Consider the following 57671-nt stretch of genomic DNA (forward strand, 5'->3'; position numbering starts at 1 on the left):
CAGGCTGAAGCCTTGGGCATGACTGATTTGAATGGTGGCGCGCTCTTCAACGCTGAGTTCGGTATAAGACATAGGGGCAGCACCGTACCGGAAAGGTCAGGTGTTGCACTCAGTTTTTGCCGCCGCCGCTGATAAACATCAGCGAGTTATATAAGCGGTGCGGACGAAGTGACGGCTTACGGCACGGTTATTGAGTGCAGTGGCGGTTGGCCGGGTCCGTGATGTCATGTTGTCAACGAGGTACTCCGGCCATCCCGCGTCCTGCGTGGGATGAGCAAAAATAATTCGAAAAAACCGTGGAGCGGCCATGCAACAGAACAGATCGCAAGTCATCGAACGCGACGGCCTGTACGAACTCGACGCCGGCGACGACGTCCTCGACAGCCCCCGTTACAACCACGACATGGCACCTACCAAGGTGCACGAACGCACCTGGAACAAATGGCACATCACCGCGCTGTGGATCGGTATGTCGATCTGCGTGCCGACCTACACCCTGGGCGGTGTGCTCACCGCCTACTTTGGGTTGTCGGTGGGCGAGGCGTTGATGGCGATCCTGCTGGCCAACGTCGTGGTGCTCATTCCCCTGACGCTAAACGCCTTTCCCGGCACCAAGTACGGCATTCCATTTCCGGTGTTGCTGCGCTCCTCCTTCGGGGTGATCGGCTCCAACGTGCCGTGCCTGATTCGCGCCCTGGTGGCGTGCGGCTGGTTCGGTATCCAAACGATGTTTGGCGGGCTGGCGATTCACCTGTTCCTGGGTTCGATTTTCGAGGGTTGGAAGTCGTTGGGCGGCACCGGTGAAGTGATCGGTTTCATGATCTTCTGGGGGCTGAACCTGTGGGTCGTGCTGCGGGGCGCCGAGTCGATCAAATGGCTGGAAACCCTGTCTGCGCCGCTGTTGGTGCTGGTGGGTATAGGCCTGCTGGTGTGGGCGTTGCCCAACGTGTCGCTGACCGAGTTGATGGCAATCGCGCCCAAGCGCCCCGAAGGCGCCAGCCTCACCGGCTACTTCATGGCGGGCCTGACGGCGATGGTCGGTTTCTGGGCCACCTTGTCGCTGAATATTCCCGACTTCAGCCGCTACGCCAAAAGCCAGAAGGACCAGATACTCGGGCAGATTTTTGGCCTGCCGCTGACCATGTTCCTGTTCGCTGCCCTCGGCGTGATCATGACCGCCGCCTCGGTGAAACTGGTGGGTGTCAGCGTCTCCGATCCGGTGACCTTGATCGGCCATATCCAGAGCCCGGTGTGGGTGGCCGTGGCCATGCTGCTGATCATCGTTGCCACCTTGTCCACCAACACCGCGGCGAACATCGTATCCCCCACCAATGACTTCCAGAACATCGCGCCCAAGTTGATCAGCCGCACCACGGCGGTGGTGCTTACCGGCCTGGTGGGGCTGGCGCTGATGGGCCATGAGCTGCTGAAAAAGCTTGGCCTGCTGGTCTCCGACGTCAGCCTGGAAACGGTCTATTCCAATTGGTTGCTGGGCTACTCAAGCCTGTTGGGGCCGATTGCCGGGATCATGGTGGTGGACTACTTCATCATCAAGAAACAGCAATTGGACCTGGCTGGTTTGTACCGCGATGACGTGTATCCGGCGTGGAATTGGTATGGCTTTATCGCCTTTGGCGTGCCGGTGGTGTTGACGTTGCTGTCGTTGGGCAGTGATGCATTCAGTTGGTTCTACAGCTATGGCTGGTTCACCGGCTCAGCGCTGGGCGGGTTGTTGTATTACGGCTTGTGCATGAAGCGCGGGGCCAGTCCGGTGGCGGTCAAAGCCCCTTAATAAACCATAAGAAATAGCCTGAGGAGATCACCATGAACGCTGCCCTTGACGTTCTGCAATCCACCCATCAGCACATCAATCGCGACCGTTTGTGGCTGTCCCTGATGGAACTGGCCAAGCTCGGTGCCACGCCCAAGGGCGGCGTCTGCCGCCTGGCTCTGACCGACCTCGATCGCCAGGCTCGCGACCTGTTTGTGAAGTGGTGCGAGGAAGCCGGCTGTACCGTGACCATCGATGGCGTCGGCAACATCTTCGCCCGCCGCCCTGGGCGCAATCCCACGTTGCCACCGGTGATGACCGGCAGCCATATCGACACCCAGCCCACCGGCGGCAAGTTCGACGGTTGCTTTGGCGTGCTGGCCGGGGTGGAAGTGTTGCGCACGCTCAACGACCTCAAGGTGGAAACTGAAGCGCCACTGGAAGTCGTTGTGTGGACCAACGAAGAAGGCTCGCGCTTTGCGCCGTGCATGATGGGTTCCGGGGTGTTTGCCGAGAAGTTCACTCTCGAAGATACCCTGGCCAAAACCGACGCTGACGGTGTGACGGTGGGTGATGCGCTGAACGCCATTGGCTATGCCGGATCGCGGCCAGTCAGCGGGCATAAGGTGGGCGCCTATTTCGAGGCGCATATCGAACAAGGCCCGATTCTCGAAGATGAACGCAAAACCATCGGCGTGGTGCTCGGCGCCCTCGGCCAGAAATGGTTCGATCTGAAGCTGCACGGCGTCGAAGCCCACGCCGGCCCGACGCCGATGCATTTGCGTAAAGATGCCTTGGTGGGCGCCGCCGCCGTGGTCGCCGCGGTCAATGCTGCCGCTCTTGGCCATCAACCCCATGCCTGTGGCACCGTCGGATGCCTGCAAGCCTATCCCGGCTCACGCAATGTCATCCCCGGTGAAGTGCGCATGACGTTGGACTTGCGCCACCTGGAGCCAGCACGGCTTGATTCAATGATTGCCCAGGTACGCAAGGTGATCGACGACACCTGCGAGAAACACGGCCTGACGTTTGAGATGACACCCACCGCCGACTTCCCGCCGCTGTACTTCGACAAAGGCTGCGTCGATGCCGTGCGTGATGCCGCTAATGGTTTGGGCCTGTCGAACATGGACATCGTCAGCGGGGCAGGGCACGACGCGATCTTCGTCGCCGAACTCGGCCCGGCCGGGATGATCTTCGTGCCGTGCGAAGGCGGCATCAGCCACAACGAAATCGAAAATGCCGCGCCGGATGATCTGGCGGCGGGGTGTGCGGTGTTGTTGCGGGCGATGGTGGCGGCGTCACAGGCAATTGCCAGCGGAAAACTGGCTGCCTGACTCCCAGATGATCGTTCCCACGCGGGGTGAACGGGAACGATCAGCCTTCTGATGGCCGAACGGGTGGACGCAAAGGGCATTGATGACGGACGGTCACGGTCAGGAAGTGGTGCAGACCCATGACTTCAACTGCATGCCGGGGCGATCCCCTAGGCATGGTGCGCGGTGGGTTTGCGCGACTTGCTGGTTGCTGCGGGCCTGGTTTGCGGATGATGGTGGCGGCGGGTAATGCGCAATACGCCCCACAGCATGGCGCCGGCGACGGCCAGCCAGCCACAGACCAAGAAAAAAATCGTTGTTGTCAGGCTCATAAGTGCCTCCTTTCGCCCTGTGCAGGGCACGTACTGTCTTCTCATGGACAGTCTAGCTGTCGGGTGGTTGCACGCTATTGACCAATGGTCGAAGCGTGCAACTTGTTTGCTCTATCCCCGGCCATTTACTGCGGCTCAAGGCTATACCCAGGTTCCAGAGCGCCCTATGATCGAGGCCCACGCCTGCAGATGATCAAGAGAGTGAAGAAGTTGCGCTTACGGCCGAACGTTAAAACCTCCTTGCTGGTGGCAGCCTGTGTCCTTGGACTTGCAGCCTGTGCCGGGCAACCCTCGAAAATCCGAGGCTTGCCTGAGCGTGTTGAACTCAACGGCGTGCCGGTGTTTCGCAGTGAGGCCTATCAGAGCGGTCCCGCTGCCTTGGCCAGCATGCTGTCGCAACAAGGTATTGTGATTACACCGGGTTTGCTGGATAAGCCGCTGCACCTTCCAGGCGCGGAAGCTGACCTTGAGCACAATATGCAGGTGCTGGCGCGCGAATACGGGATGCTGGTGTATCCGCTGGATGCCAAGCTGCCGGCACTGTTGGCACAAGTGGCCGCCGGGTATCCGGTGATGGTGCGGATCACCGAGGGATCGACCTTCTGGGCTGGGCCACGCTACGCCGTGCTGGTCGGCTACAACCAGCAGAAGAGTACGGTGTTGTTGCGGGTGGGAATGAACCGGCGACAGCTGATGGGCTTCAGTGCCTTTGAGTCCGCCTGGAAAAGCGCCGGCCACTGGGCGATCCTGATCCAGCGGCCAAGTCAGCTGCCGGCGAACGTGGATGCCGGACGCTGGCAGAAAGCAGCCAACGAACTTGCCCAGGCCGGGCAGGAGCAGGCTGCAGCCCAGGCACTGAAGGTGCTGGCCGGCAAACCGGTGAAATAGTAAAAACCATCTTGTGCAGGAGCGAGGGGGGCGCCTAGTTCCTGCTCGCGAAGAACCCGAGAACACCGCGCTGAGCAAGCCTGCTCCTACAGGGGGCCTGCTTTGATTAGCGGTGCGCCTCGGAAACCTGGGCTGTCCCGCTTTGGCGATTTTTGAGATTCTTGTCGGCCTTGTATTGCAGAGCTACGTCCGGCACTGAGCCGCTTTTGCCGGTCTCTACCCATTTGCGAATGCGGCTGGCATCGGCAAAGTGGGTGAGTTTGCCAAAGGCATCGAGGATCACCAGCGACACCGGACGGTTACCCATGCTGGTGACCAGCACCAGGCAGTGACCGGCCTGATTGGTAAAGCCGGTCTTGGTCAGCTTGATGTCCCAGTTGGCGCGGTTGACGAGGTGGTCGGTGTTGGAGAAACCCAGGGTGTAGCTGGGTTTGCGGAAAGACACGGTTTTTTCCTTGGTGGTGCTCAGTTGCGTGAGCATCGGGTATTTATGCGCAGCCTGTACCAGCTTGCTCAAGTCCCTGGCGGTCGAGACGTTATGAATCGACAAGCCGGTGGGCTCGACATAATGGGTGCTAGTCATGCCCAGGGCCTTGGCCTTGGCGTTCATCGCTGCGATAAAGGCTGAGTAGCCGCCCGGATAATGATGGGCAAGGCTGGCGGCGGCGCGGTTTTCCGAAGACATCAGGGTGATCAGCAGCATCTCTTTACGAGGCATTTCGCTGTTGATCTTGACCCGCGAGAACACACCTTTCATTTCCGGGGTGTCAGTGATGTTGATGGAGATGTACTCATCCATGTTCTGCTTGGCATCCAGCACGACCATCCCGGTCATCAATTTAGTGACGGAGGCGATGGGCACGACAACATCGGGGTTACTGGCGTAGATGACTTTGTTGGTCTGCAGGTCCACCAGCATGGCACTGCCGGAGGCAAGGTGCAGTTGCGAGGTATCGCGTGGGGCGAGGGTGGTTTCGCTGGCGCTGGCGAAGGTGCCTGTAAATGCAAAAAATAGGCTGATGATAGAAATACGAATTTTCACGCGGATGAACTCGCTAAAAGTAGGGATATACCGTTCTGCAACGGGCTTTCTGAAAAATGACGTTACATTTTAGAAGTATGGATCAGAAACTGTCGAATGTTCTTCCAGAGCCAGACGAAAGCCCTTAAAAACAAAGAAAAAAGCGGTTATTTTCGGGGCAATAAAAAGCCCCGCCATAAGGCAGGGCTTTTTCAGAGCGGCTGGTTATTAGTCGTGCAGGGTTTCTGCAGCATACAGCGTGTTTTCCAGCAGGCAGGCACGGGTCATTGGACCGACGCCGCCCGGAACCGGGGTGATCCAGCCGGCACGGGGCAGGGCGGTTTCGTACACCACATCGCCCACCAGCTTGCCGTCTTCCTGACGGTTGATGCCGACGTCGATGACGATGGCGCCTTCCTTGATCCATTCACCTTTTACCAGACCCGGTTTGCCGGCGGCGACCACCACCAGGTCCGCCCGGCCGACGTGACCGGCCAGGTCCTTGGTAAAACGGTGAGTGACGGTCACGGTGCAACCGGCCAGCAGCAATTCCATTGCCATCGGGCGACCGACAATGTTGGAAGCGCCGACTACGACCGCATCCAGACCATAGAGGTCGACGCCGGTGCTTTCCAGCAGGGTCATGATGCCCTTCGGGGTGCAGGGCCGCAGAAGCGGAATGCGTTGGGCCAGGCGGCCGACGTTATAAGGATGGAAGCCGTCGACGTCTTTATCCGGGCGAATACATTCCAGCAGTTTGGACGCATCCAGATGCTTGGGTAACGGCAGTTGAAGCAGGATGCCGTCGATCTTCGGGTCACCGTTGAGGCTCTCGATCAGGTCGGTGAGTGCCTGCTGGGTGGTATCGGAAGGCAAGTCATAGGCCTTGGAAATAAAGCCGACCTCTTCACAGTCTTTACGCTTGTGCGAGACATAAACCTGAGAGGCGGGATCACTGCCGACCAGAATCACCGCGAGGCCAGGCGTGCGCAGGCCCTGCTGGCGACGCTCAGCGACACGTTTGGCGATCTGCTGGCGCAGGCTGGCGGCGATCGTTTTGCCGTCGATAAGTTGTGCAGTCATTACGCGTGATTAACCATCGAGAAGGGGAAGAAAAGTGCACGCATTCTCGCACGCCAGGACGTGAGGGCAAAGGCGCTTGGTCTGTAAATTCCCCTAACCCCTTAAATAAAATGAGTTTTTTTTAAAAAGGATTTGACGAGTTCCGGGGGCGTCTATACTATTCGTCGCACTTGTCGGGCACAGCCTAGCACTGGTTAAGAAGGTCGAGCAGAATGTTTGTTCTGTAAGGCTGGAAGCACTTAGTTTGTAATCCTCAAAGAGTACAGATTAATAAAGCGCCCGTAGCTCAGCTGGATAGAGCATCCGCCTTCTAAGCGGATGGTCGCAGGTTCGAGTCCTGCCGGGTGCGCCATTAGGCAGCTTTGGCACAAGTAGCGCTATATGGTGGGCGTAGCTCAGTTGGTAGAGCACGGGATTGTGACTCCCGTTGTCGAGGGTTCGATCCCCTTCGTCCACCCCATATTTAAAAGGCGCCAGATTAACAGTCTGGCGCCTTTGCTTTAAGAGCTTCAAGCGCGGATGTGGTGGAATTGGTAGACACACTGGATTTAGGTTCCAGCGCCGCAAGGTGTAAGAGTTCGAGTCTCTTCATCCGCACCAAATCAAGCTTCACTTGGGTCTAGTGCCTTTAGTGAAGCTCAACAAAAAATCCGTTTTAGTCGGATTTTTTGGTCACGCTACAATGGTGGGCGTAGCTCAGTTGGTAGAGCACGGGATTGTGACTCCCGTTGTCGAGGGTTCGATCCCCTTCGTCCACCCCATATTTAGAAAGCGCCAGATTAATAGTCTGGCGCTTTTTTTTATGCTGTTTTTTCTGCCTTTGTTGTTGCGCATTCTCGAAGTCAAGAAAAAAACAAGCATTCTCAATGCCTTGGCGTTAGAATCGCTGCCGGTTTTGAACGCATGGATCTGATCCGGTTACATCGGGGTCAGTGCAGCTATTTAATAGCAGATAACGGCGCAGCACCTGAAAAAGGGCTGTGCCGTTTTTGTTTAAGTGGCTTGAGTTTCAGCGTGGCCGCAGGTATTGGGCTGCAGGGATAGGGTGTTTCGTCGTATTTATGTTTCTCGATGATGCCGCTGTGTCCGCCGGTCCCGTTTGTGGGTCGGCTGTCAGGGAGCTGATCGACAATCGCTTCTATATATAGAAGTGTTGGCGCAGAGCCTTGGCGTGAAGGGATGTATTGCTAGCGGGGCGAGGTGCATTCCTGCATTCGCTCCTATAAATGGCCTGCTGTTTTTTTACCCGTTTTCAGTAGGGTGACTTCTTGAGTTTGACCCACTAGAATGCATGCCCTTGGTGCGACACGCGTGGCGTGTCTCCTAAACTTCGAGGTGTAGAGTCATCTTGAAGGGTTTTCGAAAGAGAGCCGAGAGCTTGGGTGCCCAATCCCAAGAAACAAAACCCTCCCAGAAGTCCAATGCCTTCAAGGACTTGCCGCAGCGGCGGTGGCAAACTCAAGGTCGATTAGCGCTCGGTGGCTCGACCGCAGTACTGGATTTCCGGTATTGGAGTGCCTACTACACATCAGCCCTATTCAGGGCTAAACCCATGCGGGAGAGAATCCCCGCTGGGGTTCCCTCCTGCTTTTGAAACAGGAGGTAACAATTCTTTGAGCATGCTGCCTCGGCAGTCCCTGTTCACATCAAACCGGAGACATGAGCGAAAGCTCTGTCTGTCATTGTCCAACCATTGCCTGTTTGGAGTGGCAGCGGACTCGTTGTGCGACCAACGATAGCCTAGGAAGACATGCGTCACTGGTAACGGTGGGGTGTGAAGCTCTTCCAACAATGTAGCCCCCGTATGGGTGCGTCTTCGCCGTGAGGCGGAGCGCAGATGCTCGGAGCAGTACCGGGTTGAGGCGCTAGGCTGGCTGGTATGGGTAACACAAGTGAACTGCTAATAAACGTCGTCAGCATTACGGTGCCTAATCTGCTGATAGGCATTAACCAAAAAGGTGATGCGACCGGTTGTTCTGGTCAAGGGTCGGAACACGTCGTCACATAAGGTCGCCGGCGAATAGGCAGACTCTAACCCAGTCGTGTGACAGGCAGGGAACGTGGTAAGCCCGTATGGCTGCCTTCGGGCAGGTGAACCGCAAGGTGATCCGTTGGCTGTGCGGGTATGGGATCGCAGAGAAAGCGAAAGCCGGGCTGTAATGGCCCGGATAGGGGCTGGAACATCGCTCCACGGGAAACCGGGCAGACTTCTGCGTGGTCTTTCGTCGCATGAACTCTGAGTGAACCTGTCTCAATAAACCTAGAGATCCAGCTGTAACGGATCTTCTATTAATCCAACCCTGGCGGGAGCGTCCATTCCCGTCAGGGGATGTGTGCGTCTTTCGCTTGGGGCAACTTGAGAGGAAGGCAGCATGTTAGAACATAGCCAATTGGCCGTGTCTGCGCCTTCCGGCGCTCCGCAACAATGGCATGACATCGATTGGTGGCGTGTTCAGCGGAATGTCCGGGCGATGCAGATACGGATTGCGAAGGCTTGTCGGGAAGGCAACTGGCGCAGGGTGAAAGCCTTGCAGCGGATGCTGACCCGCTCACGCTCGGCCAGATACTTGGCCGTACGGCGAGTCACTGAAAACCAGGGTAAGCGCACGGCGGGAGTCGACCGCGTGCTCTGGGATACACCCGATGCCAAATGGAAGGCGGCAAATGGGTTGAAGCGCCACGGTTATAAACCACGGCCTTTACGGCGTGTGTTTATTCCGAAGTCAAATGGAAAGGAGCGCCCTCTGGGCATTCCGACCATGACGGACAGGGCAATGCAGGCGTTGTATTTGCTTGCTCTGGCACCCATTGCAGAAACCACCGGCGATCCAAACAGCTACGGCTTTAGGATCGAGCGATCTACGGCGGATGCAATGGGGCAGTTGTTCGTATGCCTATCCAAGAAGGTTTCGGCCCAATGGGTTTTGGAGGCGGACATCAAAGGCTGCTTTGACCATATCAATCATGACTGGCTTATCACCAGCGTCCCAACGGATAAGGTGGTTCTCCGAAAATGGTTGAAAGCTGGCGTGATTCATAAAGGCCAGCTACAGGCAACGGATGCCGGTACGCCACAGGGCGGGATTGTCTCGCCCAGCTTGGCGAATCTGGTGCTGGATGGGCTGGAGTCACAACTTAAGCAACATCTGGGTGTGACCAAGGCCAAGAAGCTGAAAATCAATGTGGTGCGTTATGCGGATGACTTTGTGATAACCGGAACCTCGCGAGAGGTGCTGGAAACTGAAGTCAGACCTTGGGTAGAGCAGTTCCTAGCAGTGCGGGGGCTGCAGTTGTCACTCGAGAAGACGCGTGTCGTCCATATAAAGGAAGGCTTTGACTTTCTAGGTTGGAATTTCCGCAAGTACGATGGGAAGCTTCTGATCAAGCCAAGCAAGAAAAACGTGAAAGCGTTCTATAGCAAGGTAAGGGAGATCATCAGTACCAGCAAAACGGTAAGGCAGGAGGATCTGATCCGACAGCTGAATCCGATACTGCGTGGCTGGGCGTTCTATCACCAGCCTGTGGTAGCCAAGAAAGCGTATAGCCGCATGGATTACATGATCTTTCTGGCTCTATGGCGTTGGGCAAAACGGCGACACCCTAAGAAAACACTCCAGTGGATCGGAGCGAAATACTTTAAACCCATGAAGGGGCGCAAAGGGGTGTTTGCTACCGCGACGATGAATGACAAGGGAGAGATGCGAACGATCGAGTTGTACTCGCTAGCGAGCACTCCGATCGAACGACACAAGAAGGTGAGTGGGGAGTACAACCCCTTCGATCCTTCTATGGAGGAAATGGGTGAGAAAAGGCGTATGGAACAGATGCTCAAAAGGCTGGCGTACCGTAAGCAAATCTTGAGCCTTTTCCAGAGTCAGAAAGGATTGTGTCCAATATGTAAGTTACCGATTACGAAGGAGACGGGGTGGCATGATCACCACATTCTGTACCGCACAAAAGGCGGTGGAGACTCCCTAAATAACCGGGTACTATTGCACCCCCTTTGTCACCAGCGGCTACACGCTCGCGGATTGACAGTGAACAAACCGGCTCCCCTTACCGGGGGTTTTGATTAGGCCCGAGCCGTATGCGGGGAAACTCGCACGTACGGTTCTTAGGGGGAGGTGGGCCAGTAATGGCCCATCTCTACCCGACATTCTGGGGTCGGAAACGGCCGGCTAACGTCTGTGCAACGAGGAATATCCATGCAAGTTTCTGTTGAAAATACTTCTGCTCTTGAGCGCCGCATGAGCATCACCGTGCCGGCTGAACGCATCGAGACTCAGGTCAACAAGCGTCTGCAGCAGACTGCCCAAAAGGCCAAGATCGCTGGTTTCCGTCCAGGCAAAGTGCCGATGAGCGAAATCAAGCGCCGCTTTGGTGCTGATGCGCGCCAGGAAGCTGTAGGCGATGTAATCCAGTCCTCCTTTTACGAAGCGGTCGTCGAGCAAAAGTTGAACCCGGCTGGCGCGCCTTCCATCGAGCCTAAATCGCTGGAAGCGGGCAAGGATCTGGAATACGTTGCAGTTTTCGAAGTGTTCCCTGAGTTCACTGTTGCCGGTTTCGAATCCATCGCCATCGAGCGCCTCAGCGCTGAAGTGGCTGATTCGGATCTGGACAACATGCTGGAAATCCTGCGCAAGCAGAACACTCGCTTTGAAGTGGCCGATCGCGCCGCTCAGAACGAAGACCAGTTGAACATCGATTTCGTTGGCAAGGTTGACGGTGAAGTATTCGCTGGCGGCTCCGCCAAGGGTACTCAGCTGGTGCTGGGTTCCAACCGCATGATCCCTGGTTTCGAAGATGGTCTGGTTGGCGCTAAAGCCGGCGAAGAGCGTGTTCTGAACCTGACTTTCCCGGCTGACTATCAGAACCTCGACTTGGCTGGTAAAGCCGCCGAGTTCACCGTGACGGTCAACACCGTTTCCGAGCCTAAGCTGCCAGAACTGAACGAAGAGTTCTTCAATCAGTTCGGTATCAAGGAAACCGGTATCGAAGGCTTCCGCACTGAAGTTCGCAAGAACATGGAGCGTGAACTGCGTCAGGCTATCAAGTCCAAGGTCAAGAACCAGGTCATGGACGGTCTGCTGGCCGCCAACCCGATCGAAGTGCCTAAGGCTCTGCTGTCCAACGAAGTCGATCGTCTGCGCGTGCAGGCTGTTCAGCAGTTCGGTGGCAACATCAAGCCTGATCAACTGCCGGCCGAGCTGTTCGAAGAGCAAGCCAAGCGCCGTGTTGTGCTGGGCCTGGTTGTGGCTGAAGTGGTCAAGCAGTTCGACCTCAAGCCTGACGAAACCCGCGTTCGTGAGCTGATCCAGGAAATGGCCTCGGCTTACCAGGAACCTGAGCAGGTTGTGTCCTGGTACTACAAGAACGACCAGCAGCTGAACGAAGTGCGTTCGGTTGTGCTGGAAGAACAAGTTGTGGATACTGTTCTGCAGAAGGCTAGCGTGACCGATAAATCGGTCTCTTACGAAGAAGCAGTCAAGCCGGCGGAAGCAGCACAAGCCGACTGATTGTCCGACACGTTTGAAAATACACACATAAGCCAGCCTCGCGCTGGCTTATGTGTATTCAAGACATGACTATTTGGGAGTGACTGCAGGACATGTCCCGCAATTCTTATTATCAGCAGAGTTCTGACATCCAGGCCGCAGGCGGCCTGGTCCCGATGGTTATCGAGCAGTCCGCCCGTGGCGAACGCGCCTATGACATCTACTCGCGCCTCCTCAAGGAACGAGTGATCTTCCTGATTGGCCCGGTAGAAGACTACATGGCCAACCTGGTCGCGGCGCAACTGCTGTTCCTTGAAGCGGAAAATCCGGACAAGGACATCCATCTTTACATTAACTCGCCAGGTGGTTCGGTCACTGCGGGGATGTCGATCTATGACACCATGCAGTTCATCAAGCCTGACGTCTCCACTACCTGCATCGGCCAAGCCTGCAGCATGGGTGCTTTCCTGCTCGCCGGCGGCGCAGCGGGCAAGCGTTTCTGCCTGCCGAACTCGCGGATGATGATTCACCAGCCACTGGGTGGTTTCCAGGGGCAAGCGACCGATATCCTCATTCATGCCGAGGAAATCAAGAATATTCGTCTGCGCCTCAATACGTTGTTGGCCCATCACACAGGTCAAAGCCTCGAAACCATTGAGCGCGACACCGAACGTGATAACTTCATGAGTGCCGAGCGCGCAGCCGAATACGGGCTGATCGACTCGGTCATGCAGAAGCGTCACATGCCTGCCTAAGCAGCCCAAATGTAGGTGGTTGGTTTAACTGACCACCTGCGGACTTGAAAAAGCCCGCAATAGCCTTCATCTTGTGTTGCAAGCCTATCGGATTTGGATCGATCGAATGACTGACACCCGCAACGGCGAGGACAACGGCAAATTGCTCTATTGCTCCTTCTGTGGCAAAAGCCAGCATGAAGTGCGCAAATTGATTGCCGGCCCCTCGGTCTTTATCTGCGACGAATGCGTCGACCTGTGCAATGACATCATCCGTGAGGAGGTGCAGGAAGCCCAGGCCGAAAGCAGCGCGCATAAATTGCCTTCGCCTAAAGAAATCAGCGGCATCCTTGATCAGTATGTGATTGGTCAAGAGCGTGCAAAAAAGGTTTTGGCCGTAGCGGTGTACAACCACTACAAGCGGCTGAACCAGCGTGACAAAAAGAATGACGATGTCGAGCTCGGCAAAAGCAACATCTTGCTGATTGGTCCTACAGGTTCGGGTAAAACCCTGCTTGCAGAAACCTTGGCTCGCCTGCTGAACGTACCCTTCACCATTGCCGATGCAACCACCCTCACCGAGGCTGGTTACGTAGGTGAGGATGTCGAGAACATTATTCAGAAGCTGCTGCAGAAATGCGATTACGACGTGGAAAAAGCCCAGATGGGCATTGTCTACATCGATGAAATCGACAAGATTTCGCGCAAATCCGACAACCCGTCGATTACCCGGGACGTTTCCGGTGAAGGCGTGCAGCAAGCACTGTTGAAACTGATTGAAGGCACGGTTGCTTCCGTTCCGCCACAAGGCGGCCGCAAGCATCCCCAGCAGGAATTCCTTCAGGTTGACACGCGCAATATCCTGTTCATCTGCGGCGGTGCGTTCTCCGGTCTGGAAAAGGTTATTCAAAGCCGTTCCACCCGTGGTGGCATTGGCTTCGGTGCAGAAGTGCGCAGTAAGGAAGAGGGCAAGAAAGTTGGTGAGTCCCTGCGTGAAGTCGAGCCTGACGATCTGGTCAAGTTCGGTCTGATCCCGGAATTCGTCGGTCGCCTGCCTGTCCTGGCGACCCTGGACGAGCTTGATGAGGCTGCATTGATGCAGATCCTCACCGAGCCGAAAAACGCCCTGACCAAGCAGTACGCCAAGCTGTTCGAGATGGAAGGCGTGGACCTTGAGTTCCGTGCTGACGCGCTCAAATCGGTGGCCAAGCGGGCACTGGAGCGCAAGACAGGCGCTCGTGGTTTGCGTTCGATCCTCGAAGGTGTGTTGCTCGACACGATGTACGAAATCCCCTCGCAGTCCGAGGTGAGTAAAGTCGTGATTGACGAAAGCGTTATAGAAGGCAAGTCCAAGCCACTGTATATCTATGAAAACAGTGAGCCGGCTGCAAAGGCTGCACCTGACGCGTAAGTGTCGTCCTGCTGCAATAGAACCAGCTGTACAAAATAAGGGGGCCTTTGGGCCCCTTTGTTTTTACTGCGTTTAACTGCTGCCATTGAGCTTGTTTTTTTTGCAGGCAGCCCCCATCTTGGTTTCAGGCTACTTCCATCTGTTTACGGCCCCTTGGGCCGCCGTAGAGGCGAAATCATGAAGACAACCATCGAATTGCCTCTCCTGCCATTGCGTGATGTCGTTGTGTATCCGCACATGGTTATCCCGCTGTTCGTGGGGCGCGAGAAGTCGATCGAAGCCCTCGAGGCCGCGATGACGGGCGACAAGCAGATTCTGCTGCTGGCCCAGAGAAATCCTGCCGACGACGATCCGGGCGAAGAGGCCTTGTATCGCGTCGGTACCATTGCCACTGTTCTGCAACTGCTCAAGCTGCCTGACGGCACCGTCAAGGTGCTGGTCGAAGGTGAGCAGCGTGGTGCGGTCGAGCGCTTCATGGAGGTGGACGGCCATCTGCGCGCTGAAGTGGCGCTGATCGATGAAGTCGATGCACCCGAGCGCGAATCCGAAGTGTTCGTTCGCAGCTTGCTTTCCCAATTTGAACAATACGTACAGCTGGGCAAGAAAGTTCCGGCTGAAGTCCTGTCTTCCCTCAACAGTATTGATGAGCCAAGCCGCCTGGTGGACACCATGGCCGCGCACATGGCGCTGAAGATCGACCAGAAGCAGGACATCCTCGAAATTATCGATTTGTCTGCCAGGGTCGAGCATGTCCTGGCATTGCTGGATGCCGAAATCGACCTGTTGCAGGTTGAAAAGCGCATCCGTGGTCGGGTCAAGAAGCAAATGGAGCGCAGCCAGCGCGAGTACTACCTGAATGAGCAGATGAAGGCCATTCAGAAAGAGCTGGGTGACGGCGAAGAAGGCCACAACGAAATCGAAGAGCTGAAAAAGCGCATCGATGCTGCTGGCCTACCGAAAGATGCCTTGACCAAGGCGACCGCCGAGCTGAACAAGCTCAAGCAGATGTCGCCGATGTCCGCTGAAGCCACCGTGGTACGTTCCTACATCGACTGGCTGGTCCAGGTGCCGTGGAAGGCCCAGACCAAAGTGCGTCTGGACTTGACTCGCGCCGAAGATATTCTCGACGCCGATCACTATGGCCTGGAAGAGGTCAAGGAACGCATCCTCGAATACCTCGCCGTGCAGAAGCGTGTGAAGAAAATTCGCGGGCCGGTGTTGTGTCTGGTCGGTCCTCCTGGTGTGGGTAAAACCTCCCTGGCTGAGTCCATTGCCCACGCAACAAACCGTAAATTTGTACGCATGGCCCTCGGCGGCGTGCGCGATGAAGCGGAAATTCGTGGTCATCGCCGTACTTACATCGGTTCGATGCCAGGAAGATTGATTCAAAAAATGACAAAAGTGGGTGTGCGCAACCCGCTGTTTCTGCTCGATGAAATCGACAAAATGGGCAGCGACATGCGTGGCGACCCGGCATCTGCCTTGCTGGAAGTGCTCGACCCTGAGCAGAACCACAATTTCAACGACCATTACCTGGAAGTCGACTATGACCTCTCCGATGTGATGTTCCTGTGCACCTCCAACTCCATGAATATCCCGCCAGCTTTGCTGGACCGGATGGAGGTGATTCGTCTGCCGGGCTACACCGAAGACGAGAAGATCAACATTGCCGTCAAATACCTTTCGCCCAAGCAGATTTCAGCCAACGGCTTGAAAAAAGGCGAGATCGAATTTGATGCTGAGGCAATCCGCGACATCATTCGCTACTACACCCGCGAGGCCGGTGTGCGGGGTCTTGAGCGTCAATTGGCGAAGATCTGTCGCAAGACGGTCAAGGAACATTCCCTGGAAAAACGCTTCTCGGTGAAGGTCACGGCTGAGTTGCTGGAACATTTCCTGGGTGTGCGTAAATTCCGTTATGGCCTGGCTGAGCAGCAGGATCAGATCGGCCAGGTTACGGGCCTTGCGTGGACTCAGGTGGGTGGCGAGTTGCTGACCATCGAGGCCGCTGTGGTACCGGGCAAGGGGCAATTGATCAAGACCGGTTCCCTTGGCGATGTGATGGTCGAGTCCATCACCGCTGCACTGACCGTTGTGCGCAGTCGTGCCAAGAGCCTGGGCATCCCCCTGGACTTCCATGAGAAGCGCGACACTCACATCCACATGCCGGAAGGGGCAACCCCCAAAGACGGCCCTAGCGCAGGCGTAGGCATGTGCACGGCCCTTGTTTCGGCATTGACCGGCATTCCAGTGCGCGCCGACGTGGCCATGACCGGGGAAATTACCCTTCGTGGCCAGGTGCTAGCCATTGGTGGCCTCAAGGAGAAATTGCTGGCTGCGCACCGTGGCGGGATCAAGACAGTGATTATTCCGGAAGAGAATGTTCGCGACTTGAAGGAAATTCCTGACAATATCAAGCAGGATCTTCAGATTAAACCGGTTAAATGGATTGACGAGGTCCTGCAAATTGCGCTGCAATACGCGCCGGAGCCCTTACCGGATGTGGCTCCGGAGATAGTTGCAAAGGACGAAAAGCGCGAAACTGACTCTAAGGAAAGAATTAGCACGCATTAATACGTTTAAGCTTGGGGGCTTCCTTGACAGCTTTTTAGAGCCCTTGTTATAAAGCGGCTCTTAAGTGTCTGTAGGCCATTCAGCACTGGTTTTTGCTTTCACCAAAAAACTTAGAATCATACTCAATAGATATAAGGGGACTTAGAGTGAACAAGTCGGAACTGATTGATGCTATCGCCGCATCTGCTGATATCCCGAAAGCCGCTGCTGGCCGGGCGCTGGACGCAGTAATCGAATCCGTCACTGGCGCTCTCAAGGCCGGCGACTCTGTGGTACTGGTTGGTTTCGGTACTTTCTCTGTGACCGATCGTCCAGCTCGCACTGGCCGTAACCCACAGACTGGCGAAGCCCTGAAAATCGCGGCAGCCAAAAAACCAGGTTTCAAAGCCGGTAAAGCTCTGAAAGAAGCCGTTAACTAAGCTTCGCTCAAGCTTTTGCCTATCCGGGTCACACGCAAGTCTGACCTGGCAGCGGAGCGGCACCAGACCCAGCTTATGTTGAGTCGCCACGCCGGGGGTGTGGGTTCTAACCCCCGACCGCTCCGCCAGTTACGAGAAGGCGCATCCTCGGATGCGCCTTTCTTCTATCCGGACTCTACCCACGCTCCACGGTTGCCTAATTTTGAAGTTCAACCGTTTCTGGGGGACGCATGCTGCAAAATATCAGGGACAATTCACAAGGCTGGATTGCCAAGACCATTATCGGGATCATCGTTGTATTGATGGCTTTCACCGGTATCGAGGCCATTTTTCAGGCCACGACCAACAGCCAGGATGCGGCCAAGGTCAATGGTGAAGAAATCAGTCAAAACGAGCTGAGCCAGGCCGTCGACACGCAACGTCGGCAGCTGATGCAACAGTTGGGCAAGGACTTTGACGCGTCCTTGCTGGATGAAAAAATGCTGCGCGACACCGCGCTCAAAGGCCTGATCGATCGCAAGCTGCTGCTGCAAGGCGCGGCTGACTCGAAATTCGCTTTCTCGGAAGCTGCGCTGGATCAAGTAATCCTGCAGACGCCGGAATTCCAGGTCGATGGCAAGTTCAACGCTGAGCGTTTCGACCAGGTGATCCGTCAGCTGGGCTACAGCCGTATGCAATTTCGTCAGATGCTGACCCAGGAAATGCTTATCGGCCAAGTGCGTGCAGGTATTGCCGGCAGCGGTTTTGTAACCGATGCGCAGGTTTTGGCATTTGCTCGTCTGGAAAAACAGACCCGCGATTTCGCCACTGTAAGCGTCAAGGCCAACCCGGCGGCGGTGAAACTCACCGATGACGAGGTCAAGGCTTACTACGACCAGCACGCCAAAGAGTTCATGACACCGGATCAGGTGGTCATCGATTACCTGGAGTTGAAGAAGTCTTCCTTCTTTGACCAAGTCACCGTCAAGGACGATGAGCTGCAGGCGCAGTATCAGAAAGAAACCGCCAACCTCGCTGAACAGCGTCGCGCCGCGCATATTCTGATTGAAGTCAACGACAAGGTGAACGAGGCGCAAGCCCAGGCCAAGATCGAAGAAGTGCAGGCTCGCCTGGCCAAGGGCGAAAGCTTTGAAGCCCTGGCCAAGGAGTTTTCGCAGGACCCTGGTTCGGCCAGCAATGGCGGTGACTTGGGTTACGCAGGCCCGGGTGTCTACGATCCAGACTTCGAAACAGCCCTGTATGCCTTGAACAAGGATCAGGTTTCGGAGCCGGTACGTACCACCTTCGGCTGGCACTTGATCAAGCTGTTGGGTGTCGAAGCACCGCAAGTGCCATCGTTTGCCAGCCTGAAAAACAAGCTGACCCACGAAATCAAGACCCAGCAGGTTGAGCAGCGTTTCGTCGAAGCGACCAAGCAATTGGAAGACGCCGCGTTTGAGGCCTCCGATCTGGCTCAGCCGGCTTCGGACCTGAAACTGACCGTGCACACCTCAGCGCCATTTGGCCGCGAAGGTGGCGAAGGTGTTGCAGCAAACCGCGCAGTGGTAACCGCTGCTTTCAGCCCGGAAGTATTGGATGAAGGTGCCAACAGCACTGCCATCGAACTGGACCCGGAAACCATCGTGGTGCTGCGTGCCAAAGAGCATCGCAAGCCAGAACAGTTGCCGCTGGAAAGCGTTGCCACTGCCATCCGTGCACAGTTGACCAAGGAGCGCGCAAGCGCTGCGGCGAAGACTCATGCCGATGAGCTGATTGCCAGCCTGCGCGATGGCAAGTTGCCGCTGAATCAAGCGGTCGATGGTCAGGCATGGAAATTTACCGAAGCGGCCACCCGTGGCCAGGAAGGGATCGACCCAGCCGTGCTGCAGGCCTTGTTCCGCATGGCCAAGCCAGTCGCCAAGGACAAGCCGACGTTCAGCGACGTGACGCTGTCTGACGGTAGCTTGGTGATTGTGCGTCTCAACGCCGTCAACGAGGCAGTTGCCCCGACGGACGAAGAGAAGGCGCAATATCGCCGCTTCCTCGCGTCCCGTGTTGGCCAGCAGGACTTCGCTGCCTATCGCAAGCAGTTGGAAGCCCAGGCTGACATCAAGAAGTTCTGATGTCGTTATCAGCCTGAATAAAAAGACCCCGGCCTGAAGAGGCCGGGGTCTTTTTTTATGGACCGTCAGTCGTTTCCATTCAGACGCTTGCCCGAGAACTTGAGCTTGCCCCAGGTCAGCCCAATCACCGCTGCCAGGGACGAAGCTGTCAGCACGCTCAGCTTGGCAGCCGACAGTAGCGTCGGATCAGAGAAGGCCAGCGAGGATATGAAAATGGACATGGTAAAACCAATTCCTGCCAGCAGGCCAACCAGGCCGACACCGTTCCAGGTCACGCCCTCAGGCAGTTTGCAGAGGTTCAGTTTAACCAGCACCACGCTCGCCAGTATTACCCCCAGCGGCTTGCCGAGTACCAGAGCCAGGATGATGCCCATGAACACACCGTGGGGTAGCGGATCGTCCAGGTTGAACCCTTGCAGACTCACTCCAGCGTTGGCCAGGGCGAATAGCGGCATGACCCCGAAGGCTACCCATGGGTGTAAACCCGCCTGAATGCGCTGCACCGGCGGTAACATCTCGCGCTGAGCCTGTCTCAACTGCCTCAACGGTTTGGCGACCTGATGCGCACCTTCAGCTGATTGCGAAAGTCGGTCAATCAGTTCATTAAACGTGCGCCCGATGGTGTCCAGAGGCCGTTCCGATGTAGGTCTGGAGCTGACGGGGGTGATCAGGCCAAGCATGACGCCCGCGAGCGTCGGGTGCACACCGGTCTTGAGCAGGCCAAACCAGACAATTGCTCCCGGCAGAACGTACACAATGGCCTTGCCTATGCCCATCTGCTGAAAAATCAGCACCAGCGCCAACCCGCAGGCCGCGATCACCAACCCCATGTAGTCCAGGCTGGCGGTGTAGAAGATGGCAATGATCAAGATAGCGACGATGTCATCAATGATTGCCAAGGCCAGCAACAGGATGCGCACGCCACCGGGAATTGACTTGCCCAACAGCGCGAGCACACCCACTGCGAACGCGATATCAGTGGCGGTGGGCACGGCCCAACCGCTGGCGGCCTCGGTACCGTGATTGAGCAGGGTATAAATGATCGCCGGCATCAGCACTCCACCCAGTGCAGCGCCTAACGGTAGGGTGGCCAGTTTCAGGTTGGCGAGTGCGCCGTCCTTTATTTCCTGGCGAATCTCGGCACCCACCACCAGGAAGAAGATGGTCATCAGCCCGTCGTTCACCAGGAAGTGCAATGAGCGTGAGACCGTGAAGTCCCCCAACCCAATAGTGAGTGGGGTATTCCAGAAATGTTCGTAGGAATCGGCGGCAGGGCTATTGGCCCAGATCAGCGCCACAATCGCTGCCAGCAGCAGCACGATACCGCTGACCGCTTCGATGCGTGAAAACCGCTCCAGCACAGACAGGGCGCCCTCAGTCAAAACCTGTGGGCGGGGAATAGCAGGGTGTTTATCAGGCACGACAAGTCTCCATTGGCGGCCCGACCAATGCTCATCCTTTAACCTACCCTGTGCTGTATGCAGCAGCGCACCCAGTGCGATCATAAGAGTTAACCGACACTGAGTCACGTTGCTGGTTAAACATCTGTTAAATGAAGCGTCGCCGTCAGGGCCATCAAGTCGCCATGCCTCGGCGAAGTTGCGGGTGTTTATCGACCCTATGGGCGAGCGCCTTTTTCCTGCAGACACCGACCCGTAAGACTGTGACGTTTTACCGACAGGAATCCGCGCGCCAACGCCACGATCTGTTGCACAATACCGCCCTGACTGTTTTCCTCAGGATTTTCAATGTCGACATCATTTCACTTGCGTGCCCTCAGCGTGGCGCTGGTGCTGGCGGGCGCCGCGGGCTGCTCGTCGCCCAAGACCGCTATTTATGAACATGAGAATTTCGACGACTCCGGTACGTTTTCACGTGATTATCCGGTCAGTGATGTCGCGGCTTGCGAAGCGGCCAGGCGTGCCTTGCTAAGCCAGGGCTATATCATCACCAGCAGCGATCCGAAGCTGGTGGTCGGTAACAAGAGTTTCCAGCAGACCGGCGAAACCCACCTGCAGATTAGTTTCAACGTGGTGTGCGCCGACGATGGCAGTGCGAATCATCACTCGACGATGTTTGCCAACGCCCTGCAGGATCGCTATGCACTGAAGAAGGTCAATAACTCCGCAAGCCTGGGTGTGGGTGTGTTGGGATCGGTGTCGATGCCGATTGGCTCCACCGATGACTCGATGGTCAAGGTGGCCAGTGAGACAGTGTCTGCGCCCAAGTTTTATGACCGTTATTTCGCGCTGGTGGATATTTTTCTGCCACAGGAAGTGAAAAAGGCCGCGCATATTCCTGAAAAACCCAAGGCCGAGCTGGGCGTGCCGGAGCCCAAGGCGGCACCGGCTGAGCCGGCCCCGGCGGCTGATAAGCCCCAGGTGCCCGCGCCCCTGGCTCCGGTAACGTCGCCCGCCCCTGCGGCAGAGCCCGAGGCATCGCAACCGTTGGCCCCGCCACCGGAAGCCGCGCCGATTGCACCAGAGCAAGCCCCTGAGCCAGCGGCACCGGTTGAAACTGCGCCAACGTTGCCTGCGCCGACAGAGTCCATTGAGCCCCTACCGACACCTGCACAGTAGTCTGAGCTAGACCGCTACGGGATTCGATTTGTCGACATCAATCCCGTAGCGGCTTATGGCCTCGCTGCCGCGGCTGCGACTGATCAGACCGTCGTCGGCCAAGGCCTTCAGCGCGGCCAGCGCGATGAAATGCCGACTCTCCTTGAAGAACTCCCGTAAAGCTTCCCGCGTATCGGATTGATCGAACCCTTTGGCGCCCAGGGGCGAACGTGCGGATCTGGTAGGCGAAGATTTTCATGTGGTCGGTGGCGACCATCACCGCAGACTGCTAAATCGCCAGAACGCGGCTACGTTTAATATTCAGGTGCAGGAACGTCATGGCCCGTACATTTTTTCGTCATGACGGCACCTTAGGCTGGTTGTGCAGGTCATTAAGCAACCACCGCGTTGAACTCAACAAGGAGCTGACAATGGACGATTACCAGGAAGAATTGCTGGAGTACCAGGCCTTTGAACTGGACCCGTTGGACCCGACCGATGACGCCACAGAGCTGTAACCGGACGTCAGGCTGAATGCCGCTGACTGCGGCGAAATTCCCCTGGGGTCTGGCTGTTCCAACGCTTGAACGCCCGTTGAAAGGCTTCGGCTGAGGCAAAACCGAGCAAGTAGGCGATTTCGCCGAACGCCAGTTCCGTATCGCGAATATAGGTCATGGCCAGGTCGCGGCGGGTATCGTTGAGAATCGCCCGAAACTGCGTGCCTTCTTCGGCCAGTTTGCGGCGCAAGGTCCAGGTTGGCAGCTTCAAGCGTGCCGCCACTTCTTCCAGGTTGGGTTCCCGACCGCCATTGAGCATCGGCCCGAGTAAACGGGTGATGCGCTCGCGCAGGCTGCGGGTGCGGGTCAACTGCTCCAATTCCCTTTCACACAGCTGCAACAGCGTTTGCCAGGTACTGGGGCAATGCGCGGGGTTGCGCAGTGCCAGGGTGTGTTGGCTCAGGCGCAGTTGATTGGCCTCGGCACCAAACTGAATCGGACAGTCTCCCAGCACGCTGTAGCGCGGACTGTAGTCGGGCGCCGCGAATTCGATCTCGATACGTTCGGCCCGCACCGGTTCTGCGCTCAGGCTCGACAGCTGATGCAGCCAGCCGGCGATGATCGAGTCCACCACAAAGCGGTTGTAGGCGTTGTAGGGGCTGATGGAGTAGAAACGCAACCACGCGCCCTGGGTGTCTTCATGAAAGCTGGACTGGCCACGGTAATTGGTGCCATACAACGCTTCGAAGCGGGTCAGCGTGCGGGCGGCCTCGCGTACGGTGGGCGCCTGGGCGGCGGTGACACCGGCCAACCCTGCCTGGCTCAAGCGACTGAGCTGGCCCATGCGCAAACCCAGGCTCGGATCGCCGGTCAACTGAATGGCCGCGTGGCCCAGGCGCATGTAGCGGGGGATCGACAAGCGAGCACCGGCCTCGCCAAGGCGTGCCGGGTCCAGGCCGTATTGCAGCAGCAGTGGTTGCGGGTCCAGGCCATGGCTGAGGATGGCGTCGGCCAGTGTGTGGACAAAGCCCACCGATAAATCCCCGAGGCGCATTGGCGCAGGCTTCATGATTTACAGCCAGACGTTCAGCATGCGCGCACCACGCGCGTTGCTGTCGGCGAACACTTCGCCATTGCGGGTGAGAAAGCTCTGCCCGGCACTGCTCTGGTCCCAGAACTGCCCGCGCAGGAAAACACTCATGCCGGCCGTGGCTTGGCTGATGGGTTGTTGGCTGATCAGCGTCAGGCGATGCCAGGCTTCGCCTTCACTGAGTTCTTCGGGCTTGAGGCTGACTTCCGGCGGCGTCGATACGCTCTTGAAGCCACGCCACGGTTTGTCCCACGTATCGCGGCCAATGACGAACGCCGGCACCACGACCAATTGCGCGCCTTGTTCATTGAGCTTGCGGTAGTTGTCCGGGTACCAACTGTCGCTGCCAATCAGGATGCCCAGGCGGCCGGCAGGCGTATCGATCACACTGATGGCGTTTTCATCGCTGGGTTGGATAAAGCCGCGTTCATCGAAGATCGGGTAGAGCTGGCGCTGGGGTTGGCCCAACGGAAAGCCATCACGGCCAAATACCAGGCTGGCGTTGTACAGCGCTCCATGGCCGACCTGCAATTGGCCCTGGCTGACACTGGGGTTGGGCAAGGCAATGGAGCCGGCCACCAGGGTGATGCCGAACTCTTTGGCCAGGCCGCCAAACAGAATCTGATAGTCCCGAGCCATGGCCGGCGCTTTCATGCGCAGGTAGGCGTCGTCCATACGGTTGGCGCCCTCGGCGCTGATCAGGGCGCGAAGGAACAGCAGCGGGTTGCTGGCCGACAGCCAGTTCATTGCCTCTTCAAGGCTGGTGGCCTGGTACAGTTGGTCTTTTTCGCCACTGAGCATCAGCCAGGTGCCGACATGTTCGGGCAATACGACGATGGTTTTCTCGTTAATCAGGCCTTGGTCCTGGGCTTTGCGCAGGTAGGCAGACAGTTTCAGGTGCAGGCGTTCCAGGCTCTGGTAGTCGGCGGGAAACAGTTCCGGCTGGATGCCCAGCAGGTTGCCGCGATCGGCGGGGATACCTTCGTCGACTGCCAGGTTAATCCGCAGGTCCGACAGGTAATGCCCCACGGGGCGCTCCTGGGTCCAGACCAGATAGGCGGAAACGGCGGCGACGAAGGCCAGGGTGAGGGTTAAGGCAAGCAGTTTACGCATGGGGAAAATGACAACGGACGGTGTGCATGATCTTGCATGTTCCCTTAAAACTGTATCGCAGGTACGAAAAACAATGGTTGGGCGCAAAATTTCAGATCGATATGAAATCATATTTTTGCGGCGAGGTGAATGTCGGCCTCATTCAATACGGAGGATGCGTTGTGTCAAATGTGATCTGCGCTTGCACCCAAACCCATCGAAGTGAAGTTTGGGGCAAGCGCACACTCACATGAGATCTTCGTTATTTTGAGCCTTGTGCTCGCTTGACTGACTGGGATTGTTTACCAACTGATCCGAACCCCCGCGTTACCACTGACACCCTCCAGTTCGTTGGTATCCAGATTAGTGTTGTAGTCCGCCGCCAGGTACACGCTCACCGTCGAGGACAAGCGGGCAACTACGCCCACGCCCAGGTCGGCGGAGGAGGACTTGTGATCGCTCTTGATCCGGTCGACGTCATCGTAGGTCACCGTATCGCTGCCACCGAAGGTGCGCCAGGCGTTGGCTCGCAGATAAGGTTCGATCGGCGTGTTTTGCACCAGGTAACGGCCTTTCAGGCGTGCGCCGACGCGCCCGGTCCAGTAATCCTGGGAGTCGAATGAGACCTTGGAAATACCGTCATTCTGGCTGTCCATATTAATCTGCTGGTTGATCACCTGGACCTGCGGTTCCACTACCCAGTGCTCCGACACGGTAATCGGATACCCGGCTTCTGCCGACAGCGCCAGTGCGTGGCCCTTGCTGTCCGTCTTCACGCCACGGTCGGATTTGTTGTCGCCATCCAGTCGGGTACCCATGGCCACCAGGTCCACGTACCAGCCTTTGGGATCGGTTAGGGTCCAGTAGGCACCGAAGTTGTCCCCGTCAAGTTTGACCCGACCGGAGCGGCGGTCCTGGAAGCCCAAGGCAAAGCCTTTGACGTCGCCCTGTAAACGGCTTTGACCCACGAACAAACCGAAGCGCTGGGTCTGCCCGCCACTGGTTTCAGAGGCGTAGAGATCGTGACCCACCTGATAGCCTTTGACAGAACCGTCGAAACTCGGCGAAACGGTGCCTGACCAGCTCTTGTTGAAGTCACTGCCATACGCACGACCCCAACCGGCCGGGACGGCTCCGGTTTCGCTCAGCAGGCTTTGTTCGCCCTGGCGGTCATGGAACGTACCCAGCGCTTGCAAGGTCATCAACTGTGCGGCCGGCACCACCACCGAATACACGGGCACTTCCAGGCGGTACAGGGGAATTGGATCGGCGCCCGCGATCGCTGTCGGTAGTAGTGGGGTGGTGACGGCAGGCTCAGGCGAGGCTCCGGCCGGCACTTGAGTGGGTGGTGGAGCAGGGGGCTCAACTGGCGCGACAGGTTGTGAGGTCGGCGGCTCCACCGGCGGCTCATCGGGCGCGACCACGGGCGGTGTCGGTGGAATCGGTGGTATCGGCACCACGACTGGCGGCACCGGTGGGGGCGTCGGTACCACGGGCGGTTGCACCGCCACTACCGAGGAGCGCAGGTACCAGTTGTTTTCCGAACCCGCCGTGACCCCGCCCTTGAACAGATAGTATTCATAGGCCCCGGCAGACACCGAGCCTTTCAGGGCAAAGGCATCGGTAGTGCTGACCGCGCCGTTGAGCGCCTGCACCACCTCGATCCCATTGTTTTGCGTAAGGCCACCGAGGCCACCGAGGTTGGTTACCGCCAACTGGGTGTTGCCGCTGATGGTGCCGTCCGAGACCACCAGTTTGTCAGTGGCGGAGCTGTCGTCTCCCAGCACCGTTTGCAGCCATAACTGTCCATTGTTGCCAACATAGTTGCCGTACACCGTTAGCGAGTCGGTGGCGCTGTTGCTGGCGGTGGTCATGTCGATGGTGCCGGCGTTGTTGAGGATGGCCAACTGGCCGGCGGTATAGGGGCGGATGCTGCCTTGGGTCACGGCCAGCACACTGCTGCTGTCGATGGAAAAGGTTCCAGTATTGCTGGCGCTGTCACCGAGGAAAAAATCCCCCGCCAGGTCGAAGCGCGAATTGTTGTTGAGGTTGACGGTCTCCCAGCCGATGTAACGCGATGCTGTGCTGGAGGTGGTGTTATCGAAGGTCAGTTGATCATTGCCCAGGCCACCGTCGATGGACGGCGTGGCACTTAACAGGCTTTCAGTCAGGCCGCTGAGCAGCGCGGTATCGTTACCGTCACCCATCAGCACGGCTGATTTGATCTGGCCGCCATTGATCCAGTTGAGTGTGTCGTTGCCGACGCTGGCGCGGATTTCGCCGTTAATGATCCCGCCGCTGATTGTGATGCTGTCATTGCCACCGCTGACGCTGATATTGCCGCCGATAGTGCCACCGGAAACGATAATCCGGTCGGTGCCAAAGCCTGTCACCAGGTTGCCGAGAATCGAGCCACCGGACATGTCGTAGATATTGTTATCCAGCTTCATGTCGACCCGGCCAATGGTGCCGCTGGTCTGCTGCGCCACGTCGCCGTCTTCAAAGGCGCCGACGATGGTACCCCCGGTCATCAGGAAGGTGTCGCGGCCGTCTCCTTGGGCCAGGGACTGGATTTGTCCGCCGCTCATTACAAAGTCATCGATACCATTGCCTTGGGAAACAGCCCCGGTGACCGCACCGGCACTGATCTGGAAGCGATCGGCACCGTCACCCTGGGTGACTGTCCCCACGATGCGGCCAGAGTTTATGTCGACGAAGTCACTCCCCGGACCGAACGTGATGTTGCCGTTGATGGTGCCGGTGCCGCCGGCGGGAAGTGTCAGGGTGTTGTTGCCCACCAAGTCGGTAAGGCCGGTAGCGCTGGTGCCGCTGTCGCACACATAAGAATCAACCCCGAGGCCTGGGGTAAGTACACAGGCGGCCTGGGCTTGCTGCAAGGCGAGACTCATCAGGGAAAGTACGCTAACGCCGAGTAGAGCAGGCTTGGTAAATAACCGTTCCGTGTGCATAAGGCCGTCCTGCTCTAGTTATAAAACTGTACTGGGTTTAGTACATGTCGTTCAGGTTGGCAATTAATGGCGCGCGCTCGCTTGGTTCAAGGGTGAGTGAACAGAATTTAGATCCTGGTGAATACTCATGGAGGGTTTGGCACCCGGGTAGGGCCGATAGGCACACTTGCCAAGAGGCGCTGCGCATTTGGATCAATAAGTTGTCAGTTTCAGTCATTGAGCGACAGCGGGTGGACTCTTAGTCTGTGGGGCATAAACCGATGGGGTGCCGTTCGAGCGTCCCACGTCCCGTGATGATCCGTTGTGGAGCTGTACCATGACCGCTGCTGCCTACCCGCACCTGCTGGCCCCGTTGGACCTGGGTTTTACCACCTTGCGCAACCGCACACTGATGGGCTCGATGCACACTGGTCTTGAAGAAAAACCCGGTGGTTTCGAGCGCATGGCGGCCTATTTTGCCGAGCGCGCCCGTGGCGGCGTTGGCCTGATGGTCACTGGCGGCATTGGCCCTAACGATGAAGGCGGGGTGTATTCCGGTGCGGCCAAGCTGACCACTGAGGAAGAGGCGCAAAAACACAAGATCGTCACGCATGCCGTGCACGAGGCGGGTGGCAAGATCTGCATGCAGATTCTCCATGCCGGCCGTTATGCCTACAGCCCCAGGCAGGTGGCGCCAAGCGCGATCCAGGCGCCGATCAACCCGTTCAAGCCTAAAGAGCTGGACGAAGAGGGCATCGAAAAGCAGATCAGCGATTTCGTCACCTGCTCGGTACTGGCCCAGGTCGCCGAGTATGACGGTGTGGAAATCATGGGTTCTGAAGGCTACTTCATTAACCAGTTTCTCGCTGCCCACACCAACCATCGCACCGACCGTTGGGGCGGTGCCTACGAAAACCGCATGCGCTTGCCGGTGGAGATCGTCCGTCGGGTGCGCGAAGCCGTGGGGCCCAATTTCATTATCATTTTCCGCCTGTCGATGCTCGATCTGGTGGAAGGCGGCAGCACCTGGGAAGAAATCGTGCAATTGGCCAAGGCCATCGAGCAGGCTGGCGCGACGCTTATCAACACCGGCATTGGCTGGCATGAAGCGCGCATCCCGACCATCGCCACCAAAGTCCCCCGTGGCGCCTTCAGTAAAGTGACTGCCAAGCTGCGCGGTTCGGTGAAGATCCCGCTGATTACTACCAACCGTATCAACACCCCGCAAATCGCCGAGCAGATCCTGGCCGAAGGCGATGCTGACCTGGTCTCCATGGCCCGGCCGTTCCTGGCGGATGCGGACTTCGTCAATAAGGCCGCTGAAGGCCGCGCTGACGAGATCAATACGTGCATTGGCTGCAACCAGGCCTGCCTGGACCACACCTTCAGCGGAAAACTGACCACCTGCCTGGTCAACCCGCGGGCGTGCCATGAGACCGAACTCAACTATCTGCCCGTCAAGCAGATCAAGAAAATCGCCGTGGTCGGCGCCGGGCCTGCGGGTTTGGCTGCAGCCACCGTGGCGGCCGAACGCGGCCATCAAGTGACGCTGTTCGATTCCGCCAGCGAGATCGGCGGCCAGTTCAATATCGCCAAACGCGTCCCGGGCAAGGAAGAGTTTGTTGAAACCCTGCGCTACTTCAAGCGCAAGTTGCAGACGACCCATGTCGAGTTGTGCCTCAACACCCGCGTGGATGTGGAGCATCTGGTGGCTGGCGGTTATGACGAAATCATCCTGGCCACCGGTATTGCGCCGCGTACCCCGGAGATTGCGGGTGTCGAGAACGCCAAGGTGCTCAGCTACCTGGACGTGATCCTGGAACGCAAGCCGGTGGGCAAGCGTGTGGCGGTAATCGGGGCCGGTGGCATCGGTTTTGACGTGTCGGAATTCCTCGTGCACCAAGGCGTGTCCACCAGCCTGGATCGTGAGGCGTTCTGGAAAGAGTGGGGCATTGATACTCACCTTGAGGTGCGGGGCGGCGTGGCCGGAATCAAGGCTGAGCCTCATGCACCGGCGCGCCAGGTGTTCCTGCTGCAGCGCAAGGCTTCCAAGGTCGGTGACGGCCTGGGCAAGACCACTGGCTGGATTCACCGTGCCGGCCTGAAGAACAAGCAGGTGCAGATGCTCAACAGCGTCGAGTACTTGAAGATCGATGATGAAGGTTTGCACATCCGCATCGGTGCCGACGGCGAGCCCCAGGTGTTGGCGGTGGACAACATTGTCATCTGTGCAGGCCAAGACCCGCTGCGCGAACTGCAGGACGGTCTGGTCGCTGCCGGGCAGAATGTGCATCTGATCGGTGGTGCCGATGTTGCCGCCGAGCTGGATGCCAAGCGCGCCATCAACCAGGGCTCGCGCCTCGCCGCCGAGTTGTAAGTGCGTTGAAGGGGTGGTGTTAGAATACCGCCTCTTTTTTCATGCAGACTCGCTGCCATGGGTCCCTTCGACTGGCTCCCTCACGCCCCGCTTGAACCGTTGCATCTGGACTGGCTGGCACGCGCTGGCATCGAGGTTGCGGTGCTGCGCCTGGATCGTATCGACCCGCTGATCAGCGGTAACAAGTGGTTCAAGCTGACCGAGCATTTGGCTCAAGCTCAGCAAGCCGGCGCTAGCGGTATCATCAGCCTGGGCGGTGCTTACTCCAACCACCTGCACGCGTTGGCGGCAGCCGGCAAACGCTTCGGCTTTGCCACCGTCGGGCTATTGCGTGGTCATCCTCAAGAAACCCCCACCGTACTCGACCTCAAGGCCTTCGGCATGCAGCTGCATTGGCTGGGCTATGGCGGATATCGGGCGCGCCATGAGCCTGATTTCTGGCTGTCGTGGAGGGAGCAGTATCCGCATTTGCACCCGGTGCCTGAGGGTGGCGGAGGATTGTCGGGGGCCATGGGCTGCAGGCAGTTGGTGTTCCAGGCACAGGCACAGTTGTGCGGTTTGGGTTGGGCGGACTATCACGGTTGGTGGCTAGCCGCCGGGACCGGTACCACGTTGGCCGGGCTGGTGCTGGCCGAGGCGGGTGCGCATCCGGTGTATGGCGCGCTGGCGGTGCCACAGGATCACGGTGTGGAGCGCCAGGTGCGCGAGATTGTGCAAGGAGGGTTCGAACTGCTTGATGCCAGCCGAGGCGGATTTGCCCAGGTTGATCCCGTGCTGCTGGCGTTTATCGACGCCACGGAACAGGCCAGCGGTTTGCCCCTTGAGCCTCTTTACACCGCCAAGGCGCTGCTGGCGTTGAAGGAGCAAGTCGAGGCGGGCCGGTTTGCCGTAGGCACACGCCTGATCTTCATCCACACCGGCGGTTTACAGGGCCGCCGGGGTTTTGCGTAAGGTCAGCGTTTAGGCATCATCCGCATCATGGTGTTGTCACGCATAAAGTAATGGTGATAAAGCCCCGCTATGGCATGCAGGCCGATCAGCCAATAGCCGATGGTGCCACCCAGCACGTGCCAGCCTTCGATCTGCTTGGCCAGGTCCTTGTTCTCGCCAATCAGCGGCGGTAACTCAATCCCGTAAAACAGCACCGAGTGTCCCTCGGCGCTAACGATCAACCAGCCAAAAATCGGCATGCCGATCATGAATACATAGAGCGCCACGTGCATCAGGGTGGCAAGCAAGGCCTGCCATTGCGGCGGCGCCGGCACGATCTTCGGTGCTACTCCCAGGGTGCGCGCGAACAGTCGCAGCCAGACCAGTACGAATACCGTCAGGCCGAACATGAAGTGCAGCTCCTTGATTAACGTACGGCCACCACTACCCTTGGGAAATATCCCGCGAAATTCAATGGCGGCGTAGACCACTACCAGCAGCACCAGCATCAGCCAGTGCAGGGCAATCGACATCGTACTGTAACGCGAATCAGTGTTTTTCCAGGGCATTGCTTTGTTCCTCACTCATCAGGGCAAACCTCCGTTCTTTAACGACGAAGTCCTTTCAATGTAAGCCTTTTTTCCAGGTTTGCCCGTGGCAACTGCGTGAGGTCGCAATATGTTGATCTTTATCAGTTGCTCTGCGGCATCTCACCTCGTGCCAGACGACTATTGATATCGGCAATGACCGCAGGCAGGTCGCTGATAGTGTCGATCATATAGTGAGGACGTGAGCTTTCGAACTGGCCCTGGATACGGCTGCGTTCGCTGGCCAGTGTTTCGCCGTCCAATGCGCGAAATTGTTCGTAGGTAAGGCCCAGCGCGTTGCCCGAGCAGGTCAGCGCCACGGTCCACATCCCGGCACGACGGCCTTCCAGAATGCCCGGCACGGTATCGTCGATCTTCACGCAGGCAGCGACATCATCTATCCCCAGCGCGATCACGTTAGCCAACGCCTGGGCCGGCCACGGGCGGCCGTTGGGCACTTCGTCGGTGGCGACCACATGGTCGGCGACATAGCCGTTACGGGCGGCCAGTTCCACCACCTTATCCATGACCTGCTTGGGGTAGCCGGAGCAGGAGCCGATCTTGATACCTTGCTGACGCAACTGCGCGATGGTCTCCAGGGCGCCGGGAATCAAGGCGGAGTGTTCGGCGATCTTTTCGATCTGCAACGGCATGAAGCGTTGGTAGATGGCGGTCACGTCGTCATCGGTCGGCGTACGGCCAAATGCTTTGAAGTACCGTTCGGCCACTTGCGGCTGGTCGCACAGGGTGCGGATGTGGTCCCACTTGCCCATGCCCATCGGGCCGCGCGCTTCTTCGATGGAGACCTGGACGTCGAATTCGGCGAAGGCTTCGACAAAGATCTGGGTTGGGGCGAAGGAGCCGAAGTCGACCACGGTGCCGGCCCAGTCGAGGATGGCGGCTTGGAGTTTGCTTGGGTTTTGGTAGTTCATGGTTCAAATCCTGTGGTTCAAAATAAGGGGGGTAATCAGATTTACAGCACTTCCATCTCTTGCAGTACCTGGGCAATCGCTGCCACGGCAGCCTGCATCTCGGTCTGGTTGACATGGCCGATGCAGCCGACGCGAAAGGTTTCCACTTGGGTCAATTTGCCGGGGTAGAGGATGAATCCCTTGGCCTTGACCCGTTCGTAGAAGTCCTTGAACTGGTAGCGCGGGTCGTTTGGCGCGTGGAAGGTGACGATGATCGGCGCCTGGATCGCGGTGGGTAGAAAGCTGCGCACACCGAGCTTGGCCATCCCCTCCAGCAGTGTCTGGCAGTTGTTGGCATAGCGCTGATGGCGAGCCGGCAAGCCGCCTTCTTCGTTGTATTGCAGCAACGCTTCGTGCAGTGCGGCGACGACGTGGGTTGGCGGGGTGAAGCGCCATTGGCCGGTCTTGGCCATATAACTGTGTTGATCAAACAGATCCATGGCCAGGGAGTGGCTGTTGCCCTGGGAGGCGGTCAGTGCCTGTTTTTCGGCGAAGACAAAACCCATCCCCGGCACACCTTCCAGGCATTTGCCGGAGGCGGCGATCAGCGCATCAAAAGGCACTTGGCGGGCATCGATGGGCAGCGCGCCAAAGGAACTCATGGCGTCGATGATCAGGCGCTTGCCGTGGCGGGCGATGACCTGGGCGATTTCCGGTAGCGGGTTGAGGATGCCGGTGCTGGTTTCACAATGGATCAATGCGACGTGGGTGATACCGCTGTCAGCCTGCAGCAGGCGGTCGACGTCGGCGGCGGTGGTGGGTTCATCTTCGGCGGTTTCAAAGGTGCTGAACGAGCGGCCCAACACTTTGCAAATCTTCGCCAGGCGCTTGCCATAGGCGCCATTGATTAGCACCAGCACCTTGCCGTCCCGTGGGACCAGGGTGCCGATGGCCGCTTCTACCGCGAAAGTGCCGCTGCCCTGCAACGGCACGCAGTGATGGCTGTCGCTGCCGTTGACGATACTCAGCAGCTGCTTGCAGAGGCTGGCGGTCAGTTGATTGAAACTGTTATCCCATGAACCCCAGTCCACCATCATTGCCTGGCGGGTACGGGCGGAGGTGGTCAAGGGCCCGGGGGTGAGCAGGATCGGCGCGGCAGTACTCATTCTGATGTCCTCGCAAAGCGTTGGGGTGAAGCTACGGGACATAAGTTGCAGTTTGCCTTGTCATCAATCAAATTGTTTGTTGTTATGCCAGCCATCAGTGAGGCCGATAACTATGAATTTATTTCAACTGCGTGCATTTGATGCCGTCGCCCGTGACGGTAGTTTTACCCGTGCCGCTGCGCGGTTGTTTATCAGCCAGCCGGCGGTCACCGGGCATATCAAGGCGCTGGAGGAGCACTACCAGATCACCCTGTTGCGGCGCACTGCCCGGCGGGTGGAATTGACCGAGGAGGGCACCAAGCTCGCCGCGATCACTCGGGCCATCTTTGGCCTGGTGGACGAGGCGCAAGCGATGCTGGAGGCCAACCGGCAACTGCTCACCGGGCGCCTGGAAGTGGCGGCGGACGGGCCGCACATGGTCATGCCGATGCTGGCGAAGTTGCGCGCCCGTTATCCGGGGATCACCGTCAACCTGCGCCTGGGCAACGCTCAGGAAACCCTCGCCGCACTGCTGTCCGAACACGCTGACGTGGCGGTGTTGACCGAGGTCAAGCCGCGCAAGGGCCTGCACCTGCAACCCTTGAGTGAGTCACGGATCTGCGCGCTGGTGCCGGCAGGGCATCCCTGGTTGGCGGACCCGGCAGGGATTCGCCTTGAGCAACTGGACCAGGTGATCATGGTGTTGCGCGAGCCCAGTTCCATCACCCGCCGCACCTTCGACGATGCCTGCTCCCAGGCAGGGGTCCAGCCCAAGGTGCTGCTGGAACTGGACAGCCGCGAAGCGGTGACGGAAGCCGTGGCCGCTGAGTTGGGGGTGGGGGTGGTGTCATCGGTGGAGGTCAGCCGCGACCCACGGGTTCGAGCGATTCCCATCAGCGGCGACGGGCTGGTGAACCAGCACATGATCGGTTGCATGGAGCGGCGCCGGGAGTTGCGCTTGATTCAGGCGTTTTTTGAGTTGGCGCCGGGCTGATCCTCCAGCAGGCAGTGTCCCTGACAATCTCCAGGAATGTCGCCACCACTCCAAACCATTGCGCACCCGACCTCCTGCGTCAGCGGCCGGTTTTTTGGTGGATCAGAGTGTTTTTGCGCTATAAACTCTGGCCCCAAAGCGCCGGCCAGTAGACGTCTCGGCGCGATGGACAAAAGAGAGCGAGTCATGGGCGCACAGTGGAAGGTTAAACACAAAGAAGCGGCATCCAATGCCAAGGGCAAGATTTTCGGCAAACTGGTGAAAGAGATCACCATTGCCGCCCGCAACGGTGCCGATATCTCGACCAACGCGCACCTGCGTCTGGTGGTGGAACAGGCCAAAAAGGCCTCGATGCCCAAGGAAACACTGGACCGGGCTATCAAGAAAGGCGCCGGCCTGCTGGGTGAGACCGTGCACTACCATCGCGTGACCTACGAAGGTTTTGCCCCGCATCAGGTGCCATTGATCGTTGAGTGCGTGACCGACAACATCAACCGTACCGTGGCGGAAATTCGCGTGGCGTTTCGCAAGGGTCAACTGGGCGCTTCCGGCTCCGTGGCCTGGGACTTCAACCATGTCGGCATGATCGAAGCCACGCCAGACACCCCGGACGCCGATCCGGAAATGGCCGCCATTGAAGCCGGCGCCCAGGATTTTGAAGAAGGCGAAGAGGGCGCAACCCTGTTCATCACCGAGCCTACTGACCTCGACTCCGTACAGAAAGCCTTGCCTGAACAGGGTTTCACCGTGCTGTCCGCCAAGCTGGGATATCAGCCGAAAAACCCGGTCAGCGGTTTGAGCGAGGAGCAAATGGCTGAAGTCGAAGCCTTCCTCGAAGGCCTGGACAACCATGACGACGTGCAGGACATGTTTGTCGGGTTGGCGGGCTAACCCTTTAACTGATTATTCCCACCCAGTGTGGGAATGATCATACGGTCACGCTAACAGCGTCTCGATCTCGGCGAATCCCGGCCTTGCCAGCACATCCGGCTGACAGCAACGCTCCTGCAATACCTCCAGTGCCCGGCGATTCTCATCGCTCAACCCGGTCTCAATCCGCTCCAGCAACTCCCCCAGCAACACCCCGAATGCCCGCACTTCAATGCGCTGCAAGGCCTGTGTTTCGAGGCTGTCAGCCGTGGCATGGAACGAGGCGGCACCAAAGTCCCCCAGCAAACAATCACCGGCTTCGTTCCACAAAATATTGTGGCCGTAGAGATCGCCGTGGGTGATGCCCTGGCGATGCAGATGTGCCGCCACCGAGGCGATGCCGCTCACCATGCGCAGGGCCACCTCGGCGCGCAAGCGCGTGCCGGGTTCATAGACGTCACGGGTACACGAGGCCAGGCTCGGCAAGCCCGCGAGGTTGCGGTAGCTCGGCTCGATCAGTTGCATCACCAACGCCGCCTGGCCTTCGGGATGGCCAATGACGCGGCCTTCAACCTTGATCAAATTGGCATGTTGGCCGGCAGCAATGCTGGCCTGCATCTCGTGCAAGGGAGAACCGTCGCTGGTGATGCTGCCTTTGTAGAGCTTGACCGCGACGGCCCTGGCCGGGCCCGTCGTTGGGGTCCAGGTCGCCTGGCGAATGATCCCGGAAGCGCCTTCGCCGAGCACCTGGGCCAGGTCGAGCTGCGACCAGGGAATATTGAGTGTCGTGTCGTTGCTGGCCACCTCAACGGCCATTTCCACCGGGTTGCCGGCATAGGCCAGCCAGGTCAGGCTGGGCAGCGCCAGCAGCCAGTCCGGCAGGTAGGTCAAGCGGTTGGAGGCGATGCGCAGCAACTCAAGGTTTTTGCAGTGGGCCAGGCTCTCGGGTAACTGTTCAAGGTGGTTGCCGGCCAGCATCAGTTTTTGCAGCAGCGGTCTTTCGCCCAACTCGGCCGGCAACCGGCTGATGCGGTTGTCGGTGAGGATCAGCCAACGCAGCAATGGCGGCAGGGCGGCGGCCGGGACGTTTTCTATCTGGTTGGCCTTGAAACCGACCATGCTCAACCGGGTGCATTGGCCCAGGCATTCGGGCAGTTCGGTGAAGGCATTGTCGGAGCAGAACAGCACGCGCAAGTGGTGCAGGCGGTGCAGGTCGTCCGGCAGGCTGTGCAGGGCGTTGCCGCTCAGGTTGAGAATTTCCAGGGAGTCCGCCAGGTCGAAGATTTCCCGGGGGAATTCTGTCAGCCCGCAAGATAGGTCCAGACGCTTGATGCCAGCCAATTGGCCGGCCTTGAGTTGGGCAAGGGTATCCATGAACAGCGTGGTCACTCGGCAATAGGAAGGGCGTAACGGGTGGTGATGATAGCGGTTTGACGAGCACAGAGGCGCGATCTGTACCGCAAGGACCGATATTGACATGTGGTGTTGGGCGTGGGGTTCTAGAACCTTATGGTCTGCTTGAGCATCTGGGTGGTCGGTTCATCCGTCGGGCTGACCATCGCATAGTTGTAGCCGGCGCCCGACCAGTACTCGGCCTGCAACCCGTCGGCACTGCGACTGCCCCGTGGCAGCAGGTTGTTTCCCGGCCCTGGTGGCCGGATGTAGAAGCTGATGCGCCGGCCTTTGGGGTCTTCGTACAGCACCATGGCCGCCGCGCCCTGCTCGGTGGTGAGCAAGCGCCCGCTGACCGCCTTGAAACCCGCCTGGGTCAGGTCCGGCAGGCGGTGGGCCTGGGTGAAGTAGCGGTCGAGCCAGGTTTGTATGTCGCCGTTGTCTTGCACTTTGTAGTCGGCGGGCATGATCTGGTTCTGGGCAAACAGGCGATAGGCCTGCATGGCATCGGTCATCGGTGGCACCGCGCTGGTCATGGTTGCTTGCCGTGCCTGCCAGCCGCCCAGGCCGCCGACGCTGACGGCTATCAATAGCACGGCGGCGGTGGCGAGGTGACGGCGAGACTGGCGCTTGATCCGTTGGCGAATCATGGCCGGGTCCAGGTCAGGATTGGCGGGTTGTTGTTGCAGCGCGCCACTCAGGGCTGCGCGCAGGTGTTGTGCATCCTGTTGCCAGGCGTGGACCTGGGCCGCGACCTCGGGGTGGGCCGCCAGCCAGATATCGAGTAGGCGACGATCAGCCTCCAAAAGCTGGTGATCGACGTAGGCATGCAAATCGCGTTCGCTGGGAGGCAGGCTGATCATTTGAGTATCCGCAGGGAAGGGCTGGTGATTTCGCCGTCGCTGACCTGACGTAAGGCCTGGCGCGCACGGGACAGGCGAGACATCACGGTGCCGACGGGCACATCGAGGATGTCGGCGACTTCCTTATAGCTCAAGCCCTCTACCGAGACCCACAGCAGCAGGGCGCGTTGTTCGGTGTTCAGTTGGTCGAAGGCTTGCAGGGTCGATTGCGCAATCACGGTGCGCTCGACCGAGGGCTGGGCGTCATCGCGGCCGGTAAAAAACTCAAGCATCCGCGCATAGCGCCGGGAACGCCGGTGAGCATCGAGAAACTGCCGGTAAAGGATCGAGAACAGCCATGCGCGCAAATCGCCTTCGGGGCGCTTATCGGCCCAACGGATGATCGCGCGCTCAAGGCTCGCCTGCACCAGGTCGTCGGCGCTGCTGGAGTTGCGCGTCAGGGACACGGCAAAACGCCGAAGCCTTGGAATGAGTTCACGTAACTGTTCGTCGAGTTCGTGCATGGGGTTCTGGCTAGTCACTACGCTGGGACTAGGAAGACGCCCAGTGTTGAAGGTTATTCCAGGCCTTGAAAAATAAACAGCCAGCCCGGGAATAGAGTTTGCCGGGGTTCGTCCTATTGCACCGACCTTCTGTTTTCACACCTGTAGCCACTGGCCCTGGAGTTCTTTCATGGTAGATCACTCATCACCGCGACACCCTCCGTTAAGCACTGCGAGCCTGATAGTGCGGTTGGCCAGCATCGGCGTAGTGGTAGCGGTTGTGGCGGGGGCTTTTGCCTACGTCAACGGCAGCCTCGACCCACAACGATTGCGCCCAAAAACCCTGGTCAACGCCTTGGAAACCAACAACGGTGTGCATCCGGGTTACCGCCGAAACCACTCCAAAGGTGTATGCGTGGCGGGTTATTTCGAGAGTGATCCTTCGGTGCGCCAGTATTCCAGTGCCCAAGTGTTCAGCGAGGCGCGTACGCCGGTGATTGGCCGCTTTGCCTTGCCCAGCGGCAACCCCTATGCGCCGGACAGCAGCGTACCGATCCGCAGTTTTGCCCTGCAATTCAGCTTGGCCAACGGCCAGCAATGGCGCACTGGGATGAACAGCATGCCGGTGTTCCCGGTGGGCACGCCCGAGGCGTTCTACCAGATGCTCAAGGCGGGCGCGCCGGACCCTGCCACCGGCAAGCCGAACCCGGCCAATATGCCGGCATTCTTTGCTTCTCATCCGCAGACGGCGCCGTTTCTGGCGTGGGTAAAAACCGCTAAACCGTCCGCCAGCTATGCCACAGAGACTTATAACGGCATCAATGCGTTTTACCTGGTGAATGCCAGTGGCCAACGTCAGGCCGTTCGCTGGGGCGTGGTGCCTGTGAGTGAGGATGCGCCAGGTGCTGCAGCGCCAGAAGGCGCGGACTTCCTGGAAAAAGACCTGGCACAGCGCCTGGTAGCCGGCCCCCTGCATTGGCAGTTGAATATCACCCTGGCCAATCCCGGCGACCCCACTGATGACGCCAGCAAGGCCTGGTCGGGTGAGCACAAGGTGTTGAACGCCGGGACTCTGGTACTGCAAAGCAGTCAGCCGCAAATCGACGGTGATTGCCGCGATATCAACTTTGATCCGTTGATCCTGCCCAGTGGTATCGAAGCCTCCAATGACCCGCTGCTGGCCGCTCGTTCGGCGGCGTATGCCAGTTCCTACCTGCGCCGTACCAGTGAAGTCAGTCAGTTGCACAGTGCCCCTCAGGAGTCGAAGCCATGAATGTCCAACCCCGGTTTTTCGCACCCTTGGCGCGGCTGCTGCATTGGCTGATGGCCTTGATGGTCATCGCCATGCTGTTTATCGGCGCGGGCATGGCGGCCTCGGTCTCGCAACGGCACGAGTGGCTGCTGCATCTGCACAAGCCTTTGGGGATCGCCATCCTGGCGCTGGTGATCGTGCGCCTGGTGGTGCGCTTTTCCACTCGCCAGCCGTCGTTGCCCACCGACTTGCCGTTATGGCAGGTGCTGGCGGCCAAGGCGTCCCATGTCGTGCTTTATGCGTTGATGCTGATCTTGCCGTTGCTGGGCTGGGGGATGATTTCGGCGGCGGGTGATCCGGTGATGCTCAGCAGTTCCGTGCAGTTGCCTGCACTGGTCTCGGCCAATGCCCAGCTATTTGCGGTGTTGCGTAAGGCTCATGGGTTTCTCGCCTACTTGCTGTTCCTAACGGTGCTGATGCATCTGGCGGCGGCGCTGTTTCATGGGCTGATCCGCCGTGATGGCGTACTGCAAAGCATGACCGGGACCAAGGACTGATGGTTAACCCTGTGACGGTTGTGCTTGTGCAGCCGTTGCAGGGCTCAGCGTAACCCGCCAGTAGATCAGCGCCAGCAGGTTGATGCCGGCGCCGAGGGCGCAGACTCCAATCCATCCCGCCCAGGCATACACCATGGTTGCACCCACTGATCCCAGCGCGCTGCCCACCGAATAGAACAGCATGTAGCCGGCCGCCAACCGGCTCTGGGCTTCGGGGCGCACGCTGTAGATCAGGCTTTGGCTGGTGACGTGCACTGCTTGCAGGCCCAGGTCGAAGGTAATCACGCCGAGCAACAGCGCCCACAGGGAGGATTGGGTAAAGGCAATCGCCAGCCAGGACACCAGCATCAACACCAGGGCAACGCCGCTGGTCCATTGGGCCAGGCCCCGGTCGGCCAGATGCCCGGCGCGGGCTGCACCAAGGGCACCAGCTGCACCGGCCAGTCCGAACAGGCCGATTTGCGTGTGGGACAACGACAGCGGCGGGGCGCTCAAGGGCAACACCAGTGTCGTCCACAGTACGGTGCCAGCGGCGAAAATCAGCAGTGCCAGCACCGCCCGATCGCGCAGTACCTTTTCTTCCCGGAATAGGGTGAAGATCGAGCGGATCAACTGATCATAGGATTCGCTAGCCCTTGGCTGTTCGGTTGTGGGCAAGATCCGCCAAAGCAACAGCGCCATCAGCAAGGTCAACCCCGCCGACAACACGTACACCGAGCGCCAACCGGCGAGGTCAGCCATGGTTCCCGACACCGTGCGCGCCAGCAGCAGGCCGACCACGATGCCACTGGTGACCAGCCCCACTACATGCCCGCGTTGCTCGGGCCGTGCCAGGTTTGCGGCATAGGCCACCAGCACCTGGGTCACTACCGCCAGCAATCCGGTGAGGACCATGCCGGCCAGCAGCCAAAAGCGGTTGGAGGACAGTGCGACCAGCAGGACCGCGAAAGTCGACAACAGCAACTGGCCGACGATCAAGCGCCGCCGGTTCAACAAGTCGCCTAGAGGTACCAGCAGCAACAGGCCGACGCCATAACCGATCTGTGTCAGGGTGATGACGATACCGACCGTGGCGTGGTCCATGGCGAAGGTGTCGGCCATGGCATCCAGCAAGGGTTGGGCGTAATAGACGTTCGCCACCGACAGGCCGCAGGCGATGGCGAACAGCAAGACTACGGCGCCGCTCAAGGGGGATTGAGACATTGTGACTTCCCTACTCTGGTTTCGAATTAAAACCAGTTGTACGGTAGGTATTCTGGTTTTATATTGCAACTACATTTTTCCGAAGGCAGGTATCTTCCCGTGGTCAAGCTCACCCGCTTTGAAAGCGCCGAATGCCCGGTGGCTCGTTCCCTCGATGCCATTGGCGATGGTTGGGCGCTGTTGATCATTCGTGATGCCTTCGACGGCATCCGGCGCTTTGGCGAGTTCCAGCGCAGCTTGGGGGTGGCCAAGAACATTCTTTCGACGCGTTTGCGTAGCCTGGTGGCCCATGGGATTTTCGAGATCGTTCCGGCGTCGGATGGCAGCGCGTATCAGGAATACCAGTTGACGGAAAAGGGCAGGGGGTTGTTCACCGTGATCATTGGATTACGGCAATGGGGCGAGGGGTTTTTCTACGCTGAGGGTGAACACCATTCTGTGATGGTGGACTGCGCGCAGGGGCTTGCGTTACGGGCGCTGGAGTTGCGCTCGGCAGATGGCCGCCTGGTGGGGCCAGAGGATTGTCGACGCGTGGCCGTCGAGTAAAGGGCCCAAATCCAGAGGGCCCTTCAGCACGGGGTTAGCGCAACACTGCAACGATATCCGCCACCGTACTCAACACATCCTTGCCCAACTGCATCGAGCGTTTGCCCGACCAGCCGGTGTGCGGATCAGGTGAGTCATCGTTGTCCTTGAAGGGCATTTCCAGGGTCAGTGACAGGCAATCGAACTTCTCGCCAACGCTGTTGCAGGCCAGGGTCATGTTGGCTTCGCCCGGCAAGTCACGGGTGTAGCCGTGGACGGTCTGGAAGTCGCGGGTCAGCGCGCTCAGGTGGCTGCGAAAGTGTTTTTCCAGCTGTTCGATACGCGGGGTGTAACCAGGGTTGCCTTCACAACCAGCGGTGAAGACGTAGGGGATTTCTTCGTCACCGTGGATGTCCAGGAACAGGTCGACGCCATATTTTTCCATCTGCTGCTGGACGAACAGCACTTCCGGACTGATTTCCTGGCTGGCACTTTGCCAGGCGCGGTTGAGGTCCTGGCCCATGGCGTTGGTGCGCAGGTGACCGTGGAAGGCTCCGTCCGGGTTCATGTTGGGTACCAGGTACAGATCGGCGGCGGCCAGGAGCTTTTTCAGTTCATCGTCGCCGTCCTGTTGCAGGCGTTCGATGATGCCTTCCATAAACCATTCGGCCATGTGCTCGCCCGGATGCTGCTGGGCAATGATCCAGACCTTGCGCTTGCCTTTGCCGCCTTTGCCCCGACGCAGTAATGGAATGTCGCGGCCTTCAACACTTTTGCCGGTGGCCAGCAATTGAGTGCCGGCGCGATTCAGTGCCTGGTCGATCAACCCGTCATGACGCTCGCGGCTGTAGGGTTCGAAATAGGCGAACCAGGCTTGTTTTTCCTGGGTTTCAAGGCTGATGTGCAGGGTCTCGCCATCAAAGCGGGTAGGCACCCGGAACCAATTGATGTGGTCGTAGGATGCCACGGCGCGGTAGCCAGTCCAGGCATGTTTGTAGGAGGACTGGCCGGCGTTGCTCAGGCGGAAGGTGTGGGTGTGGCCCACATGCATGCCTTCGGCCTTGAAGTGGAACCACTGGAAGTGCTGGCTGCGAGTATCTGGTTTGATCGCCAGCAGCAACTGATGGGCATCGCTGGCGTCGAGCACCTGGATATTGCCACTGTCAAAGTTGGTGCTGATTTTGATGGAGGTCAAGGCCACGGTCATAGTCTGGTTGCCTGAATATGATTGTTGTGGCTGGCATTTTACACAGGAGCGAGGTAAAGCTCGGACGCAAATTTTTGCGTGGGGAGAGGGGGGCGTCATCCATGACGCCGCAGTAGCTTAGAATCTATGAGATTGATTCTCAAGTGCTATTTTGGAAAGATCGATGCCAGAGCGCTTGATCGGCTTTCTTTCGGCGATGGTCTTTTGCTACCATGCGAGCCATCAAGCAACACACAGTCTTCATTAGCCTGAAGCCACGCCAGGAAAAACTGGCAAAAAAAAGACCCGGCCAAAGAGCCGGGTCAAAAACCGTGATTAGCCTGATGAGGAGATATTCCAAGAGTCCGACCTAAGGTCCCTTGGTTTATCGACTGATCTCGCGACCAGCTGCATGCAATAATAATCATTATCATTTGCAAGTCAAATGTTTTTATCAACCTGATAGAAATATTTGTCGTTGATGGCTTCTACGCGCTTGTCTGGTGGTCGGTTTTCCGAGCCGAGACTTGCAGTGTCCGTTCCAGCATGGCCCTGGCCATATCAATCAAATAAACCACCGAAAATACCAGGTCGCGGCTATTGCCGAGGGTGCCATTCGCCGATTCATAAGCCGTGGCGGCCGCGCTGCGCAGCAGGTCAGAGGCGTGGAGAAGGGCTTCTTCATCACTGACCTCGGCCTTGACTTCGAACAAGGTGCCATCGGTTACCGATTCGGTTACATCCGTTTTCAAGTAATAATCCAGCGCACGCTGGGCTGCACCGCTGCTGTGCAGGAAAAGCAGTTCATCTTCGTCGGGTGTAGAGGGCTGGTGGTCCGGGGACAGGGTCATGATGGGGGTGCTCTGGGTAGGGAGTGGAATGCCTGGACCCAATAGTAGTACGTATTGTATTTATGTCATTTGATTGATTACTACAAAGTGTTTATTGTGGGCCTGAGTACACAACGTATTGTCGGCCCCATGGATAAATGGATAGCGTTGGTCAAAACCAGCATGAAAGACCGCAAGGTCACACAGGATCAGCTTGCAGAGCGCTTGGGCATGTCCCAGGGCGGCGTCGGCCATTGGCTGAACAAACGCCGTATACCGAGCCTCGCCGACATGAATCGGGTGATCGAGGAGCTCGGCCTGGGGGTTCTCGAAGTCGCCTTGGTGATCCGCGAAAAGGCCACCGAGCCGGTTGAAGACGAGCAGTTGCCGGCCGAGAAATACAACCCGTATTTTCGTTATCCGGTGAGCGACTGGAAGGGCGTGGGCGAGGTTCGCGAAGAGCGCCCTGCCTATGGCGCTGCGCGCTTCGAGCTGACGGACTACCGCGCCCGCGGCGCTGCGTTCTGGCTGCAGGTGACAGGTGACGCGATGACCGCGCCCAGCGGTTTGAGCATCGGTGAAGGGATGATGATCCTGGTCGACCCGGCGATTGAAGCCGAGCCCGGCAAGCTGGTGGTCGCCCAATGGCCGGATGCCATCCAGGCGACCTTCCGCAAACTGATGGAGGAGAGCGGCCAGCTTTACCTGGTGCCGCTTAACCCGACCTATCCGAAATCCCTGTTCACCGATGAATGCCGGATCATCGGCGTAGTGGTACAGGCGACGGTGAAGTTCTAAGCCTGCGCCTCCAGTTCTACCAGCGCGCTGCCTTCGCCGACCATTTCGCCTTCCTGGCAATACAGCGCCTTGACGATGCCGGCGTGGGGCGCCCGGATGCTGTGTTCCATTTTCATGGCCTCCAGCACCACCAACTGTGTGCCGGCCTCAACGGCCTGCCCGAGTTCCACCAGCACGCGCACGATGCTGCCATTCATCGGTGCGGTCAGGCCGCCTTGATGAGACTGGCTGGCCTCAACCGCGGCGATCGGATCAAACAGCCTCACGCTGTGCATCTCGCCGTCCCAGCGCAGAAAGAAACCCCCTTCGCCACGTACGGCGAGGTGCGAGCGCCGCACGCCTTGCTGGTCGATCAGCAACTGTTCGCCCCGCAGTTGCGGTGCGTGAACACTTTCTCGCAGCGTCACGAGGCGATCCTGGCCGTTGCAGCTCAAGTGCAGCGAGGTCTCGGCGGGTAAGCCTGCACGAAAGCCATTGCTGCGAGCCCAAGGCGAGCAAGAATCATCATCGCGTACCTTGGCAGGCTGACTCTGCATAAAACCATGGCCGGCGGCTTGCCAGAACTCATCGCTCAATTCGCCGACGGCGGGCAGCAGGTCATCCTGATAGCGAGGAATAAACCCGGTATCCAGTTGCGCCGCCGCAAACGCCGGATGGCCGATGATACGTCGCACAAACCCCAGGTTAGTCTTCAGCCCACCGATGGCGAACTCATCCAGCATGCTCAACAGTCGCAGGCGCGCCTGTTCGCGGTCCTCGCCCCAGGCAATCAGCTTGCCGAGCATAGGGTCGTAAAACGGCGAGACGCTATCGCCTTGCTCGACACCACTGTCAACCCTGCGGCCCGGCCCAGGCGCTGATTCACGGTACAGCGCCAGGTGCCCGGTGGCCGGCAGAAAATCATTGGCAGGGTCTTCGGCGTACAAGCGTACTTCAATGGCATGGCCGAGCAGCGGCACCTGCTCCTGGGTCATCGGCAACGGTTCGCCCTGAGCCACACGAATTTGCCAGGCCACCAGGTCAAGGCCGGTGATGGCCTCGGTCACCGGGTGCTCCACCTGCAGCCGTGTGTTCATTTCCATGAAGAAAAATTCGCCCCGTGCATCCAGCAAAAACTCCACGGTGCCAGCACCGATGTAGCCGATGGCCTGGGCCGCACGTACTGCAGATTCGCCCATGGCCTTGCGCAGCAAAGAGCTGAGACCAGGTGCTGGCGCTTCTTCGACGACCTTTTGATGACGGCGCTGGATCGAGCAGTCCCGCTCATTGAGGTACAGGCAATGCCCCTGTTGATCGGCGAACACCTGGATCTCCACATGGCGCGGCTTGATCAGGTACTTCTCCACCAGCATCTGCGCGTTGCCAAAGGACGACAGGGCTTCACGCTGTGCCGAGGCCAGGGCTTCGGCCAGTTGGCTGACGTCTTCGACCACCTTCATGCCCTTGCCACCACCACCGGCGGTGGCCTTGAGCAGCACCGGGTAACCAATGCGTTCGGCCGCTTCGCGAAAGGTTGCCAGGTCCTGTGCTTCGCCATGGTAGCCGGGCACCAACGGCACCCCGGCGGTTTCCATCAAGGCCTTGGCAGCGGATTTGCTGCCCATGGCATCGATGGCCGAGGCGGGCGGGCCGAGGAAGATCAAACCGGCCGCTTCAATCGCGCGAGCAAATCCGGCATTTTCCGACAGAAAGCCATAACCGGGATGAATCGCCTGGGCACCACTGGCCTTGGCCGCAGCGATCAGTTTGTCGATTTGCAGGTAGCTGTCAGCAGCCTTGCTGCCGCCCAGGTCGACGCGGATATCGGCCTCGCGGCTGTGGCGGGCGTCGCGGTCGGTAGCGCTGTGGACGGCGACCGTGGTCAGTCCCAACGATTTGGCCGTGCGCATGACCCGGCAAGCAATTTCGCCGCGATTGGCCACCAGCACGGTAGTGAGAACAGGTGAACTCATGAACGCGGCTCCTGGGATTGCCAGCTGGGCGGACGTTTTTGCAGAAAGGCTCGCAAGCCTTCCTGGCCTTCGGCGCTGACGCGGATGCGCGAGATGGAGTTTTCGCAATAGCGCCGTAGCGCTGGGGTAAGTGCGCCGTGAGCGACTTCGCGCAGCAAGTCTTTGCTGGCACGCATCGCCGCCGGGCTGTTGAGCAGCAGGTTGGCGATCCACTGTTCAACCTGATGATCCAGTTCGGCTGGCGGATAACTTTCCGCCAACAGGCCGATTTCCCGCGCGCGCTCACCACTGAACCGCTCGGCAGTCAGGGCATAACGGCGGGCTGCACGCTCACCGATGGCCTGAACCACAAACGGGCTGATGACCGCTGGCGCCAGGCCAATGCGCACTTCCGACAGACAGAACTGCGCGTCATTGGTGCCAATGGCCATGTCACAGCAACTGATCAAACCGAGGGCGCCACCGTAGGCTGCGCCTTGAACCACTGCCAGCGTCGGGATCTTCAGCTTGGCCAGGTTGTACATCAGCTCTGCCAGTTCCCGGGCGTCATCCAGGTTGGTGTGGTAATCCAGCTCGGCCGACTGTTGCATCCAGGCCAGGTCGGCGCCGGCGCTGAAGTGCTTGCCACGGCCGCGCAGTACCAGAAAGCGCAGGGTGGGATCACCCTGGACGTGGTCCAGGGCAATGATCAGTTCGCGGATCATTTCGGCGTTGAAGGCATTGTTTTTGTGTTCTCGACTCAGCCACAGGGTGGCGAAGCCACGGGCGTCGGTAACCAGTTCGAGAGTGTTGAAATCGCTCATGGGGTGCAGCTCCATTTCACATGCGGAACACGCCGAAGCGGCTCGGCTCGATGGGGGCATTCAGCGAGGCAGACAGGGCCAGGGCCAGCACGTCGCGGGTCTGCAACGGGTCGATGACGCCGTCGTCCCACAGGCGAGCGCTGGAGTAATAGGGATGGCCCTGGGTCTCATATTGGTCGAGGATCGGTTGCTTGATGTTGGTCTCTTCCTGGGCACTGAACGGCTGGCCACTGCGCTCTGCCTGCTCTCGCTTGACCTGCACCAGCACGCCGGCCGCCTGTTCGGCACCCATCACGCCAATCCGCGCGTTGGGCCACATCCACAAGAAGCGCGGGTCATAGGCGCGACCGCACATCCCATAGTTCCCGGCGCCAAAGCTGCCACCGATGATTACTGTGAATTTCGGCACCTTGGCACACGCCACGGCCGTCACCAGTTTGGCGCCGTGCTTGGCGATGCCGCCGGCCTCGTACTTCTGGCCGACCATAAACCCGGTGATGTTTTGCAAAAACAGCAGGGGAATTCCACGCTGGCAGGCCAGCTCGATAAAGTGCGCGCCTTTTTGTGCAGCCTCGGCGAAGAGGATGCCGTTGTTGGCCAGGATCGCAATCGGGTAGCCGTGCAAGTGGGCGAAACCACACACTAGGGTGGTGCCGAACAGTGCTTTGAATTCATCGAACACCGAACCGTCCACCAGCCGGGCGATGACTTCGCGCACATCGAATGGCTGCTTGGCGTCGGCCGGAATTACCCCATACAACTCATCGCTGCCATAGAGCGGCGGCACAGGTGTGCGCTGCTGCAACTGACCCTGTTTATGCCAGTTGAGGTTGGCCACGCTACGGCGGGCCAAGGCCAGCGCATGTTCGTCGCTGTCGGCATAGTGGTCGGCCACACCGGAAATCTTGCAATGCACATCGGCGCCGCCCAGGTCTTCGGCGCTGACTACTTCACCAGTGGCGGCCTTCACCAGCGGCGGGCCGGCCAGGAAAATGGTGGCTTGCTGGCGGACCATGATCGCTTCGTCCGCCATGGCCGGCACATAAGCACCGCCAGCGGTACAGGAACCCATGACCACCGCGATTTGCGGGATGCCCTGGGCACTCATGTTGGCCTGGTTGAAGAAGATCCGCCCGAAGTGCTCGCGATCGGGAAACACCTCATCCTGGCGCGGCAGGTTGGCGCCGCCCGAATCCACCAGATAGATGCAAGGCAGGCGGTTCTGCTCTGCGATGGTCTGGGCGCGCAGGTGTTTTTTGACCGTCAGCGGGTAGTAGGAGCCGCCTTTCACCGTGGCGTCGTTGGCGACGATCATGCACTCGACGCCTTCGACGCGGCCAATCCCGGCAATCACGCCAGCGGCTGGCACGTCTTCGCCATATACCTGGTAGGCGGCCAGTTGGCTGAGTTCAAGAAACGCTGAACCGGGGTCGAGTAAACGATTGATACGCTCGCGAGGCAGCAGTTTGCCACGGGAGGTATGGCGCTCCTGGGCCTTGGCGCCGCCGCCTTGCTGTACCTGGGCGAGCAGGGTGTGCAGGGCGTCGACCTGTTTGAGCATCGCCGCGCTGTTAGCGGCAAATTCCGCCGAGCGCGGGTTGAGTTGGGTGTGCAGGGTTGCCATGGCGCGCGCTCCGTTAGCGGGTTTCGTTAAACAGTTCGCGACCAATCAACATGCGACGAATCTCACTGGTGCCCGCACCGATTTCATACAGCTTGGCGTCGCGCAACAGGCGGCCAGCCGGGAACTCGTTAATGTAGCCGTTACCGCCCAGAATCTGGATCGCATCGAGGGCCATTTGCGTGGCGCGTTCGGCGCTGTAGAGGATTACCCCAGCGGCGTCCTTGCGGGTGGTTTCGCCGCGCTCGCAGGCCTGAGCCACGGCGTACAGGTAGGCACGGCTGGCGTTGAGCTGGGTGTACATGTCAGCGACTTTGCCCTGGATCAGCTGGAATTCGCCGATGCTCTGGCCAAATTGCTTACGGTCGTGGATGTAAGGGACGACTACGTCCATGCACGCCTGCATGATCCCGGTGGGGCCGCCAGACAGCACCACACGCTCGTAGTCCAGGCCGCTCATCAACACCCGCACGCCGCCGTCGAGCTTGCCCAACAGGTTTTCTTCCGGCACTTCGACGTCATCGAAAAACAGCTCGCAGGTGTTGGAGCCGCGCATACCCAGCTTGTCGAACTTGTTACTGCGGCTGAAGCCTTTCCAGTCGCGTTCGACGATAAATGCGCTGATGCCGTGGGCACCTTTTGCCAGGTCGGTCTTGGCGTAGATCACGTAGGTGTTGGCGTCGGGGCCGTTGGTGATCCAGGTCTTGCTGCCATTGAGCACGTAGTGATCGCCGCGTTTATCGGCACGCAGCTTCATCGACACCACGTCAGAACCGGCATTCGGCTCGCTCATGGCAAGGGCGCCGACGTGCTCGCCGCTGATCAGCTTGGGCAGGTATTTGGTTTTCTGTTCGTGGCTGCCGTTGCGGTTGATCTGGTTGACACAGAGGTTGGAGTGGGCGCCATAGGACAGCGCCACCGACGCCGAGCCCCGGCTGATTTCTTCCATGGCCACCACGTGGGCGAGGTAACCCAGGCCGGCGCCGCCGTATTCTTCTGGCACGGTAATGCCCAAGAGGCCCATGTCACCAAACTTGCGCCACATGTCTACGGGGAACAGGTTATCGATGTCGATCTGCGCTGCCCTTGGTGCCAGTTCCTTGGCCACAAAGGACTGCACCTGGTCACGCAGCATGTCGATGGTTTCACCAAGGGCGAAGTTCAGGGAGGGGTAACTCATGACGGGGCACCTTTACGCTTTATTTTTGTGGGAGTTGATTGCCCGGCCGGGCACTCACCTTTACGTTAACGTAAGCTTGCCTTGCGCGACTGTCAATCGTAGCTTACGTTAACGTCAAGCTCGCGCCTGCCTGGCGCACCGTCCACCTACAAAAAAGACAATAGGGGTCGTTATGGATCAACCGAATCAGAGCTACAGCCGTGGCTCCCAAGACAAGGCCTTGCTGGCCATGACCATTGGTCAGGCGTTTGACCGTACGGTCGCGCAGCACTCTGATGGCGATGCATTGATAGTGCGCCACCAGAACCTGCGCTACACCTGGCAGCAACTGGCCGATGCCGTTGACCTGCACGCCCGGGCCCTGCTGGCGTTGGGCTTGCAGGCTGGAGATCGCCTGGGTGTCTGGGCGCCCAACTGTGCCGAGTGGGTTATCAGCCAGGTGGCCAGTGCTAAGCTGGGTGTGATCCTGGTCAATATCAATCCGGCTTACCGCAGCAGCGAACTGGAATACGTGCTCAAGCAATCCGGTTGCCAATGGTTGATCTGCGCGGGGGCGTTCAAATCGTCCGATTACCACGCCATGCTGCAAGAACTGGTGCCGGAACTGGCGGAGCAGTCCATCGGCCAGTTGCACTGCGAGAAGTTGCCTGGGCTGCGTGGCGTTATCAGCCTCGCCCCGCGGCCGCCCTCGGGATTCCTGCCCTGGTCGCAGTTGTCGACGATGGGGGCGGGCATCCCCCCGCAGCAACTGCATGCCCGCCAGGCCAGCCTGCACTTCGATCAAGCCGTCAACATCCAGTACACCTCCGGCACCACCGGCTTCCCCAAGGGCGCCACCCTCAGTCACCACAATATTCTCAACAACGGCTATATGGTCGGCGAAAGCCTGGGGCTCACGGCGCAAGATCGCCTGGTGATTCCAGTGCCGCTCTACCACTGCTTCGGTATGGTTATGGGCAACCTGGGCTGCATCACCCACGGCACTACCATGATTTACCCCAATGACGGCTTCGACCCGTTGCTGACCCTGACCGCCGTCGCCCAAGAGCAAGCCACTGGCCTGTACGGCGTGCCCACCATGTTTATCGCCATGCTCGATCACCCGCGCCGCGCCGAGTTCGACCTGTCGAGCCTGCGCACCGGGATCATGGCCGGCGCCACCTGCCCAATCGAGGTGATGCGCCGGGTCATCAGCGAGATGCACATGAGTGAGGTGCAGATTGCCTACGGCATGACTGAAACCAGCCCAGTGTCATTGCAGACCGGGCCGGATGATGGCCTGGAATTGCGGGTCACTACCGTCGGTCGCACCCAGCCGCAACTGGAAAGCAAGATTATCGACGAGGCCGGTAACACAGTGGCGCGCGGGCAGATAGGCGAGCTGTGTACCCGAGGCTACAGCGTCATGCTCGGTTATTGGAACAACCCCCAAGGGAGCCGAGAAGCCATCGACGACGCCGGCTGGATGCACACCGGCGACCTGGCGACCATGGACGAGCAGGGCTACGTGTGTATTGCCGGGCGCAACAAGGACATGATCATTCGCGGCGGCGAAAACGTGTACCCGAGGGAGTTGGAGGAATTCTTCTTCACCCACCCGGCAGTGGCTGACGTGCAGATCATCGGCATCCCCGACGCACGCTATGGCGAGGAGATCGTCGCCTGGGTCAAATTCCATCCTGGCCATGTGGCCAATGAACTGGAACTGCAGACCTGGTGCAAGGGGCGGATTGCCCACTTCAAGACGCCCAAACATTTCAAGTTTGTCGATGAATTTCCGATGACGGTAACCGGCAAGATCCAGAAGTTTCGCATGCGTGAGATCACGATTGAGGAGCTGCTGGGAAGGGATTGATGCAGGGGTGGGCTGTTTCCTGAAGCCCAGACAGCACAAAGGGGAGCCGAGGCTCCCCTTTAATTTGTTGTTACGTGCTCTTTTTTTATTATTGAGGGGCGGTCTATTGTTGTTTTTAGCAACCGTGGCCCTTTACTGCTGTTTTTGGCGACCCCCATCCGGGGTCAAGAGCAAACGTATTTTTTTGAGCGCTGATCTGCTTCTTCGCACGCGATCCAACCAGTGGGTAGCTACCTTGAGGTAGTTTTATTGTTCTCTGCCCGGTTGCGAGTGGCGGCATGTGCCGTACCCTGCGAAGCACATCTTCTCCAAAAAAATCTGTTAGCTGCGTCTCTGCCGTGTTGTTTTTGTTATGTCAGAGTCGTTACGTCTTATTTTTATTGGGTTTGCTACGTTTTATTCTTGTTATGCCATAGAGATAGCAGAAGCCGTGCCAACTTTTTAAATTCCTTTAAAATCAATAGGTTGGTTTTTTTAAGAAAATATCTTTCAGTAAATGCGACAGAATATGTTCCCTTGTTACTCGATGTGTATCCGTGCGGTAACACATCTGCACAGATGCGGTACTCAACCTCCACTGCGCGCCTTGGCTACCCGCGATCCGGTCGGGCGGCCCAATACCGTACAAATCTGCTGGCCGGCCAGCAGCAGTTGATCCAAATCGATTCCGGTCTCGATACCCAGGCCATTGAGCAGGTACAGCACGTCCTCAGTGGCGACGTTACCGCTGGCGCCCTTGGCATAGGGGCAGCCGCCGAGGCCGGCGATAGAGCTGTCGAACACCTGGATGCCTTCCTGCAAGCTGGCGTAGACATTGGCGATGGCTTGGCCATAGGTATCGTGGAAGTGCCCAGCGAGCTTGTCCCTCGGCACTTGAGCGCCCACCACCTCAAACATTCGTCGCGTAGCGCCCGCAGTGCCGGTGCCGATGGTGTCTCCCAGGGACACTTCATAACAGCCCATGGCATACAGCTCACGGGCGACGGCTGCCACCTGTTCCGGCGCGATCTGGCCTTCGTACGGGCAGCCCAGCACACAAGACACGTAACCGCGCACAGTGATTCCATGTTGTTTTGCCGACGCCATGATCGGTGCGAACCGCTCCAGGCTTTCGCTGATGGAGCAGTTGATATTGCGCTGGGAAAACGCCTCGGACGCCGCCGCGAACACCGCGACCTCCTTGACCCCGGCCGCCATCGCGTCCTCGAATCCCCGCAGGTTCGGCGCCAGCGCGCCATAGGTCACGCCAGGTTTGCGCTGTATTCGGGCAAATACCTCGGAGGAGCCTGCCATCTGCGGCACCCATTTGGGTGAGACGAAACTGCCCACTTCGATATAGCCCAGGCCGGCAGCGCTTAGGGCGTCTACCAGCCGGACCTTGTCGTCGACACTGATGGGCTGCGCTTCGTTTTGCAGACCGTCGCGTGGGCCGACTTCTACCAGGCGTACATGAGAAGGAAGAGACATGGGGATTACCTTTTAGAGTTGGCCAACCTGGCTCTGAATGGTCTGTTCCAGCGCCTGGGTGCAGCGCTCTTCGGCGGTATCGAGTTCCAGCTTCATCTGCTCGATATCCAGCATCTGCTGCTCCAACTGCTGGCGGCGCTCGGTGATTTTCGCCAGCATGCTGTGCAGTTGTTTCTGATTGCCGCTGGAGGGGTCGTAGAGTTGGATCAACTCGCGGCATTCGGCCAGGGAAAAACCGATGCGCTTGCCTCGCAGGATCAGCTTGAGACTGACTTTGTCCCGAGGCGTATAAATGCGTTCCTGCCCCCGGCGTTCCGGGGACAGCAGGCCTTGTTCTTCATAGAAGCGAATGGCGCGGGTGGTGATGTCGAGCTCGCGGGCGAGGTCGGAGATGCTGTAGGTCGTGCTCATGCAGATGCCCAGAAGATGTCTTGGGCGCTAAGCTAATGGCTGGTTGACGTAAGCGTCAAGTCGCAATGAGGTTGCTGGGGCTGCTACGCAGCCCAACGCGGCGGTGCGGCGATCCGACAAGCCCGCTCGCCACAACAAGCCTCCTCACAACAGATCAAGCTTGCTGCTTGTCCAGCTTCTTCTCATGGGCCGTCACCTGCTGGCACAACTCGATCATCTGCTCGCGCATCCAGCGGTTGGCTGGGTCCTGGTCGGTGCTTTCATGCCAGTACAGGTGGGTTTCCACCGATGGCACATCATTGACCGGCAGGTTGAACGAATGCAGGTCGTTGCGCCGGGCAAAGCGCTCCGGCACGGTCATGACCATGTCGGTCTGCTGCAGCACTTGCGACGCCATCAAGTAATGCTGGGAGCGCAAGGCGACCTTGCGCTGAATACCCATCTTGCCCAGGGCCAGGTCGACATGGCCCAGGCCATTGCGGCGGCTGGAGATATGGATGTGGGTCAGCGAGAGGTAATCATCCAGGCTGAATTTTTCCTTGCCCGCCATGGGATGGCCCTTGCGCATGGCACACACGTAGCGGTCTTCCATCAGCTTGACGTGGCGCACTTGCGGGTCGGTGTTAAGCGGCGCATCCACGGCGAAGTCCAGACGACCGGCCGCCAGTTCCTTGGTGGTTTCCCGACGCTTGGACAGGAAGCTCTCGATGATTACCGTCGGTGCCAGGCGGCGCAGGCGTTGGAACAGCGGTGGCAGGATCACGGCTTCGGTAAGGTCAGTCATGCTGATGCGGTAAGTCTTGGCCGCCTGCAACGGGTTGAAGATCCGGCTTTCCTGCACCGACACCCGCAGCAACGACAGCGCGTTACGCACCGGGCCGATGATGTTTTGCGCCATGGGCGTGGGCACCATGCCTTGGGCTGTGCGCACGAACAGCGGATCGTTGAAGGTTTCCCGCAGGCGCGCCAGAGCGTTCGAGACCGCCGGTTGGGTAATGCCGACGATCTGCCCGGCGCGGGTCAGGTTGGCTTCGGTATAGATCGCGTCAAAGACGATGAAAAGGTTGAGGTCGACCTTGCTCAGATTCATTTCGCTGCGCTCTTATTGTTAGGTTTTCATAGGCCGATCATATATCGGTGATGAATGTTAATACACGCCGAGAATAGGCTAGGTAAATTTTCGTAGCTGTTCTAGCATCGTTTCATGACCCCGACAACCTCCCGTTCTATAGAGAAAGAGAAGGTAACTGCTCATGGATTTCGCTTATTCGCCCAAGGTTCAGGAACTGCGTGAGCGCGTCACCGCGTTCATGGACGCTTACGTTTACCCGGCCGAGCCGGTGTTTGAACGCCAGGTCAGCGAAGGTGATCGCTGGCAGCCCACCGCGATCATGGAGGAGCTCAAGGCCAAGGCCAAAACCGAGGGGTTGTGGAACCTGTTTCTGCCGGAATCGGAACTGGGCGCTGGCCTGACCAACCTGGAATACGCACCGTTGGCGGAAATCATGGGCCGTTCGTTGTTGGGGCCTGAACCGTTCAACTGCTCGGCGCCGGACACCGGCAACATGGAAGTGCTGGTGCGCTACGCCAACGAAGAGCAGAAACAACGCTGGCTGGAGCCGCTGTTGCGGGGCGAGATCCGCTCGGCATTCGCCATGACCGAACCGGACGTGGCCTCTTCCGACGCTACCAACATGGCCGCCCGCGCGGTTCGCGATGGCGACGAATGGGTTATCAATGGCAAGAAATGGTGGACCTCCGGCGCCTGTGATCCGCGCTGCAAGATCATGATCTTCATGGGCCTGAGCAACCCCGATGCGCCGCGTCATCAGCAACACTCGATGATCCTGGTGCCGGTGGACGCTCCGGGCGTGAAGATCGTCCGTCCGCTGCCGGTGTTTGGCTACGACGATGCACCTCACGGCCACGCCGAAGTGCTGTTTGAAAACGTCCGTGTACCGTACGAAAACGTCCTGCTGGGCGAAGGCCGCGGCTTCGAAATCGCCCAGGGCCGCCTTGGCCCTGGCCGTATTCACCACTGCATGCGCTCCATCGGCATGGCTGAACGGGCGCTGGAGTTGATGTGCAAACGCGCCATCAGCCGCACCGCCTTTGGCAAGCCGCTGGCGCGCCTGGGGGGCAATATCGACAAGATCGCCGACTCTCGGATGGAAATCGACATGGCACGGCTGCTGACCTTGAAGGCGGCCTACATGATGGACACCGCCGGCAACAAAGTGGCGAAAAGCGAAATTGCCCAGATCAAGGTGGTGGCGCCGAACGTGGCCTTGAAGGTGATTGATCGGGCGATCCAGATCCACGGCGGGGCCGGGGTTTCCAATGATTTTCCGCTGGCCTACATGTACGCCATGCAACGCACCCTGCGCCTGGCCGACGGCCCGGATGAAGTACACCGTGCGGCGATTGGCAAGTTCGAGATCGGCAAGTATGTGCCTCGGGAAATGATGCGTAGCAGCCAGTAACCAGGCCTCTGTGGCAAGGGGGCAAGCCCCCTCGCCACAATAGTCCTGACGAGTCACCTCAACATCTCAATAAACCCAAACCTCCACCCGCCGATTCTTGATCCTTCCTTCATCCGCCGTATTCGCCGCCACCGGCATCTGCGCGCCAAACCCACTAATATCGCGCAACACCACCCCACTTTTGACCAACTCCCGACGCACCGCCATCGCCCGTAACTTGGAAAGCAGGGCGGCCCGTTGCGGATCATTCTTCGCATCACCAAACCCTACCAGAGTTACCTGCTTGTCGAGCTTGCCGTGGCTTCTCAGGTAAGCCAACACCCGCATCAGGTCCTGGCGTGCCTTGCTATCGAGGCTGGCGCTGCCCTCCTCAAATCGAAAATTCACCGTCAGCCGCTGGGCCTGTCGGGCAATCGCCTGATAGCCCTCGGGCATTGCTACGCGGGGCTCGACTGTGATGGCCTGGACCTGTTGCGCGATAAAACCATTGGCAGCAACGATAGCCTGGCCCTTGGCACTTTGGGCGAAGTTCACCAGCGCCTCGGCCCAGGGATTCTGCTTGCCGGGCGGCAGGTAAAAGAACAGTCGGCGTGACAGTGGGTAGTCTTCGGTGGCAATCAGGCTGCTCAGCGGGAGCATGGGGTGTGATTCGCCATCGCTGATGGCCACTGCCTTGGCCTGGCGTACATAGGGCAGGCCAATAAAACCGATGCCTTGGGGGTCGTGGCTGACGGTATCGGACAACTGCTCGCTGGACTCGAAGCGTTTGGCCGTGCCGTCGAGAATTTTGCCTCGGCGGCTGAGCACCAGTTCCTTAAAGGTGTCGAAGGTGCCGGATTGATCATCCCGAGCGTACAGATGAATCGCGCCACCGACGCCACCCAACGCTTCCCAGGTACTGACTTCACCACTGAAAACCTGCGCCAGTTGCTCAGTGTTCAAAGTGTTCAGCGGGTTGTGGGGATGAAGGATGATCGCCAAGCCATCAATGGCGATCACCTGTTCGGCATTGGAGCTTTTCAAGTCGCCCAGGGGTTCGAGGTCCACCAGTTCGCGATCCTTGATCGGGCGCGAAGATGCCGCCAGGTCGGCACTGGCGTTTTTTAGGGCAGTAAACCCGGTGCTGGAGCCGTGGGCGGCAATCTCCACCGTGACCCGGTGGCCTTGACGGGTTTTGCCAACGATGCGCTGCTCGTTGGCTTTGTCGTTGGGTTCACTGTGCACGTCCTGCAGACCCTGTTGCTCCATCAAACCCTTGACCAACGCCGGACCCAACGCCGCGCCAATGGTATTGGAACCCTGGATACGCAAGGCCGGGCCGTGTTCGGGAAAGGGGAGTTGCGCAGAAAACGCGTGGAGGGGCAGGGTGCTGCAAATTGCCAGCAGGTACAGAACGCGCAGCATCATGCCGGCACCTTCTCAAGCCAAAGGGAGTGCCGGGAGATTAAGTCAGGAAGGTTGCATAAATATGACTGCAGGAGCGAGCAAGCTCGCTCCTGCAAGGGAGGGTCTCAGCTCAGTTCCAGCCAGATCGGCGCATGGTCGGACGGCTTTTCCATGCTCCGCAGATCGTAATCCACACCCGCCGCCTTGACCCGGGGCAACAATCCGAGGGACGTCATGATCAAGTCGATGCGCAGCCCACGCTTGGGTTCGTCTTCAAAGC

The 57671-nt window shown here is 58.7% G+C and carries 47 protein-coding genes, 4 tRNA genes and 1 pseudogene (1 of these 52 running past the window's edge); 26 read left to right on the forward strand and 26 right to left on the reverse strand.

Annotated elements, in window-relative coordinates:
• Positions 1–307: 307 nt before the first annotated feature.
• Both FQ182_RS23130 and FQ182_RS23135 read left to right on the forward strand, forming a co-directional pair.
• Entirely contained in the window at positions 308–1792 is a 1485-nt protein-coding gene (locus FQ182_RS23130; RefSeq protein ID WP_149414023.1) for an NCS1 family nucleobase:cation symporter-1, read from the forward strand.
• Positions 1793–1824: 32 nt separating this feature from the next.
• A complete protein-coding gene (locus tag FQ182_RS23135) occupies positions 1825–3108 on the forward strand; it encodes a Zn-dependent hydrolase (protein WP_149414022.1) in 1284 nt (427 codons plus the stop codon).
• Between the two features lie 149 nt (positions 3109–3257).
• Here the strand turns inward: FQ182_RS23135 and FQ182_RS29870 are convergent, their stop codons facing one another.
• A complete protein-coding gene (locus tag FQ182_RS29870; protein WP_178114510.1) occupies positions 3258–3419 on the reverse strand; it encodes a hypothetical protein in 162 nt (53 codons plus the stop codon).
• A 210-nt stretch (positions 3420–3629) separates the two neighbouring features.
• Here FQ182_RS29870 and FQ182_RS23140 point away from each other — a divergent pair, with 210 nt between their 5' ends.
• On the forward strand, positions 3630–4307 hold the full coding sequence (locus FQ182_RS23140) for a peptidase C39 family protein (protein WP_149414025.1): 678 nt from the start codon (positions 3630–3632) through the stop codon (positions 4305–4307).
• Positions 4308–4413: 106 nt separating this feature from the next.
• Here the strand turns inward: FQ182_RS23140 and pbpG are convergent, their stop codons facing one another.
• Both pbpG and folD read right to left on the reverse strand, forming a co-directional pair.
• On the reverse strand, positions 4414–5349 hold the full coding sequence (gene pbpG / locus FQ182_RS23145) for a D-alanyl-D-alanine endopeptidase (protein WP_149414021.1): 936 nt from the start codon (positions 5347–5349) through the stop codon (positions 4414–4416).
• Positions 5350–5556: 207 nt separating this feature from the next.
• Complete coding sequence (gene folD, locus FQ182_RS23150) at positions 5557–6411, reverse strand: bifunctional methylenetetrahydrofolate dehydrogenase/methenyltetrahydrofolate cyclohydrolase FolD (protein WP_149414020.1); 855 nt, start codon at positions 6409–6411, stop codon at positions 5557–5559.
• A 275-nt stretch (positions 6412–6686) separates the two neighbouring features.
• Between folD and FQ182_RS23155 the strand changes: the two genes are divergently transcribed.
• The 11 genes from FQ182_RS23155 (at position 6687) to FQ182_RS23210 (ending at position 19146) form a co-directional block, all read left to right on the forward strand.
• A tRNA-Arg gene (locus FQ182_RS23155) sits at positions 6687–6763 on the forward strand.
• Positions 6764–6795: 32 nt separating this feature from the next.
• A tRNA-His gene (locus FQ182_RS23160) sits at positions 6796–6871 on the forward strand.
• 55 nt (positions 6872–6926) lie between these two features.
• Positions 6927–7011, forward strand: a tRNA-Leu gene (locus FQ182_RS23165).
• A gap of 85 nt (positions 7012–7096) precedes the next feature.
• Positions 7097–7172: transfer RNA gene (locus FQ182_RS23170), tRNA-His, on the forward strand.
• Positions 7173–8783: 1611 nt separating this feature from the next.
• Positions 8784–10487, forward strand: a complete 1704-nt coding sequence (gene ltrA, locus FQ182_RS23180; RefSeq protein ID WP_060765696.1) for a group II intron reverse transcriptase/maturase — start codon at positions 8784–8786, stop codon at positions 10485–10487.
• Between the two features lie 129 nt (positions 10488–10616).
• Positions 10617–11927: a trigger factor gene (gene tig / locus FQ182_RS23185; RefSeq protein ID WP_149414019.1), complete on the forward strand. Its 1311-nt coding sequence runs from the start codon at positions 10617–10619 to the stop codon at positions 11925–11927.
• 92 nt (positions 11928–12019) lie between these two features.
• Positions 12020–12661: an ATP-dependent Clp endopeptidase proteolytic subunit ClpP gene (gene clpP / locus FQ182_RS23190; RefSeq protein WP_133100316.1), complete on the forward strand. Its 642-nt coding sequence runs from the start codon at positions 12020–12022 to the stop codon at positions 12659–12661.
• Positions 12662–12767: 106 nt separating this feature from the next.
• Positions 12768–14051 (forward strand): ATP-dependent Clp protease ATP-binding subunit ClpX, encoded by a 1284-nt coding sequence (clpX, locus tag FQ182_RS23195; protein ID WP_133100315.1) that lies wholly within the window; start codon positions 12768–12770, stop codon positions 14049–14051.
• A gap of 177 nt (positions 14052–14228) precedes the next feature.
• A complete protein-coding gene (gene lon, locus FQ182_RS23200; protein WP_149414018.1) occupies positions 14229–16625 on the forward strand; it encodes an endopeptidase La in 2397 nt (798 codons plus the stop codon).
• Positions 16626–16771: 146 nt separating this feature from the next.
• The gene (locus tag FQ182_RS23205) at positions 16772–17044 is read left to right on the forward strand and encodes an HU family DNA-binding protein (protein ID WP_074759350.1); all 273 of its coding nucleotides are present in this window, start codon (positions 16772–16774) and stop codon (positions 17042–17044) included.
• Positions 17045–17274: 230 nt separating this feature from the next.
• Positions 17275–19146 carry a SurA N-terminal domain-containing protein gene (locus tag FQ182_RS23210; protein WP_149414017.1) on the forward strand — a complete coding sequence of 624 codons (1872 nt, stop codon included), beginning with the start codon at positions 17275–17277 and terminating at the stop codon, positions 19144–19146.
• Between the two features lie 65 nt (positions 19147–19211).
• On the opposite strand, the gene nhaA is transcribed toward FQ182_RS23210, so the two are convergent.
• A complete protein-coding gene (gene nhaA, locus FQ182_RS23215) occupies positions 19212–20567 on the reverse strand; it encodes a Na+/H+ antiporter NhaA (protein ID WP_149414016.1) in 1356 nt (451 codons plus the stop codon).
• 327 nt (positions 20568–20894) lie between these two features.
• On the opposite strand from nhaA, the gene FQ182_RS23220 reads away from it, so the two are divergent.
• Positions 20895–21725 carry a DUF2242 domain-containing protein gene (locus FQ182_RS23220; protein ID WP_149414015.1) on the forward strand — a complete coding sequence of 277 codons (831 nt, stop codon included), beginning with the start codon at positions 20895–20897 and terminating at the stop codon, positions 21723–21725.
• A 6-nt stretch (positions 21726–21731) separates the two neighbouring features.
• Here FQ182_RS23220 and FQ182_RS30465 read toward each other — a convergent pair.
• A pseudogene (locus FQ182_RS30465) lies at positions 21732–21984 on the reverse strand (pyruvate dehydrogenase); the annotation flags it as partial.
• Positions 21985–22042: 58 nt separating this feature from the next.
• On the opposite strand from FQ182_RS30465, the gene FQ182_RS23230 reads away from it, so the two are divergent.
• Positions 22043–22222 carry a hypothetical protein gene (locus FQ182_RS23230; RefSeq protein WP_149414014.1) on the forward strand — a complete coding sequence of 60 codons (180 nt, stop codon included), beginning with the start codon at positions 22043–22045 and terminating at the stop codon, positions 22220–22222.
• A gap of 7 nt (positions 22223–22229) precedes the next feature.
• Here FQ182_RS23230 and FQ182_RS23235 read toward each other — a convergent pair whose 3' ends face one another.
• The 3 genes from FQ182_RS23235 to FQ182_RS23245 all read right to left on the reverse strand — a co-directional run bounded on the left by FQ182_RS23235 (position 22230) and on the right by FQ182_RS23245 (position 27352).
• Positions 22230–23270, reverse strand: a complete 1041-nt coding sequence (locus tag FQ182_RS23235; RefSeq protein WP_149414013.1) for an AraC family transcriptional regulator — start codon at positions 23268–23270, stop codon at positions 22230–22232.
• Between the two features lie 3 nt (positions 23271–23273).
• Positions 23274–24404 (reverse strand): carbon-nitrogen hydrolase family protein, encoded by a 1131-nt coding sequence (locus tag FQ182_RS23240; RefSeq protein ID WP_149414012.1) that lies wholly within the window; start codon positions 24402–24404, stop codon positions 23274–23276.
• Between the two features lie 281 nt (positions 24405–24685).
• Complete coding sequence (locus FQ182_RS23245) at positions 24686–27352, reverse strand: autotransporter outer membrane beta-barrel domain-containing protein (protein ID WP_149414011.1); 2667 nt, start codon at positions 27350–27352, stop codon at positions 24686–24688.
• Between the two features lie 316 nt (positions 27353–27668).
• On the opposite strand from FQ182_RS23245, the gene FQ182_RS23250 reads away from it, so the two are divergent.
• Complete coding sequence (locus FQ182_RS23250) at positions 27669–29708, forward strand: NADPH-dependent 2,4-dienoyl-CoA reductase (protein WP_149414010.1); 2040 nt, start codon at positions 27669–27671, stop codon at positions 29706–29708.
• Positions 29709–29765: 57 nt separating this feature from the next.
• Complete coding sequence (locus tag FQ182_RS23255) at positions 29766–30659, forward strand: 1-aminocyclopropane-1-carboxylate deaminase/D-cysteine desulfhydrase (protein WP_149414009.1); 894 nt, start codon at positions 29766–29768, stop codon at positions 30657–30659.
• A gap of 2 nt (positions 30660–30661) precedes the next feature.
• Here FQ182_RS23255 and FQ182_RS23260 read toward each other — a convergent pair whose 3' ends face one another.
• The 3 genes from FQ182_RS23260 to FQ182_RS23270 form a co-directional block, all read right to left on the reverse strand.
• A complete protein-coding gene (locus FQ182_RS23260) occupies positions 30662–31207 on the reverse strand; it encodes a cytochrome b (RefSeq protein WP_149414008.1) in 546 nt (181 codons plus the stop codon).
• A gap of 122 nt (positions 31208–31329) precedes the next feature.
• Positions 31330–32157, reverse strand: a complete 828-nt coding sequence (phnX, locus tag FQ182_RS23265) for a phosphonoacetaldehyde hydrolase (protein ID WP_149414007.1) — start codon at positions 32155–32157, stop codon at positions 31330–31332.
• Between the two features lie 41 nt (positions 32158–32198).
• On the reverse strand, positions 32199–33302 hold the full coding sequence (locus tag FQ182_RS23270) for a 2-aminoethylphosphonate--pyruvate transaminase (protein WP_149414006.1): 1104 nt from the start codon (positions 33300–33302) through the stop codon (positions 32199–32201).
• A gap of 112 nt (positions 33303–33414) precedes the next feature.
• Between FQ182_RS23270 and FQ182_RS23275 the strand changes: the two genes are divergently transcribed.
• Together FQ182_RS23275 and FQ182_RS23280 are read left to right on the forward strand one after the other, a co-directional pair.
• Positions 33415–34275, forward strand: a complete 861-nt coding sequence (locus tag FQ182_RS23275) for a LysR substrate-binding domain-containing protein (protein ID WP_149414005.1) — start codon at positions 33415–33417, stop codon at positions 34273–34275.
• 186 nt (positions 34276–34461) lie between these two features.
• Positions 34462–35166, forward strand: coding sequence for a YebC/PmpR family DNA-binding transcriptional regulator (locus tag FQ182_RS23280; protein WP_149414004.1), 705 nt, complete (start codon positions 34462–34464; stop codon positions 35164–35166).
• 45 nt (positions 35167–35211) lie between these two features.
• On the opposite strand, the gene FQ182_RS23285 is transcribed toward FQ182_RS23280, so the two are convergent.
• The 3 genes from FQ182_RS23285 to FQ182_RS23295 all read right to left on the reverse strand — a co-directional run bounded on the left by FQ182_RS23285 (position 35212) and on the right by FQ182_RS23295 (position 37903).
• A complete protein-coding gene (locus tag FQ182_RS23285; protein WP_149414003.1) occupies positions 35212–36519 on the reverse strand; it encodes a leucine-rich repeat-containing protein kinase family protein in 1308 nt (435 codons plus the stop codon).
• Positions 36520–36644: 125 nt separating this feature from the next.
• On the reverse strand, positions 36645–37400 hold the full coding sequence (locus FQ182_RS23290) for an anti-sigma factor (protein WP_149414002.1): 756 nt from the start codon (positions 37398–37400) through the stop codon (positions 36645–36647).
• The gene (locus FQ182_RS23295) at positions 37397–37903 is read right to left on the reverse strand and encodes a sigma-70 family RNA polymerase sigma factor (RefSeq protein ID WP_149414001.1); all 507 of its coding nucleotides are present in this window, start codon (positions 37901–37903) and stop codon (positions 37397–37399) included. The genes FQ182_RS23290 and FQ182_RS23295 overlap by 4 nt, the downstream gene beginning before the upstream one ends.
• A gap of 169 nt (positions 37904–38072) precedes the next feature.
• Between FQ182_RS23295 and FQ182_RS23300 the strand changes: the two genes are divergently transcribed.
• Together FQ182_RS23300 and FQ182_RS23305 are read left to right on the forward strand one after the other, a co-directional pair.
• The gene (locus FQ182_RS23300; RefSeq protein WP_149414000.1) at positions 38073–39155 is read left to right on the forward strand and encodes a catalase family peroxidase; all 1083 of its coding nucleotides are present in this window, start codon (positions 38073–38075) and stop codon (positions 39153–39155) included.
• Positions 39152–39691, forward strand: a complete 540-nt coding sequence (locus FQ182_RS23305; RefSeq protein WP_149413999.1) for a cytochrome b — start codon at positions 39152–39154, stop codon at positions 39689–39691. The genes FQ182_RS23300 and FQ182_RS23305 overlap by 4 nt, the downstream gene beginning before the upstream one ends.
• Positions 39692–39694: 3 nt before the next feature.
• Here FQ182_RS23305 and FQ182_RS23310 read toward each other — a convergent pair whose 3' ends face one another.
• Positions 39695–40894 carry an MFS transporter gene (locus FQ182_RS23310; protein ID WP_149413998.1) on the reverse strand — a complete coding sequence of 400 codons (1200 nt, stop codon included), beginning with the start codon at positions 40892–40894 and terminating at the stop codon, positions 39695–39697.
• A gap of 99 nt (positions 40895–40993) precedes the next feature.
• Here FQ182_RS23310 and FQ182_RS23315 point away from each other — a divergent pair, with 99 nt between their 5' ends.
• Positions 40994–41440: a helix-turn-helix domain-containing protein gene (locus FQ182_RS23315; RefSeq protein WP_149413997.1), complete on the forward strand. Its 447-nt coding sequence runs from the start codon at positions 40994–40996 to the stop codon at positions 41438–41440.
• A 34-nt stretch (positions 41441–41474) separates the two neighbouring features.
• On the opposite strand, the gene FQ182_RS23320 is transcribed toward FQ182_RS23315, so the two are convergent.
• The gene (locus FQ182_RS23320; protein WP_149413996.1) at positions 41475–42626 is read right to left on the reverse strand and encodes a carboxypeptidase family protein; all 1152 of its coding nucleotides are present in this window, start codon (positions 42624–42626) and stop codon (positions 41475–41477) included.
• A gap of 467 nt (positions 42627–43093) precedes the next feature.
• Positions 43094–43456: a DUF6124 family protein gene (locus FQ182_RS23325; protein ID WP_149413995.1), complete on the reverse strand. Its 363-nt coding sequence runs from the start codon at positions 43454–43456 to the stop codon at positions 43094–43096.
• A gap of 129 nt (positions 43457–43585) precedes the next feature.
• Here FQ182_RS23325 and FQ182_RS23330 point away from each other — a divergent pair, with 129 nt between their 5' ends.
• On the forward strand, positions 43586–44233 hold the full coding sequence (locus tag FQ182_RS23330; RefSeq protein ID WP_149413994.1) for a LexA family transcriptional regulator: 648 nt from the start codon (positions 43586–43588) through the stop codon (positions 44231–44233).
• On the opposite strand, the gene FQ182_RS23335 is transcribed toward FQ182_RS23330, so the two are convergent.
• Genes FQ182_RS23335 through FQ182_RS23350 form a run of 4 tightly spaced genes read right to left on the reverse strand, consistent with a single transcriptional unit; the run spans position 44230 to position 49789 of the window.
• Complete coding sequence (locus FQ182_RS23335; RefSeq protein WP_149413993.1) at positions 44230–46185, reverse strand: acetyl/propionyl/methylcrotonyl-CoA carboxylase subunit alpha; 1956 nt, start codon at positions 46183–46185, stop codon at positions 44230–44232. The genes FQ182_RS23330 and FQ182_RS23335 overlap by 4 nt on opposite strands.
• Positions 46182–46988, reverse strand: coding sequence for a gamma-carboxygeranoyl-CoA hydratase (locus FQ182_RS23340; RefSeq protein ID WP_149413992.1), 807 nt, complete (start codon positions 46986–46988; stop codon positions 46182–46184). Before FQ182_RS23340 ends, FQ182_RS23335 begins: the two co-directional genes overlap by 4 nt.
• A 16-nt stretch (positions 46989–47004) precedes the next feature.
• Positions 47005–48612: a carboxyl transferase domain-containing protein gene (locus FQ182_RS23345; RefSeq protein ID WP_149413991.1), complete on the reverse strand. Its 1608-nt coding sequence runs from the start codon at positions 48610–48612 to the stop codon at positions 47005–47007.
• Between the two features lie 13 nt (positions 48613–48625).
• Positions 48626–49789, reverse strand: coding sequence for an isovaleryl-CoA dehydrogenase (locus FQ182_RS23350; RefSeq protein ID WP_149413990.1), 1164 nt, complete (start codon positions 49787–49789; stop codon positions 48626–48628).
• A gap of 172 nt (positions 49790–49961) precedes the next feature.
• Here FQ182_RS23350 and FQ182_RS23355 point away from each other — a divergent pair, with 172 nt between their 5' ends.
• Positions 49962–51644: an AMP-binding protein gene (locus FQ182_RS23355; RefSeq protein WP_149413989.1), complete on the forward strand. Its 1683-nt coding sequence runs from the start codon at positions 49962–49964 to the stop codon at positions 51642–51644.
• 567 nt (positions 51645–52211) lie between these two features.
• On the opposite strand, the gene FQ182_RS23360 is transcribed toward FQ182_RS23355, so the two are convergent.
• The 3 genes from FQ182_RS23360 to FQ182_RS23370 form a co-directional block, all read right to left on the reverse strand.
• The gene (locus tag FQ182_RS23360; protein ID WP_149413988.1) at positions 52212–53111 is read right to left on the reverse strand and encodes a hydroxymethylglutaryl-CoA lyase; all 900 of its coding nucleotides are present in this window, start codon (positions 53109–53111) and stop codon (positions 52212–52214) included.
• 12 nt (positions 53112–53123) lie between these two features.
• The gene (locus FQ182_RS23365; RefSeq protein ID WP_149413987.1) at positions 53124–53522 is read right to left on the reverse strand and encodes a MerR family DNA-binding transcriptional regulator; all 399 of its coding nucleotides are present in this window, start codon (positions 53520–53522) and stop codon (positions 53124–53126) included.
• A gap of 154 nt (positions 53523–53676) precedes the next feature.
• Complete coding sequence (locus FQ182_RS23370) at positions 53677–54612, reverse strand: LysR family transcriptional regulator (RefSeq protein WP_133100278.1); 936 nt, start codon at positions 54610–54612, stop codon at positions 53677–53679.
• Between the two features lie 163 nt (positions 54613–54775).
• On the opposite strand from FQ182_RS23370, the gene FQ182_RS23375 reads away from it, so the two are divergent.
• Complete coding sequence (locus tag FQ182_RS23375; protein ID WP_149413986.1) at positions 54776–56005, forward strand: acyl-CoA dehydrogenase; 1230 nt, start codon at positions 54776–54778, stop codon at positions 56003–56005.
• 66 nt (positions 56006–56071) lie between these two features.
• Here the strand turns inward: FQ182_RS23375 and FQ182_RS23380 are convergent, their stop codons facing one another.
• Together FQ182_RS23380 and xthA are read right to left on the reverse strand one after the other, a co-directional pair.
• Positions 56072–57412, reverse strand: coding sequence for a substrate-binding domain-containing protein (locus FQ182_RS23380; protein ID WP_149413985.1), 1341 nt, complete (start codon positions 57410–57412; stop codon positions 56072–56074).
• Between the two features lie 104 nt (positions 57413–57516).
• Positions 57517–57671, reverse strand: partial view of an exodeoxyribonuclease III gene (gene xthA, locus FQ182_RS23385; protein ID WP_149413984.1) — the final stretch only. Its footprint extends 658 nt past the window's final position; 155 of the gene's 813 nt are visible here — the last part of the coding sequence; its start codon lies off the right edge, out of view; it ends in the stop codon at positions 57517–57519.

The sequence above is a fragment of the Pseudomonas sp. ANT_H4 genome, from assembly GCF_008369295.1.
GTDB lineage: Bacteria > Pseudomonadota > Gammaproteobacteria > Pseudomonadales > Pseudomonadaceae > Aquipseudomonas.

Bases quoted from the DNA above. Each gene is read 5' to 3' on its own strand.
- FQ182_RS23220 (WP_149414015.1), top strand. From the start codon at position 20,895: ATGTCGACATCATTTCACTTGCGTGCCCTCAGCGTGGCGCTGGTGCTG.
- FQ182_RS23375 (WP_149413986.1), top strand. From the start codon at position 54,776: ATGGATTTCGCTTATTCGCCCAAGGTTCAGGAACTGCGTGAGCGCGTC.
- ltrA (WP_060765696.1), top strand. From the start codon at position 8,784: ATGTTAGAACATAGCCAATTGGCCGTGTCTGCGCCTTCCGGCGCTCCG.
- FQ182_RS23130 (WP_149414023.1), top strand. From the start codon at position 308: ATGCAACAGAACAGATCGCAAGTCATCGAACGCGACGGCCTGTACGAA.
- FQ182_RS23280 (WP_149414004.1), top strand. From the start codon at position 34,462: ATGGGCGCACAGTGGAAGGTTAAACACAAAGAAGCGGCATCCAATGCC.
- FQ182_RS23330 (WP_149413994.1), top strand. From the start codon at position 43,586: ATGGATAAATGGATAGCGTTGGTCAAAACCAGCATGAAAGACCGCAAG.
- FQ182_RS23260 (WP_149414008.1), bottom strand. From the start codon at position 31,207: ATGCCCTGGAAAAACACTGATTCGCGTTACAGTACGATGTCGATTGCC.
- FQ182_RS23350 (WP_149413990.1), bottom strand. From the start codon at position 49,789: ATGAGTTACCCCTCCCTGAACTTCGCCCTTGGTGAAACCATCGACATG.
- FQ182_RS23310 (WP_149413998.1), bottom strand. From the start codon at position 40,894: ATGTCTCAATCCCCCTTGAGCGGCGCCGTAGTCTTGCTGTTCGCCATC.
- FQ182_RS23370 (WP_133100278.1), bottom strand. From the start codon at position 54,612: ATGAATCTGAGCAAGGTCGACCTCAACCTTTTCATCGTCTTTGACGCG.
- FQ182_RS23275 (WP_149414005.1), top strand. From the start codon at position 33,415: ATGAATTTATTTCAACTGCGTGCATTTGATGCCGTCGCCCGTGACGGT.
- FQ182_RS23290 (WP_149414002.1), bottom strand. From the start codon at position 37,400: ATGATCAGCCTGCCTCCCAGCGAACGCGATTTGCATGCCTACGTCGAT.
- FQ182_RS23345 (WP_149413991.1), bottom strand. From the start codon at position 48,612: ATGGCAACCCTGCACACCCAACTCAACCCGCGCTCGGCGGAATTTGCC.
- FQ182_RS23240 (WP_149414012.1), bottom strand. From the start codon at position 24,404: ATGCGTAAACTGCTTGCCTTAACCCTCACCCTGGCCTTCGTCGCCGCC.
- FQ182_RS23210 (WP_149414017.1), top strand. From the start codon at position 17,275: ATGCTGCAAAATATCAGGGACAATTCACAAGGCTGGATTGCCAAGACC.
- FQ182_RS23380 (WP_149413985.1), bottom strand. From the start codon at position 57,412: ATGATGCTGCGCGTTCTGTACCTGCTGGCAATTTGCAGCACCCTGCCC.
- FQ182_RS23360 (WP_149413988.1), bottom strand. From the start codon at position 53,111: ATGTCTCTTCCTTCTCATGTACGCCTGGTAGAAGTCGGCCCACGCGAC.
- FQ182_RS23355 (WP_149413989.1), top strand. From the start codon at position 49,962: ATGGATCAACCGAATCAGAGCTACAGCCGTGGCTCCCAAGACAAGGCC.
- FQ182_RS23305 (WP_149413999.1), top strand. From the start codon at position 39,152: ATGAATGTCCAACCCCGGTTTTTCGCACCCTTGGCGCGGCTGCTGCAT.
- FQ182_RS23285 (WP_149414003.1), bottom strand. From the start codon at position 36,519: ATGGATACCCTTGCCCAACTCAAGGCCGGCCAATTGGCTGGCATCAAG.
- FQ182_RS23340 (WP_149413992.1), bottom strand. From the start codon at position 46,988: ATGAGCGATTTCAACACTCTCGAACTGGTTACCGACGCCCGTGGCTTC.
- FQ182_RS23135 (WP_149414022.1), top strand. From the start codon at position 1,825: ATGAACGCTGCCCTTGACGTTCTGCAATCCACCCATCAGCACATCAAT.
- FQ182_RS23295 (WP_149414001.1), bottom strand. From the start codon at position 37,903: ATGCACGAACTCGACGAACAGTTACGTGAACTCATTCCAAGGCTTCGG.
- FQ182_RS23325 (WP_149413995.1), bottom strand. From the start codon at position 43,456: ATGACCCTGTCCCCGGACCACCAGCCCTCTACACCCGACGAAGATGAA.
- FQ182_RS23235 (WP_149414013.1), bottom strand. From the start codon at position 23,270: ATGAAGCCTGCGCCAATGCGCCTCGGGGATTTATCGGTGGGCTTTGTC.
- FQ182_RS23365 (WP_149413987.1), bottom strand. From the start codon at position 53,522: ATGAGCACGACCTACAGCATCTCCGACCTCGCCCGCGAGCTCGACATC.
- FQ182_RS23270 (WP_149414006.1), bottom strand. From the start codon at position 33,302: ATGAGTACTGCCGCGCCGATCCTGCTCACCCCCGGGCCCTTGACCACC.
- FQ182_RS23255 (WP_149414009.1), top strand. From the start codon at position 29,766: ATGGGTCCCTTCGACTGGCTCCCTCACGCCCCGCTTGAACCGTTGCAT.
- clpP (WP_133100316.1), top strand. From the start codon at position 12,020: ATGTCCCGCAATTCTTATTATCAGCAGAGTTCTGACATCCAGGCCGCA.
- FQ182_RS23245 (WP_149414011.1), bottom strand. From the start codon at position 27,352: ATGCACACGGAACGGTTATTTACCAAGCCTGCTCTACTCGGCGTTAGC.
- FQ182_RS23335 (WP_149413993.1), bottom strand. From the start codon at position 46,185: ATGAGTTCACCTGTTCTCACTACCGTGCTGGTGGCCAATCGCGGCGAA.
- lon (WP_149414018.1), top strand. From the start codon at position 14,229: ATGAAGACAACCATCGAATTGCCTCTCCTGCCATTGCGTGATGTCGTT.
- clpX (WP_133100315.1), top strand. From the start codon at position 12,768: ATGACTGACACCCGCAACGGCGAGGACAACGGCAAATTGCTCTATTGC.
- FQ182_RS29870 (WP_178114510.1), bottom strand. From the start codon at position 3,419: ATGAGCCTGACAACAACGATTTTTTTCTTGGTCTGTGGCTGGCTGGCC.
- phnX (WP_149414007.1), bottom strand. From the start codon at position 32,157: ATGAACTACCAAAACCCAAGCAAACTCCAAGCCGCCATCCTCGACTGG.
- folD (WP_149414020.1), bottom strand. From the start codon at position 6,411: ATGACTGCACAACTTATCGACGGCAAAACGATCGCCGCCAGCCTGCGC.
- tig (WP_149414019.1), top strand. From the start codon at position 10,617: ATGCAAGTTTCTGTTGAAAATACTTCTGCTCTTGAGCGCCGCATGAGC.
- FQ182_RS23300 (WP_149414000.1), top strand. From the start codon at position 38,073: ATGGTAGATCACTCATCACCGCGACACCCTCCGTTAAGCACTGCGAGC.
- FQ182_RS23230 (WP_149414014.1), top strand. From the start codon at position 22,043: ATGGCCCGTACATTTTTTCGTCATGACGGCACCTTAGGCTGGTTGTGC.
- FQ182_RS23250 (WP_149414010.1), top strand. From the start codon at position 27,669: ATGACCGCTGCTGCCTACCCGCACCTGCTGGCCCCGTTGGACCTGGGT.
- FQ182_RS23320 (WP_149413996.1), bottom strand. From the start codon at position 42,626: ATGACCGTGGCCTTGACCTCCATCAAAATCAGCACCAACTTTGACAGT.